This is a genomic window from Pseudomonas sp. NPDC085632, from assembly GCF_044541255.1.
Classification (GTDB): domain Bacteria; phylum Pseudomonadota; class Gammaproteobacteria; order Pseudomonadales; family Pseudomonadaceae; genus Aquipseudomonas.
In genome coordinates this window covers 1-55462 of record NZ_JBITSX010000004.1, presented here as the reverse complement: position 1 = coordinate 55462, position 55462 = coordinate 1, and the positions used below count along the sequence as shown (strand labels likewise).

The 55462-nt window shown below is 60.4% G+C and carries 56 protein-coding genes and 1 pseudogene (1 of these 57 cut by a window edge); 24 read left to right on the top strand and 33 right to left on the bottom strand.

Annotation, left to right across the window (positions count from 1 at the left end; translation table 11 throughout):
- The 8 genes from ACIF4X_RS05215 to ACIF4X_RS05180 all read right to left on the bottom strand — a co-directional run.
- Positions 1-139, bottom strand: the start of a protein-coding gene (locus ACIF4X_RS05215; RefSeq protein ID WP_397481236.1) for an NAD(P)/FAD-dependent oxidoreductase. Its footprint begins 1145 nt before the window's first position; 139 of the gene's 1284 nt are visible here — the first part of the coding sequence; the start codon lies at positions 137-139; its stop codon lies beyond the left edge, outside the window.
- 148 nt (positions 140-287) lie between these two features.
- On the bottom strand, positions 288-1652 hold the full coding sequence (locus ACIF4X_RS05210) for a glutamine synthetase family protein (protein WP_397481235.1): 1365 nt from the start codon (positions 1650-1652) through the stop codon (positions 288-290).
- A gap of 409 nt (positions 1653-2061) precedes the next feature.
- Entirely contained in the window at positions 2062-3405 is a 1344-nt protein-coding gene (chrA, locus tag ACIF4X_RS05205) for a chromate efflux transporter (RefSeq protein WP_397481234.1), read from the bottom strand.
- Positions 3406-3719: 314 nt separating this feature from the next.
- A complete protein-coding gene (moaE, locus tag ACIF4X_RS05200) occupies positions 3720-4181 on the bottom strand; it encodes a molybdopterin synthase catalytic subunit MoaE (RefSeq protein ID WP_397481233.1) in 462 nt (153 codons plus the stop codon).
- A 3-nt stretch (positions 4182-4184) separates the two neighbouring features.
- Positions 4185-4436 (bottom strand): MoaD/ThiS family protein, encoded by a 252-nt coding sequence (locus ACIF4X_RS05195; protein WP_397481232.1) that lies wholly within the window; start codon positions 4434-4436, stop codon positions 4185-4187.
- Positions 4433-4918, bottom strand: coding sequence for a cyclic pyranopterin monophosphate synthase MoaC (moaC, locus tag ACIF4X_RS05190; RefSeq protein WP_397481231.1), 486 nt, complete (start codon positions 4916-4918; stop codon positions 4433-4435). The genes ACIF4X_RS05195 and moaC overlap by 4 nt, the downstream gene beginning before the upstream one ends.
- Positions 4915-5760: a formate dehydrogenase accessory sulfurtransferase FdhD gene (gene fdhD / locus ACIF4X_RS05185; protein WP_397481230.1), complete on the bottom strand. Its 846-nt coding sequence runs from the start codon at positions 5758-5760 to the stop codon at positions 4915-4917. Before fdhD ends, moaC begins: the two co-directional genes overlap by 4 nt.
- 240 nt (positions 5761-6000) lie before the next feature.
- Entirely contained in the window at positions 6001-6900 is a 900-nt protein-coding gene (locus tag ACIF4X_RS05180) for a LysR family transcriptional regulator (RefSeq protein WP_397481229.1), read from the bottom strand.
- 287 nt (positions 6901-7187) lie between these two features.
- Here ACIF4X_RS05180 and moaB point away from each other — a divergent pair, with 287 nt between their 5' ends.
- On the top strand, positions 7188-7727 hold the full coding sequence (moaB, locus tag ACIF4X_RS05175) for a molybdenum cofactor biosynthesis protein B (RefSeq protein WP_397481228.1): 540 nt from the start codon (positions 7188-7190) through the stop codon (positions 7725-7727).
- Complete coding sequence (gene glp / locus ACIF4X_RS05170; RefSeq protein ID WP_397481227.1) at positions 7724-8929, top strand: gephyrin-like molybdotransferase Glp; 1206 nt, start codon at positions 7724-7726, stop codon at positions 8927-8929. The genes moaB and glp overlap by 4 nt, the downstream gene beginning before the upstream one ends.
- Positions 8930-9202: 273 nt before the next feature.
- Here the strand turns inward: glp and ACIF4X_RS05165 are convergent, their stop codons facing one another.
- The gene (locus tag ACIF4X_RS05165) at positions 9203-10099 is read right to left on the bottom strand and encodes a bestrophin family protein (protein WP_397481226.1); all 897 of its coding nucleotides are present in this window, start codon (positions 10097-10099) and stop codon (positions 9203-9205) included.
- 35 nt (positions 10100-10134) lie between these two features.
- Positions 10135-11133 carry a GTP 3',8-cyclase MoaA gene (moaA, locus tag ACIF4X_RS05160; RefSeq protein WP_397481225.1) on the bottom strand — a complete coding sequence of 333 codons (999 nt, stop codon included), beginning with the start codon at positions 11131-11133 and terminating at the stop codon, positions 10135-10137.
- 354 nt (positions 11134-11487) lie between these two features.
- On the opposite strand from moaA, the gene ACIF4X_RS05155 reads away from it, so the two are divergent.
- The 4 genes from ACIF4X_RS05155 (at position 11488) to ACIF4X_RS05140 (ending at position 16485) form a co-directional block, all read left to right on the top strand.
- A complete protein-coding gene (locus tag ACIF4X_RS05155) occupies positions 11488-13812 on the top strand; it encodes an FdhF/YdeP family oxidoreductase (protein ID WP_397481224.1) in 2325 nt (774 codons plus the stop codon).
- A gap of 107 nt (positions 13813-13919) precedes the next feature.
- Positions 13920-15323: a cytochrome ubiquinol oxidase subunit I gene (locus ACIF4X_RS05150; RefSeq protein WP_397481223.1), complete on the top strand. Its 1404-nt coding sequence runs from the start codon at positions 13920-13922 to the stop codon at positions 15321-15323.
- Positions 15324-15326: 3 nt separating this feature from the next.
- A complete protein-coding gene (gene cydB / locus ACIF4X_RS05145; RefSeq protein ID WP_397481222.1) occupies positions 15327-16343 on the top strand; it encodes a cytochrome d ubiquinol oxidase subunit II in 1017 nt (338 codons plus the stop codon).
- A complete protein-coding gene (locus ACIF4X_RS05140; protein ID WP_081265204.1) occupies positions 16330-16485 on the top strand; it encodes a DUF2474 domain-containing protein in 156 nt (51 codons plus the stop codon). Before cydB ends, ACIF4X_RS05140 begins: the two co-directional genes overlap by 14 nt.
- Positions 16486-16667: 182 nt before the next feature.
- On the opposite strand, the gene ACIF4X_RS05135 is transcribed toward ACIF4X_RS05140, so the two are convergent.
- Positions 16668-17519 carry a CAP domain-containing protein gene (locus ACIF4X_RS05135; protein ID WP_397481221.1) on the bottom strand — a complete coding sequence of 284 codons (852 nt, stop codon included), beginning with the start codon at positions 17517-17519 and terminating at the stop codon, positions 16668-16670.
- A gap of 199 nt (positions 17520-17718) precedes the next feature.
- Between ACIF4X_RS05135 and ACIF4X_RS05130 the strand changes: the two genes are divergently transcribed.
- On the top strand, positions 17719-18339 hold the full coding sequence (locus tag ACIF4X_RS05130; RefSeq protein ID WP_123376714.1) for a cell wall hydrolase: 621 nt from the start codon (positions 17719-17721) through the stop codon (positions 18337-18339).
- On the opposite strand, the gene ACIF4X_RS05125 is transcribed toward ACIF4X_RS05130, so the two are convergent.
- A complete protein-coding gene (locus ACIF4X_RS05125; RefSeq protein ID WP_397481220.1) occupies positions 18336-19223 on the bottom strand; it encodes a LysR family transcriptional regulator in 888 nt (295 codons plus the stop codon). The two genes, ACIF4X_RS05130 and ACIF4X_RS05125, sit on opposite strands and share 4 nt — an antisense overlap.
- 103 nt (positions 19224-19326) lie before the next feature.
- On the opposite strand from ACIF4X_RS05125, the gene ACIF4X_RS05120 reads away from it, so the two are divergent.
- The gene (locus ACIF4X_RS05120; protein WP_397481219.1) at positions 19327-20724 is read left to right on the top strand and encodes an MFS transporter; all 1398 of its coding nucleotides are present in this window, start codon (positions 19327-19329) and stop codon (positions 20722-20724) included.
- A 102-nt stretch (positions 20725-20826) separates the two neighbouring features.
- Here the strand turns inward: ACIF4X_RS05120 and ACIF4X_RS05115 are convergent, their stop codons facing one another.
- From ACIF4X_RS05115 to ACIF4X_RS05100, 4 genes are all read right to left on the bottom strand, one after another.
- Positions 20827-22275: a heavy metal sensor histidine kinase gene (locus tag ACIF4X_RS05115; protein ID WP_397481218.1), complete on the bottom strand. Its 1449-nt coding sequence runs from the start codon at positions 22273-22275 to the stop codon at positions 20827-20829.
- Positions 22272-22943 (bottom strand): heavy metal response regulator transcription factor, encoded by a 672-nt coding sequence (locus ACIF4X_RS05110; protein ID WP_034155567.1) that lies wholly within the window; start codon positions 22941-22943, stop codon positions 22272-22274. The genes ACIF4X_RS05115 and ACIF4X_RS05110 overlap by 4 nt, the downstream gene beginning before the upstream one ends.
- 9 nt (positions 22944-22952) lie before the next feature.
- A complete protein-coding gene (locus ACIF4X_RS05105) occupies positions 22953-23210 on the bottom strand; it encodes a DUF2790 domain-containing protein (RefSeq protein WP_077572323.1) in 258 nt (85 codons plus the stop codon).
- A gap of 254 nt (positions 23211-23464) precedes the next feature.
- Positions 23465-24178, bottom strand: a complete 714-nt coding sequence (locus ACIF4X_RS05100) for a murein L,D-transpeptidase catalytic domain family protein (protein WP_397481217.1) — start codon at positions 24176-24178, stop codon at positions 23465-23467.
- A 151-nt stretch (positions 24179-24329) separates the two neighbouring features.
- Here ACIF4X_RS05100 and ACIF4X_RS05095 point away from each other — a divergent pair, with 151 nt between their 5' ends.
- Positions 24330-25946 (top strand): murein L,D-transpeptidase, encoded by a 1617-nt coding sequence (locus tag ACIF4X_RS05095; protein ID WP_397481216.1) that lies wholly within the window; start codon positions 24330-24332, stop codon positions 25944-25946.
- A gap of 3 nt (positions 25947-25949) precedes the next feature.
- Here the strand turns inward: ACIF4X_RS05095 and ACIF4X_RS05090 are convergent, their stop codons facing one another.
- A complete protein-coding gene (locus ACIF4X_RS05090; protein ID WP_397481215.1) occupies positions 25950-26465 on the bottom strand; it encodes a DoxX family protein in 516 nt (171 codons plus the stop codon).
- Positions 26466-26843: 378 nt separating this feature from the next.
- Here ACIF4X_RS05090 and ACIF4X_RS05085 point away from each other — a divergent pair, with 378 nt between their 5' ends.
- The 3 genes from ACIF4X_RS05085 (at position 26844) to ACIF4X_RS05075 (ending at position 30043) form a co-directional block, all read left to right on the top strand.
- Positions 26844-27728, top strand: a complete 885-nt coding sequence (locus ACIF4X_RS05085; protein WP_397481214.1) for a LysR substrate-binding domain-containing protein — start codon at positions 26844-26846, stop codon at positions 27726-27728.
- Between the two features lie 99 nt (positions 27729-27827).
- Positions 27828-28943: an agmatine deiminase gene (gene aguA, locus ACIF4X_RS05080; protein ID WP_397481213.1), complete on the top strand. Its 1116-nt coding sequence runs from the start codon at positions 27828-27830 to the stop codon at positions 28941-28943.
- 2 nt (positions 28944-28945) lie between these two features.
- Positions 28946-30043 carry an extracellular solute-binding protein gene (locus tag ACIF4X_RS05075; protein WP_397481212.1) on the top strand — a complete coding sequence of 366 codons (1098 nt, stop codon included), beginning with the start codon at positions 28946-28948 and terminating at the stop codon, positions 30041-30043.
- A gap of 209 nt (positions 30044-30252) precedes the next feature.
- Here ACIF4X_RS05075 and ACIF4X_RS05070 read toward each other — a convergent pair whose 3' ends face one another.
- From ACIF4X_RS05070 to ACIF4X_RS05060, 3 genes are read right to left on the bottom strand one after another with little or no spacing between them, the layout of a single operon-like run.
- Positions 30253-30882: a DNA-3-methyladenine glycosylase family protein gene (locus ACIF4X_RS05070; RefSeq protein ID WP_397481211.1), complete on the bottom strand. Its 630-nt coding sequence runs from the start codon at positions 30880-30882 to the stop codon at positions 30253-30255.
- Position 30883: 1 nt separating this feature from the next.
- On the bottom strand, positions 30884-31681 hold the full coding sequence (locus tag ACIF4X_RS05065; protein WP_397481210.1) for an isocitrate lyase/phosphoenolpyruvate mutase family protein: 798 nt from the start codon (positions 31679-31681) through the stop codon (positions 30884-30886).
- A gap of 33 nt (positions 31682-31714) precedes the next feature.
- On the bottom strand, positions 31715-32797 hold the full coding sequence (locus tag ACIF4X_RS05060; RefSeq protein WP_397481209.1) for a bifunctional transcriptional activator/DNA repair enzyme AdaA: 1083 nt from the start codon (positions 32795-32797) through the stop codon (positions 31715-31717).
- 196 nt (positions 32798-32993) lie between these two features.
- On the opposite strand from ACIF4X_RS05060, the gene ACIF4X_RS05055 reads away from it, so the two are divergent.
- On the top strand, positions 32994-33407 hold the full coding sequence (locus ACIF4X_RS05055) for a VOC family protein (protein WP_397481208.1): 414 nt from the start codon (positions 32994-32996) through the stop codon (positions 33405-33407).
- Here the strand turns inward: ACIF4X_RS05055 and ACIF4X_RS05050 are convergent.
- On the bottom strand, positions 33404-34024 hold the full coding sequence (locus tag ACIF4X_RS05050; protein WP_397481207.1) for a LysE family translocator: 621 nt from the start codon (positions 34022-34024) through the stop codon (positions 33404-33406). The two genes, ACIF4X_RS05055 and ACIF4X_RS05050, sit on opposite strands and share 4 nt — an antisense overlap.
- Before the next feature lie 276 nt (positions 34025-34300).
- Here ACIF4X_RS05050 and ACIF4X_RS05045 point away from each other — a divergent pair, with 276 nt between their 5' ends.
- The 3 genes from ACIF4X_RS05045 to ACIF4X_RS05035 all read left to right on the top strand — a co-directional run bounded on the left by ACIF4X_RS05045 (position 34301) and on the right by ACIF4X_RS05035 (position 37953).
- Positions 34301-34915: a biliverdin-producing heme oxygenase gene (locus tag ACIF4X_RS05045; protein ID WP_397481206.1), complete on the top strand. Its 615-nt coding sequence runs from the start codon at positions 34301-34303 to the stop codon at positions 34913-34915.
- Positions 34912-37149 carry an ATP-binding protein gene (locus ACIF4X_RS05040; protein WP_397481205.1) on the top strand — a complete coding sequence of 746 codons (2238 nt, stop codon included), beginning with the start codon at positions 34912-34914 and terminating at the stop codon, positions 37147-37149. The genes ACIF4X_RS05045 and ACIF4X_RS05040 overlap by 4 nt, the downstream gene beginning before the upstream one ends.
- A gap of 216 nt (positions 37150-37365) precedes the next feature.
- Complete coding sequence (locus tag ACIF4X_RS05035) at positions 37366-37953, top strand: LysE family translocator (protein ID WP_397481204.1); 588 nt, start codon at positions 37366-37368, stop codon at positions 37951-37953.
- Between the two features lie 29 nt (positions 37954-37982).
- Here the strand turns inward: ACIF4X_RS05035 and ACIF4X_RS05030 are convergent.
- The 8 genes and pseudogenes from ACIF4X_RS05030 to ACIF4X_RS04995 form a co-directional block, all read right to left on the bottom strand.
- Positions 37983-38168, bottom strand: a pseudogene (locus ACIF4X_RS05030) (antibiotic biosynthesis monooxygenase family protein); the annotation flags it as partial.
- A 22-nt stretch (positions 38169-38190) separates the two neighbouring features.
- The gene (locus tag ACIF4X_RS05025) at positions 38191-39174 is read right to left on the bottom strand and encodes a zinc-dependent alcohol dehydrogenase family protein (RefSeq protein WP_397481203.1); all 984 of its coding nucleotides are present in this window, start codon (positions 39172-39174) and stop codon (positions 38191-38193) included.
- 61 nt (positions 39175-39235) lie between these two features.
- Complete coding sequence (locus ACIF4X_RS05020) at positions 39236-39538, bottom strand: helix-turn-helix transcriptional regulator (RefSeq protein ID WP_077572353.1); 303 nt, start codon at positions 39536-39538, stop codon at positions 39236-39238.
- A 184-nt stretch (positions 39539-39722) separates the two neighbouring features.
- The gene (locus tag ACIF4X_RS05015; RefSeq protein ID WP_397481202.1) at positions 39723-40556 is read right to left on the bottom strand and encodes a helix-turn-helix domain-containing protein; all 834 of its coding nucleotides are present in this window, start codon (positions 40554-40556) and stop codon (positions 39723-39725) included.
- Between the two features lie 35 nt (positions 40557-40591).
- A complete protein-coding gene (locus tag ACIF4X_RS05010) occupies positions 40592-41095 on the bottom strand; it encodes a VOC family protein (protein ID WP_397481201.1) in 504 nt (167 codons plus the stop codon).
- A 91-nt stretch (positions 41096-41186) separates the two neighbouring features.
- Positions 41187-43610 (bottom strand): TonB-dependent siderophore receptor, encoded by a 2424-nt coding sequence (locus ACIF4X_RS05005; protein ID WP_397481200.1) that lies wholly within the window; start codon positions 43608-43610, stop codon positions 41187-41189.
- 88 nt (positions 43611-43698) lie between these two features.
- Positions 43699-44664, bottom strand: coding sequence for a FecR domain-containing protein (locus ACIF4X_RS05000; protein WP_397481199.1), 966 nt, complete (start codon positions 44662-44664; stop codon positions 43699-43701).
- A gap of 4 nt (positions 44665-44668) precedes the next feature.
- Positions 44669-45193, bottom strand: a complete 525-nt coding sequence (locus tag ACIF4X_RS04995) for a sigma-70 family RNA polymerase sigma factor (RefSeq protein ID WP_397481198.1) — start codon at positions 45191-45193, stop codon at positions 44669-44671.
- Positions 45194-45481: 288 nt separating this feature from the next.
- Between ACIF4X_RS04995 and ACIF4X_RS04990 the strand changes: the two genes are divergently transcribed.
- Positions 45482-45733 carry a transmembrane sensor/regulator PpyR gene (locus ACIF4X_RS04990; RefSeq protein ID WP_397481197.1) on the top strand — a complete coding sequence of 84 codons (252 nt, stop codon included), beginning with the start codon at positions 45482-45484 and terminating at the stop codon, positions 45731-45733.
- A 252-nt stretch (positions 45734-45985) separates the two neighbouring features.
- On the opposite strand, the gene ACIF4X_RS04985 is transcribed toward ACIF4X_RS04990, so the two are convergent.
- From ACIF4X_RS04985 to ACIF4X_RS04975, 3 genes are all read right to left on the bottom strand, one after another.
- Positions 45986-46654 (bottom strand): class I SAM-dependent methyltransferase, encoded by a 669-nt coding sequence (locus ACIF4X_RS04985; protein WP_397481196.1) that lies wholly within the window; start codon positions 46652-46654, stop codon positions 45986-45988.
- A 130-nt stretch (positions 46655-46784) separates the two neighbouring features.
- Entirely contained in the window at positions 46785-47558 is a 774-nt protein-coding gene (locus ACIF4X_RS04980; RefSeq protein WP_397481378.1) for a carboxymuconolactone decarboxylase family protein, read from the bottom strand.
- Positions 47559-47847: 289 nt separating this feature from the next.
- On the bottom strand, positions 47848-48213 hold the full coding sequence (locus ACIF4X_RS04975) for a DUF6124 family protein (protein WP_122660744.1): 366 nt from the start codon (positions 48211-48213) through the stop codon (positions 47848-47850).
- A 553-nt stretch (positions 48214-48766) separates the two neighbouring features.
- Between ACIF4X_RS04975 and ACIF4X_RS04970 the strand changes: the two genes are divergently transcribed.
- The 3 genes from ACIF4X_RS04970 to ACIF4X_RS04960 are packed head-to-tail and all read left to right on the top strand — an operon-like array spanning position 48767 to position 49759.
- Entirely contained in the window at positions 48767-48913 is a 147-nt protein-coding gene (locus ACIF4X_RS04970; RefSeq protein ID WP_163004822.1) for a hypothetical protein, read from the top strand.
- Positions 48914-48919: 6 nt separating this feature from the next.
- The gene (locus ACIF4X_RS04965; protein ID WP_397481195.1) at positions 48920-49339 is read left to right on the top strand and encodes a type II toxin-antitoxin system YafO family toxin; all 420 of its coding nucleotides are present in this window, start codon (positions 48920-48922) and stop codon (positions 49337-49339) included.
- A 27-nt stretch (positions 49340-49366) separates the two neighbouring features.
- Complete coding sequence (locus tag ACIF4X_RS04960; RefSeq protein WP_397481194.1) at positions 49367-49759, top strand: GFA family protein; 393 nt, start codon at positions 49367-49369, stop codon at positions 49757-49759.
- A 111-nt stretch (positions 49760-49870) separates the two neighbouring features.
- Here the strand turns inward: ACIF4X_RS04960 and ACIF4X_RS04955 are convergent, their stop codons facing one another.
- The gene (locus ACIF4X_RS04955) at positions 49871-50701 is read right to left on the bottom strand and encodes an alpha/beta fold hydrolase (RefSeq protein WP_397481193.1); all 831 of its coding nucleotides are present in this window, start codon (positions 50699-50701) and stop codon (positions 49871-49873) included.
- A 265-nt stretch (positions 50702-50966) separates the two neighbouring features.
- On the opposite strand from ACIF4X_RS04955, the gene ACIF4X_RS04950 reads away from it, so the two are divergent.
- The 4 genes from ACIF4X_RS04950 (at position 50967) to ACIF4X_RS04935 (ending at position 55215) form a co-directional block, all read left to right on the top strand.
- Positions 50967-51422 carry a (2Fe-2S)-binding protein gene (locus tag ACIF4X_RS04950; protein ID WP_003224136.1) on the top strand — a complete coding sequence of 152 codons (456 nt, stop codon included), beginning with the start codon at positions 50967-50969 and terminating at the stop codon, positions 51420-51422.
- A 22-nt stretch (positions 51423-51444) separates the two neighbouring features.
- Entirely contained in the window at positions 51445-53607 is a 2163-nt protein-coding gene (locus ACIF4X_RS04945) for a molybdopterin cofactor-binding domain-containing protein (RefSeq protein WP_397481192.1), read from the top strand.
- Position 53608: 1 nt separating this feature from the next.
- Positions 53609-54187: a hypothetical protein gene (locus ACIF4X_RS04940; RefSeq protein ID WP_397481191.1), complete on the top strand. Its 579-nt coding sequence runs from the start codon at positions 53609-53611 to the stop codon at positions 54185-54187.
- Between the two features lie 62 nt (positions 54188-54249).
- Positions 54250-55215, top strand: a complete 966-nt coding sequence (locus ACIF4X_RS04935; protein WP_397481190.1) for a sensor domain-containing diguanylate cyclase — start codon at positions 54250-54252, stop codon at positions 55213-55215.
- The last annotated feature ends 247 nt before the right edge of the window (positions 55216-55462 follow it).

Below are 55462 nucleotides of genomic sequence, written 5' to 3'. Positions count from 1 at the left end.
CGAGTTCGACAGCAGTGGCGACGCCGGTGAAACCGCCGCCGATAATCACCACGTCGACCTTGTGCCGGCCTTGCAGGATCGGGTAGTCGGTGTCGTGGTTGAGGGTGGCGGTGTAGTAGGAATTGCAGCGTTCGGTCATGTCAGTGTCCACACAAAATTCGGGAGGCTAAGCAGGATCCTTGTGGGAGCTGGCTTGCCAGCGATAGCGGAGTGTCAATCACCACAGAAGGTGAATGTGCTGGCCTCATCGCTGGCAAGCCAGCTCCCACAGGATCTATGTCCAATGGTTAAGCTTCAGTGAGATACCACCGCCAATCCTGCTCACCCACCTCGGCCATGAACTGCCGGTACTCGGCACGTTTCACCGCCAGATACACCCCGAGAAACGCCTGCCCCAAGGCATCCCGCGCCCACACCGAATTTTCCAGTGCCTGCAGTGACGTCAGCCAATCGGTCGGCAGCAATTCCTTCGCCTGCGCATAGCCATTGCCTTCAACCGGCGCACCCGGATCAAGGTCTTCACGAATGCCGCGATGAATCCCGGCAAGGATCGCCGCTGCTGCCAGATACGGGTTGGCGTCGGCACCGCAGATGCGGTGTTCGATGTGCCGGGTGTTGGCCGGGCCGCCCGGAACGCGCAGGCTCACGGTGCGGTTGTCGACACCCCAGGTCGGCGCCAACGGCGCGTAGCTGTTGGCCTGAAAGCGCCGGTAGGAGTTGGCGTTCGGGCAGAACAGCAGCAACGAATCGAGCAAGGATGCGAGCATGCCGCCAATCGCCGTGCGCAGCAGCGGAGTGCCGGCCGGGTCTTCAGAGGCGAACAAATTACGGCCTTCGCCATCGGCCAGACTCACATGCATGTGCATGCCGGTGCCGGCCAGATCATCGAACGGCTTGGCCATGAAAGTCGCCTGCATGCCGTGCTTGTGGGCGATGGCTTTGACCAGACGTTTGTAGCGCACGGCCTGGTCCATCGCCGCCAGCGCATCGCCATGTTCGAGGGTGATTTCGACCTGACCCGGCGCGTATTCGGAAATCGCCGTGCGCGCCGGAATGCCGTGCAATTTACAGGCGCTGTAGAGGTCGGCGAGGAACGGTTCGATCTGTTCCAGCTCACGCAAACCGTAGACCTGGGTGTGTCGCGGTCGACCACCGTCAGCATCCAGTGCCGGTTGCGGTCGGCCGTTGTGATCGCGTTTGGCGTCGAGCAGGTAGAACTCCAGTTCGCAGGCCATCACCGGGTAATAACCCTCAGCCTTGAGGCCGTCGATGACCTTGATCAGCAAGTGGCGCGGATCGGCGATGCTGGCGGGCATGCCCTCGGTCGGGTGCATGCTGACCTGCACGGCGGCGGTTGGAATCTTGCGCCATGGCAGGCGCACCAGACTGCCCTCAAGCGGATAGGCGCGGCAGTCGATATCGCCAACGTCCCAGACCAGACCAGAGTTCTCGACGTCTTCACCCTGCACGGTCAGGCCGAGAATGGTGCTCGGCAGCGGCCGGCCGCTTTGGTACACAGCGAGCAATTCTTCGCGGTGCAACAGCTTGCCGCGCGGCACGCCGTTGGCGTCGAGGATGAACAGTTCGATCATGTCGATATCGGGGTTCTGTTCAAGGAACAGGCGTGCGTCTTCAGGGGCTGCGAATTTCATAATCAATCACTCACGATGGCACCGCACAGGCGCGCAGATTCGGGCCGGACACGACGCAGCAATAGGCGTGGCTGTCCTGGCAGGGATATCAGGGGGTAGGGACTGTCGCGGCTTTTTTAACGGGCGCGATCAGACAGGCAGAGAGATATCCGGCGGGCGTGCGGAATGACGCAGCTTGGAACGGCGCAGGGCCATGGGGAGATTGACGATACGATTCATACGCCGCCCCTGTGAGAGAGGGCGCGCAGGGCAGAGACGTTCAACGATTCTGCTTGTTGTAGTGACGTACTCATAACGCGTGTTTCCGTTGGCGGAAAACGTCGGTGGCGGGGGATGCCCGCCGACCGGTGTGCCCGGATAGTAAGGGGGAATTCGCGGGCGTGTAAACGGGAGATTCGCCGGCCACGTGTCAGCGCATCAGCTGAAAGCCCAGCCCGGCGAGGGCGCAAACGATCAACACACTGATCACACCGCGCTTGAAAACGAACAAGGCCAATGCCGCCGCAACGGCCAACGCTACTGAAAAAACATCTGGCGCCCCGTTAAAGCCATTCGGCCAGAACACGTGATAAGCGAAGAAACACGCCAGATTCACAATCACCCCGACCACGGCGGCGGTGATTGCCGTCAGCGGTGCGGTGAACTTCAGTTCGTTGTGCGTCGACTCCACCAATGGCCCGCCGGCCAGAATGAACAGAAACGAGGGCAGGAAGGTGAACCAGGTCACCAGCGTTGCCGCCAGCGCACCGGCGGCAAACGCGTGCTCGGGACTGAAGACCGGTTGCACGTAGGCACCGACGAAACCGACAAATGCCACCACCATGATCAGCGGCCCCGGGGTGGTTTCGCCGAGCGCGAGGCCGTCGATCATCTGCGTCGGCGTCAACCAGCCGTAATGCCCGACGGCGCCCTGATAGACGTAAGGCAACACCGCGTAAGCGCCGCCAAAGGTAAGCAGCGCGGCTTTGGTGAAGAACCAGGCCATTTGTGTGAGCGTGCCGTCCCAGCCAAATAGCGCGGTCAACAACGCCATGGGCAAACACCAGAGCACTGCGCCGATCAACGCCAGACGCAGCAGCTTCGCCAGACTGAAACGGGCATGTTCGGGGGCCGGCGTATCGTCGTCGATCAACGCCGGGCCGAAGGATTTTTCGCTGTTGCGCTGACCACTGTTGCTGAACCGCTGCGGTGCGAATCGACCACCCAGATAGCCGATCAACGCGGCCCCGAGGACGATCAAAGGGAAGGGCACATTGAAGGCGAAAATCGCCACGAAGGAGGCCCCGGCAATCGCCCACAGCCACGCATTCTTCAATGCACGCGAACCGATGCGATGCGCGGCATGCAGGACAATCGCTGTGATTGCCGGTTTGATCCCGTAAAACACCCCGGCCACTGCCGGCACGTCACCAAACGCGACGTACAGCCAGGACAACGCGATCAGAATGAACAGCGACGGCAGCACAAACAGCGCACCGGCAATGACACCGCCCCAGGTGCGATGCAGCAGCCAGCCGATGTAGGTCGCCAGTTGCTGAGCCTCGGGGCCGGGCAGCAACATGCAGTAGTTGAGCGCGTGCAGAAAACGCTTTTCGGAGATCCAGCGCCGACGCTCGACCAGCTCCTGATGCATGATCGCGATCTGCCCGGCCGGTCCGCCGAAACCAATGCAGCCGAGTTTCAGCCAGAAGCGCCAGGCCTGACGCAGGGTGACGGGATCGGGGCGGGGCAGGTTGTTCGGCGCTGTGCTCAAGCGAGACTCCGGGTTGAATCCTGGCGGAGCGGCTATCTAACCAGACTTTCAACCCTCACCCCAGCCCTCTCCCAGAGGGAGAGGGGGCCGACCGAGGTGTCTTGTGTTATCCATCGACCTGAAATACCGAGTCGATTATGGATTTGATGATCACCCGAAGGGGCTGACCGAGGTGTGCGGCATTGTCATCGACCCGTAAGATCCCGTCGATTATGGATTCACCTCAGCCGATTCAGGTCGGCGTACCTCTGCAATATCCCCCAATCAGTCCCCTCTCCCTCTGGGAGAGGGTTAGGGTGAGGGGCTTTTGCTCTTCAGGCATGCGCCAGGCTCCAGCGCAAAGCAGCATTCTGATCACTCTCCCGCGCCTCGACCCAATGCGAACCTTGCGCCGTGGTCTCGCGCTTCCAGAACGGCGCACGAGTCTTGAGCACGTCCATGATGAACGCGCACGCCTCGAACGCCATATGCCGATGCTTGCTGCTGACCCCGACAAATACGATCGGCTCACTCACCGACAACGCACCGACCCGATGCACAATCTCCACGCCCAAAAGCGGCCAGCGCTCACGGGCTTCTGCGGCGATCTGCTCAAGGGCCTTTTCGGTCATACCCGGATAGTGCTCAAGAAACAGTTCACTCACGCTCTGACTAATATTCAGATCACGCACATAACCAATAAAATTCACCACCGCGCCCACCCGTGGATTGCGCGCATGCAGATCGGCGGTCAACTGGCCGACATCAAAGCTTTTGTGCTGGACTCGAATAGCCATCGATCAACCCCCGGTGACGGGCGGGAAAAACGCGATTTCATCGAAATCCTCAATCGCCTGACCCGGCTGGCATATCTCCTGATTCACCGCGCACATCAGATTCCCGGCGCCGAGCACTTCACGCCACAGCTCGCCGCGCGCCATGAGCACTTGCCGTACATCTTCAACGCAGCTCAAAGCCTCAGTCAGCGGAATCTTTTCGCCGCCCAGATTGAGACGGTCACGGTAGCTGGCGAAGTAGTTGATCAGGATCATTGCGCGTCCTCCCATTGAAAATGACCGGAGCGGCCACCGTGTTTGCTGAGCAGGCGGATGTCGCCAATCACCATCGCCCGATCCACCGCTTTGCACATATCGTAAATAGTCAGCGCGGCGACGCTGGCGGCGGTCAGGGCTTCAAGTTCGACGCCGGTCTGGCCGTTGAGGCGGCAAGTGCTGGTGATCTTCACGCGATCCGGTTCGCAGGCCTTGAGTTCGACGTGAATCGAGCTGAGCAGCAACGCGTGGCACAGCGGGATCAGCTCGTGAGTGCGCTTGGCGGCCTGAATGCCGGCGATCCGCGCCACGGCGAACACGTCACCCTTGGGATGACCGTTGGCCTGAATCATCTGCAAGGTTTCCGGGCGCATCTGTACCCAGGCTTGTGCTGTGGCTTCGCGGCGGGTCGCCGCTTTGTCGCTGACGTCGACCATGTTGGCGCGGCCCTGATCGTCGAGGTGGGTGAGGGTGTGGCTCATGCAGAAAACTCCTGGGCCGGGCTGTAAATTCGCGGGGCGTTGCGGTGCGGCACGTGGATCAGATTGAGCCGGTGCTTGAGCGCCCAACGCACGGTCAACGCGGTAGGCGCGGACAGACTGACGAGGGTGCCGAGGCGGGCGCGCACAGCTTTGTGGATCAGTTCGAGGCTGCAACGGCTGGTGACCACGACGAAGCCTTCAGCAGCATCGATGGCATCGATTAGCATCGCACCGATCAGCTTGTCCAGAGCGTTGTGGCGGCCGATGTCTTCGCGGCACAGCAAGGCTTCACCCTCGGCGTCGAAATACAGCGCGGCGTGCAGGGCGCCGCTGCTGCGCGCCAGTTGCTGGGCCTGTTCGATGCGCTGGCGGATGCCGTCGAAATGCTTGGCCGGCGGCAGTGATGAAGGTTGCAGAATCTGCAATTGCGGCAGCGCCTGCTCCAGCGCTTCGACGCCGCAGATGCCGCAGCCGCTGGTGCCGGTCATTTGCCGACGATGATCCTTCAAAGCCCAGAACGCGCGGCTGGAAATCTGCACATCGGCCTGACAGGCCTGATCGAAATGCGTGAGGCGGATGTCGTAGACCTCGTCGACGCTGTCGATGATCGCGTTGCTCAGGCTGAAGCCACGGATGAAGTCTTCGAGGTTGCCAGGTGAAACCATCATCACCGCTTGGCTGATGCCGTTGTAGCTGATGGCGAGGGCGATTTCCGCGGCCAGCGCTGCGTGGGAGAGGGCGGCGTTCGGCAGGTATTCGCGAAACGCCACCTGCGCCGGTTGCGGCGCGGGGGCGTTGGGTTCGCGGGTGGATTCTGTGATGGTTTCGACTTGGCAGAGCATCTTGAAAGTCCCGAAGCGCTGAAGAGTGTTCAGGCTACGGGGGCGTTAAAAGTGCGTCCAATCGCTTGTTCTGATGTGGTGATTGTTTTGGTCGATCAGCAGGATTTGTGTTGGCTGGTCGGGCCCCATCGCTGGCAAGCCAGCTCCCACAGGTTTCTGTGTCGTGCACAGAAACTGTGATCACATCGGAAACTGTGGGAGCTGGCTTGCCAGCGATGGGGCCGGGACATCCACCCTTGCTTATTCGGCAGAAACCTCAACCCCAAACAACTTCCGCGCCTCGGCAAAACACTTCTCGGCAATCGCCGAACGCGGTTCGGTCTTGCGCATCACCAGGCCCAACGGCGCGAGCACACTGGCATCCGGCAATTGCATGAACGACAGGTGCTCGATCGGCTCTTCCAGGCCACTGTCCAGCGGCATGATCGCGCAGCAGAAACCTTGGTGAATCGCCTGCAACAGCTGATAGGTCGAATCGCTTTCCATGATCGGCTGCGGGCTGAGCCCACGGCTGCGGAAGCTCAGGTCGATGGATTTACGGTAATGCATGCCGGCGGTGATCATCCCCAGCGGCAGTTCGGCGGCGTCTTCCCAGCTCATTTCTGTGCCTTCGAACTGAAAGTGCCTGTTGTCGTAAAGCAGACCGACACGGGTTTCGCCGATCTCGAAAAACTCGAAGTAGTTCGGGTTGACGTGGTCCAGATAGCACACGCCCAAGTCGAGTTGGTTATTGCCCAGCCCGGCGATGATCTCGTCGGAGCTGAGCGACGACAGACTGAACTTCAACTCCGGATACGTCCCCGACAAACCCTGAATGTAATTCACCGGGTTGAAGCTGCTCAGCGGCACCAGACCCAGACGCAGACTACCCACCAGTTGCCCGCGACACGCCGCCGCTTCGGCGAACAGACCGTCGTGAGCCGCCAGCAAGGTGCGCGCCCAGGCCAGCACGCGCTCGCCGGCCTGGGTGAAACCTTCAAAGCGCTGGCCGCGGTTGACCAGCACCAGATCCAGCTCATCTTCCAGATTGCGCAGGCGCATCGACAACGTCGGCTGGGTGATGTGGCAGCGTGCGGCGGCCTGGCCGAAGTGTCGGGTTTCGTCCAGCGCGATCAGGAACTTGAGTTGTTTGATGTCCACGATGGCACCCGCTCGATGGAAATTTTTTGATTGAGTATTGACGCAGATGCGCGAGACGCACGAAAAGCGCAGGGTGCGACGATCTCATTTGAACGGTTGTTCGTCCAATCGGAAGTGTTTAAGGGACTATCGATCAGCTCTATCAAGCCCGGTTTTACTGGCGTTTAGCGAGGTGAAAAGCACCGATAGAGCCGGTCGATAATGTGGTTGGTCAGAGTGATTAGACAGTATTCATAAGTGGCCCTTAGGCTGCTCGGCAATCTGATTAAAAACTGCCGGAGAGTGCCATGAGTGCTAAAGCGGATGTCCTGTTTGTTCCCCTCAATATTGCCGTACTGACGGTCAGCGATACGCGCGACTACGCCAGCGATACCTCGGGCCAGTTGCTGGTCAGTCGCCTGCTGGAGGCCGGTCATACACTGAGCGAGCGCAACTTGCTCAAGGATGATCTGTACAAGATCCGCGCTCAGGTCGCTCAGTGGATCGCCGACGAAGGCATTCAGGTGGTGCTGATCACTGGCGGCACCGGCTTCACCGGTCGCGACAGCACACCGGAAGCGGTGGCCTGCCTGTTCGATAAGCAAATCGATGGTTTTGGCGAACTGTTCCGCGCGATTTCGATTCTGGATATCGGCACCTCCACCGTGCAAAGCCGCGCGCTGGCCGGGCTGTCGAACGGCACGCTGGTGTGCTGCCTGCCAGGTTCGACTGGCGCTTGCCGCACGGCGTGGGAAGGCATTCTTGCCGAGCAACTCGACAACCGTCATCGCCCGTGCAACTTCGTCCCGCACCTGAAAGCCGCGCAAGCCTGCGGGCCACGCGAATGAGCAAGGCACCGCTGATGCCGGTCGAGGACGCCCTCGACCAATTGCTCGGCATGGCCAATGAGCAATGCCTGGCCGACAGCGAACTGCTGGCGCTCGACGATGCGCGTGGGCGGGTGCTGGCCAGTGATCTGGTGGCGACACTCGATTTGCCGCCGTGGCCGAACAGCGCCATGGACGGTTACGCGCTCAATCTCGCCGATCTGCACCGACAGCCGCTGAAGGTCTCGCAAAAGGTTTACGCCGGGCTGGCGCCGGACACGTTGCTGCCCGGCACCTGCGCACGGATTTTTACCGGCGCACCACTGCCGCCCGGCGCCACGTGTGTCGAGATGCAGGAAAACGTCGAAGTGCTGGAGGACGGCCGCGTGCGCTTCTTGCAGCCACTGAAGGCGGGACAGAACATCCGCGCGCAAGGTCAGGAAAATCGCGTCGGCGACATCCTGCTGCGGGCCGGCAAACGCCTTGGGCCGTTCGAACTGGCAGTCGCCGCCGGGCAAGGGCTGGCGCAACTGCACGTGGTGCGTCGCCCGCGTGTGGCGCTGCTGTCGACCGGTGATGAACTGGTCGAACCGGGCCAGCCGTTGCGCCCCGGCAGCATCTACAACAGCAACCGCGTGTTGCTTGGCCACTGGTTGCGTGAGCTGGGCTGCGAGGTGATCGACGCCGGGATCCTCCCGGATCGCCCGGCGCAGACGCGGCTTAAACTTGAGCAACTGCAAGTGAGCGCTGATTTGATCCTGACCACGGGCGGCGTGTCTGCCGGTGATGCCGATTGTCTCGGGCAGGTGCTGCGCGACAGCGGCAAACCGCTGTTGTGGAAACTGGCGATCAAGCCTGGCAAACCGCTGACCGTGGGTCATTTCGGCACGGTGCCGGTGATTGGTTTGCCGGGTAATCCGACCTCAGCACTGGTGACGTTTGGCTTGTTGGCGCGGCCGTATCTGCTGCGCATACAAGGTGTGGAAGATGTCATGCCGCTGAGTTTTACGGTCAATGCAGGTTTCGACTGGCACAAGGCTGGCGGCCGTCGTGAATACCTGCGGGTGAGGCTGGAGGCGGGGCGTGCGGTGCTCTATCCGAATCAAAGCTCCGGCGTCCTGCTCGGCGCGACCTGGGCCGACGGCCTGGTGGAAATCCCGGAAAACAGTACCCACAGCCTCGGCGACCCGCTGCGCTTTATCCCGTTCAACGAACTCTTCTGATCCCATCACAAATCAAAACTGTGCGAGCTGGCTTGCCAGCGATGGCGGCAGGTCAGGTGGCATTGATGTTGGCTGACACGGCCTCATCGCTGGCAAGCCAGCTCCCACAATGGGTTTTGTGGTGGTGCTTGATATTGAGGATGTACACAGAACCTGTGGGAGCTGGCTTGCCAGCGATGGCGGCAGGTCAGGTGGCATTGATGTTGGCTGACACGGCCTCATCGCTGGTAAGCCAGCTCCCACAGGGTTTTGAGGTGTTTGCAGAGCTAAGGATCAGCTCAGGACATAGTCCACAGGCTTCAACGCTGGCGGCACCTCTGCGCCAAGCTCGGCGAGGATGTCGCGCTCGATGGTGCGCACCAGCGAGTCGGTAGCCAGGTCATTTTCATCGCGGCCGAACGGGTCTTCCAGTTCATCGGCAATCGCATCCAGGCCAAAGAACGTATAGCTGACAATCGCCGTAAACAACGGGGTCAGCCAGCCCAACGGCTCGGCCATGGCGAACGGCAGCAGGATGCAAAACAGATAAATCGTCCGGTGCAACAGCAGCGTGTAGGGAAACGGCAGCGGTGTGGTTTTGATCCGTTCGCACACCGCTTGCGCCTGGGTCAGGCTGGTCAGGTGATTGGCCAGCAGCATGTAACGCCATTCAGTCAGTTCACCGTTTTGATGCAGATCGGAACATTGCTGGCCAACCGTTTGCAGAATTCGCCCACTGTAATCCGGCGTCTGCGGATCGGGTTTCGGCGTGATCCAGACACTGCTGGCCGCCGCTTCGCTTTCCCGGCGCAACCGCGCGTTCAACGCATGGGCGAAGCCGCACAGATTGAGCAGCAACGGCTTGCGCTCAGCCGACTCACGAATCACATGGGTTTCGCGAATCACCGAGCGAATGTGCACGATCACCTCGCCCCACGCCTTGCGCGCCTCGTACCAGCGGTCATAACAGGCGTTGTTGCGAAAATTCATGAAGATCGACAGCGACAAGCCGAGCAAGGTAAACGGCGTGGCGTTGACCTTGGTGAAGTTGCTCGGATGGAGGATTTCCACCAGGACGATGGCCGAGGCGAGCAGGGTGACCATCAGCGTGCGCAGGGCGATGCGCTTGGCGATCGAACCCTTGAGCGTGAAGAGAATGGCGAACTGATTGACCTTGGGTCTGATGATCATGCTGTGCGGTTCCGATAACCCTTGGAAGGGGCGGTCTAGCCGCCCGTCATGTTCATGAAACGTACGATCTGAACATCGTCGTTCACTTCGAAATTATGTCGGTACGGCTTGAGTTTCATCGCCTCGACGATGGCTTTCTCCAGCCGCTGCGGTTGCCCAGGATGGGCACGCAACACCGCTTTCAGATCCACCGAATGCTCGTTACCCAGACACAGTAGCAGGCGCCCTTCAACGGTGAGCCGCACGCGGTTGCAGGTACCGCAAAAATTGTGGCTGTGCGGCGAGATAAAGCCCAGGCGAATCTCCGGCGCTTCCGCCAGCCGCCAGTAGCGCGACGGGCCTTGCGTCGATTCCGCCGAGTCGATCAGGGTGTAGCGTTCGGCGATCTTTTCGCGCACCTGCGCACTGGAGAAAAACGACTCGGCACGGCTGTGCTCGCTGATGATCCCCAGCGGCATTTCCTCGATGAAGGAGACGTCGAGCTGACGATCAATGGCGAAGCTGACCAGATCATTGATTTCCTGATCGTTGCGACCCTGCATCACCACCACGTTGAGTTTAGTGCGGGTAAAACCGGCCTGGCGCGCGGCATCGATGCCGTTGATCATCTGCGCCAGATCGCCGGTGCGGGTCATTTGTTTGAAGCGCTGCGGATCAAGGCTGTCGAGGCTGATGTTCAGGCGCTTGACCCCGGCGTCGAACAGCGGCGCGGCCAGCTTGCCCAGTTGCGAGCCATTGGTGGTCATGCACAATTCGCGCAGGCCGGGCAGGGCGGCGATCTGCTCGCACAACTTGACCACGCCCGGACGGATCAGCGGCTCGCCACCGGTGAGGCGAATCTTGCGCGTCCCCAGCGCCACGAAGCTCTGCGCCAGTTGATAGATCTCTTCCAGAGTGAGGATTTTCTGCCGTGGCAGGAACTGCATGTCTTCAGCCATGCAATAGACGCAGCGGAAGTCGCAGCGGTCGGTCACCGACATGCGCAGATAGTCGACGCGGCGGTTGTAACCATCGATCAAGACACGCTCTGACATGACAGCCTCGCAGGAATGGAAACCACTGTAGAAGCGGTTTGGTCAGCGCAGGTTATGAGCAACTTTCAATGGCGTCCAATCACTGTTTATGAACAGCTGATTGATCCCGTCGATGATGAATTATTTTCTGCAGAAAGTTTGCTCGTTAGTTTCGTAACCGCCAGTAAATAAAGGGTTTTTAATCGTGATAGATGCTTTCGATAAGGCAGTCATTAATAGCGATTAGACAATGTTTTGTAACGGTTCATATCCTTGCCCCGGCAAACCCAACGACCACTTTGCACCCTTGAAAGTCGGCCGTCGCTGTTTAACCGAATCAGGTTCATGCCTGTGTGCATCGTCATGGAGAGTCCCATGTCACAAGTCGACCGTTACAAACCCTACAAAGGCGCCGCTGCCGGTTGGGGCGCTGTTATCAGCCTGACCAAGAGCTGGCTGGGCAGTGAAAACGCCCTGAAAAACATCCGTGCCATGCTCAAGACCAACCAGAACGGCGGCTTCGACTGCCCGGGTTGTGCCTGGGGCGAAGCGCCGGGCGCGAGCATGTTGAAGTTCTGCGAGAACGGCGCCAAAGCGGTGAACTGGGAAGCGACCGGGCGTTTGGTCGACCCGGCGTTCTTCAACAAGTACACGGTGTCGAGCCTGGCCGAACAGAGCGACTACTGGCTGGAATATCAGGGCCGCCTGACCCACCCGATGCGCTACGACGCGCGGGTCGACCGCTATGTGGAAATCAGCTGGGCGGATGCCTTCGCACTGATCGCCGATCATCTGAAAAACCTCAAATCGCCCCACGAGGCCGAGTTCTATACGTCGGGTCGCGCCAGCAACGAAGCGGCGTTTCTCTATCAATTGTTCGTCCGTGCGTTCGGCACCAATAACTTCCCCGACTGCTCGAACATGTGCCACGAAGCCAGCGCGGTGAGCATGAACGAGACCCTCGGCGTCGGCAAAGGCACCGTGGTCTACGAGGATCTGCACCACGCCGATGCGATTTTCGTCATCGGCCAGAACCCCGGCACCAACCACCCGCGCATGCTCGAGCCGCTGCGTGAAGCGGTAAAGCGCGGCGCACAAGTGGTCTGTATCAATCCGCTGAAAGAGCGTGGCCTTGAGCGTTTCCAGAACCCGCAGAACCCGCTCGAAATGCTCAGCAACGGCTGGGAAGCGACCAACACCGCGTACTTCCGCCCGGCGTTGGGTGGCGACATGGCGATGATTCGCGGCATGGTCAAATTCCTGTTGCAGTGGGAACGCGAAGCTCAGGCCACTGGCGGCGAACCGGTGTTCGATCATGCGTTTATTGCCGAGCACACCACAGGGCTCGACAGCTATTTGGCTGAAGTCGAAGCAACCAGCTGGGAGCACATTCTCGAGCAGTCCGGCGTGCCGCTGCATGACATCGAACTGGCCGCGCGCATGTATGGCCGCGCCAAGAGCGTGATCATGTGCTGGGCCATGGGCCTGACCCAACACGTGCATTCGGTGGCGACTTTGCAGGAAGTCATCAACCTGCAATTGCTGCGCGGCAACGTCGGCCGTCCGGGCGCCGGGCTTTCCCCGGTTCGCGGCCACAGTAACGTGCAGGGCGACCGCACCATGGGCATCAACGAACTGGCGCCGAAAGACTTGATGGACGCGCTGGAAAAACGCTTCAACTTTGACGTGCCGCGCATGCACGGGCACAACACGGTGATGGCGATCGGCGCCATGGAACGCGGCGAAGCCAAGGTGTTCATCGGTCTGGGCGGCAACTTCGCCCAAGCCACGCCAGACACCCCGCGCACTCACGCAGCGATGCGCAAACTTGACCTGACCGTGCACATCGCCACGAAGCTCAACCGCAGCCATCTGGTCACCGGTCGCGACGCGTTGATCCTGCCGTGCCTCGGGCGTACCGACATCGATATTCAGGCTGAAGGTCCGCAAGGCGTAACCGTCGAAGACACCTTCAGCATGGTGCATTTGTCGTTCGGCCAGTTGAAGCCGAAGTCGGCGCAGTTGAAATCCGAGCCGGCGATCATTGCCGGAATCGCCGCCGCGACCCTGGGCAAGCATCCGATCGATTGGGAGTGGGTGGTGGGCGACTACGGGCGCATCCGCAACCTGATTGCCGACGTGATTCCGGGCTTCGAAAACTTCAATGAAAAACTGCTGATCCCCGGTGGCTTCCACCTCGGTAACGACGCCGCGGATCGGGTCTGGAATACCGAAAGCGGCAAGGCGCAGTTCACCCCATGCGTGCTGCCGGAGCACTTGATCAGCGAAGGCGTGCGCAACTTGCCGCTGAAACCGCATCTGATTCTGCAAACCATGCGTTCCCACGATCAATACAACACCACGCTGTACGGCCTCGATGACCGTTATCGCGGGGTCTACGGCATGCGCGACGTGATCTTCGCCAACGAACAAGACATCCAGCGTCTGGGGTTCGAACCGGGGCAGAAGGTTGATCTGGTGGCACTGTGGGATGACGAGCGCGAGCGTCGAGTCAGCGGTTTTACCCTGATCGCCTACGACATTCCGGCGGGGCAGGCAGCTGCGTATTACCCGGAGACCAATCCGCTGGTGCCGCTGGAAAGCTACGGCGACCGCACGTACACGCCAACGTCAAAATTCGTGGCGATCCGCCTCGAAGCCGCGAAGGTCAGCAACCTGATCCCGTCGTCGGTGGCGTAACCCGCACCCCATAAAAAAACATAGCAATTTGACTGGCTGCAGGCGTTCACGCCTGGCGGTGGCCCGGGTTCGTGCTGCCGCTTTTCAGCCTGGATGAGGACATCATCATGTTCACTCTGGAGGCACTGGACCTGGCGCGCATTCAATTCGCGTTCACGGTTTCGTTCCACATTATTTTCCCGGCGATCACCATTGGCCTGGCGAGTTTCCTCGCGGTACTCGAAGGTTTGTGGCTGAAAACCCGTAACGACACTTACCGCGATCTTTACCATTTCTGGTCGAAGATTTTCGCGGTCAACTTTGGCATGGGCGTAGTGTCCGGGCTGGTCATGGCGTACCAGTTCGGCACCAACTGGAGCGGGTTTTCGGACTTTGCCGGGAGTATCACCGGGCCGCTGCTGACTTATGAAGTACTGACCGCGTTTTTCCTTGAAGCGGGTTTCCTCGGGGTCATGCTGTTCGGCTGGAACCGCGTGGGTCGCGGCTTGCACTTCTTCGCCACGGTGATGGTCGCGATCGGCACGTTGATCTCGACGTTCTGGATTCTCGCGTCCAACAGCTGGATGCAGACGCCGCAAGGCTTCGAAATTGTTGACGGGCGGGTGATGCCGCTGGACTGGCTGGCGATCGTGTTCAACCCGTCGTTTCCGTTCCGTCTGGCGCACATGGCGATTGCCGCGTTTGTGGCGACGTCGTTCTTCGTCGGTGCGTCGGCTGCCTGGCATTTGCTGCGCGGCAACAACACCGCGCCGGTGCGCAAGATGTTTTCCATGGCGTTGTGGATGGCGTTGATCGTGGCGCCGATTCAGGCAGTGGTCGGTGACGCCCATGGCTTGAATACGCTGGAGCATCAACCGGCAAAAATCGCCGCGATCGAAGGTCACTGGGAAAACGCCGACAACGGCCCGACGCCGCTGGTGCTGTTCGGCATCCCTGATATGGACGCGGAGAAGACCAAGTACGCATTGGAAATTCCGTACCTCGGCAGCCTGATCCTCACCCACAGCCTCGACAAGCAAATCCCGGCGCTGAAGAGCTTCCCGAAGGAAGACCGGCCGAATTCGACCGTGATTTTCTGGAGTTTCCGCGTCATGGCCGGGCTGGGGATGTTGATGATCCTCGTCGGTTTGCTCGGTCTGGCGTTGCGCCGGGGCGGCAAGCTTTACGCACATCGCGGCTTTCAGCGTTTGGTGTTGCTGATGGGGCCGAGTGGCTTGATTGCGTTGCTGGCCGGGTGGATTACCACGGAAGTCGGGCGTCAGCCCTGGGTGGTGTACGGCTTGCTGCGCACTCATGACGCGGCATCGCATCACTCAGTGGCGCAGATGAGCACGTCATTGGCGCTGTTCGTGGTGATCTATTTCACCGTGTTCAGCGTGGGCATTGGCTACATGATGAAACTGGTAAAAAAAGGCCCGCAGCCGCATCACGAACATCCGCCTGCGGGCGATGAATTGCAGACGCCACGTCGGCCGATTTCGGCGGCTACCGCCCCTATGAAGGAGCATTGAGTCATGGGTATTCAAGGTATCGATCTCTCGTTGATCTGGGGAGTGATCATCGCCTTTGGGGTGATGATGTACGTGATCATGGACGGCTTCGATCTGGGGCTGGGAATTCTGTTTCCGTTGATCCCGGATGAGCAGGAACGCGATGTGATGATGAACACCGTCGCGCCGGTCTGGGACGGTAACGAGACCTGGCTGGTGCTCGGCGGGGCGGCGTTATATGGCGCGTTTCCGCTGGCGTACGGGGTGATTCTCGAAGCGCTGTACCTGCCGCTGATCTTCATGCTCTGCGGCTTGATTTTCCGCGGTGTGGCGTTTGAGTTTCGCTTCAAGTCTTCGCCGCAGAAGCGTCACTGGTGGGACAAGGCGTTTATCGGTGGTTCGTTGTTGGCGACGTTTTCCCAGGGTGTGGTGATTGGCGCGTATGTGTCGGGGATTCCGGTGGTCGATCGACAGTTTGCCGGTGGCGGTCTGGACTGGCTGGCGCCGTTTCCGCTGGTGTGTGGCGTGGGTCTGGTGATCGCGTATGCGTTGCTCGGCAGCACGTGGTTGCTGGTCAAGACCGAGGGCATGCTGGAGTCACGGATGCGGCTGTTCACCCGGCCGCTGGCCTTGCTGCTGATGGCGATGGTGCTGGTGATTGGCGTGTGGACCCTGCAACTGCATCCAGAGCTGGCGGCGCGTTGGTCGACGCACGGACATCTGCAGGTATTTGCCGGGTTGGTGGTGTTGGCGTTGCTGGCGGTGTTCGGGCTGTTGCGCACGTTGCGTCAGCGGCATACGCACTGGCCGTTCGTGTTCACCCTGGTGTTGATGTTGCTCGGTTACATCGGTCTGGCGCTGAGCATCTGGCCGAACATCATTCCGCCGTCGGTGAGCATCTGGGCTGCCGCATCACCGCCGTCGAGCCAGTTGTTCGCGCTGATCGGCGCACTGTTCATCCTGCCGGTGATCCTGATGTACACCTTCTGGAGCTACTACGTATTCCGCGGCAAAGTGAGGATTGGCGATGGCTACCATTGATTCGCGCGAAGTGAAAAGCAGTCGCTGGTACAAGCGTCTGGGCTGGCTGTTGTTGATCTGGCTGGGCAGCGTGGTGTCGCTGGCGGTGGTGGCGAGCCTGCTGAAACTGGCGATGTATGCGGCGGGGATGAGGACCCACTGAGCCTGAAAAACCGCAGCCAGGCTGCGGTTTTTTATTGCCTCAATCTTCCGAGCGACTGCTGACCCTGTGGGCGCTGGCTTGCCAGCGATGGCGGTGGGTCAGTCGACATCAATGTTGGATGGGCTGGCCTCATCGCTGGCAAGCCAACTCCCACAGGTGTTGTGGTGTTTTTGAGATTTGAGTTATTGGGCGCCGAACATCGCGGTCCAGTAGATCCCTGCGCTGCTTTTCGGGTCGGTGGCGTAGGCGGCGCCGAGTTCCTGGTATTGCGGGTTCATCAGGTTGGCGCAGTGGCCGGGGCTCGCGAGCCAGCCTTCGACGACTTTGTGTACGGTGTCTTGACCCGCGGCGATGTTTTCGCCGACCAGTTGGCCACTGTAGCCGGCGAGTTCCGCGCGATCGCCCGGGGTGCGGCCGTCGCGGTCCTTGTGGTCGAAGTAATTGTTGTTGGCCATGTCGCGGCTGTGATCCTGGGAGATCGTGCCCAATGCCGCGTTCCAGGCCAGCGGTGCAGCCGCAGCAAAAGCCTGAACACCACACTGACGTGCCTGACTGCGGGCGACGTTGAGTTCACTCAGCAACTTCTGCCCCTCACTTTGCGCATCACCGAGCTTGGCCGTCAGCAGCGGCCGCGCCAGCACGATGCGCCAGTCGCGGTCGTCGCGGCTGACACCGACGTCGACGAACTGCGGATCGAGCACCACCTGACAGAAACTTTCCCTGATCGCCTGCATCGCCGACGCGGCATCACGCGGGCCGTTGAGCGTGATCGCCTGCACATTGACCATCGGATAACTGGCGCTTGCCATGGCTTGCTGCAGGTCGACAGCACCGGTGGCGCGTAATCTCAGCCGTGGATCAGCCGACAACGGTGGCAGTTCATTCGATGCCTGCGAACCACAGCGCTGCGGCTGGCTGCGGTAGCTGTTGATCGACTCGATCAATTGCGACTCATCGCCGGCCAGCGCCGGGATGGCAAACACAACGCCCACGGACAACGCGGCAAGACGCAAAACGGATGGCATGAAGCGCATGGAAATCTCCCTTGAGCTGAATGCGCCCATGATGCGCGAAACGCCCCCGGTGAGTGCAATGTCTTTTTTCTTCATTCAGCCGTTTTTCTGCGCAACTTTGCCGATGGATTTGCCGTCTACACTCACCGAAGGCCCCGGGATACGGGTGTCTCCCCGACGTAACACCTTGCCCGATTCGGGCGCTGCCGGAAGAACAGACATGGGATTGAAAGGCTGGGCGGGTTGTCTCGTATTCACCCTGTTGGCAGGCTCTGCATGGGCCACCGATCAGGCCCCGATCAAAGCAAAGGCTGAAGAAAAAGCCCAAGTGCTGGAAGAGAAAGCGGCGGATAAAGTCAGCGCTGCACCGGCGCCCAAAGCCGAAGCCATCACCCCCACCGAAGTTCAGGCAGTGGACCCGGTCGGCGCAGCGCCGCTGGACGATCCGATCACCTGTCTGGCGCGCAGTATTTACTGGGAAGCCAAAGGCAAAGACACGCCGGAAATGGAAGCGGTGGCCAGTGTGGTGATGAATCGCCTCGGCCACGAAGGCTTCCCCGACACGGTGTGCGCTGTCGTCAAACAAGGCTCGGAAACCAAGAGCTGCCAGTTTTCCTGGTGGTGCGATGGGCGTCCGGATCAGGTCAAGGAAGATGCCGAATACACGCTCGCCAAGGATATCGCCCGCAAAGCGCTGAATCGCCAACTCAAGGATCGCACCAACGGCGCGCTGTATTTCCATGACCGCAACGTGCATCCGAGCTGGGCCAAGGAGTACCGCAAGACCGCCGAAACCAAAAAATTCCTTTTCTATAAACCGGCGGGTGGCGACGCGCGTTAAGCGCAGACCTGCCGGACACATTCGCGCAACCAGCGATGCGCCGGGTCAGCGTCCATGCGCGGGTGCCAGAGCATCGACACGCTGATGTCCGGCATTGCGAAGGGCAGGGCGAAACTGTGCAGGCCCGTGCGCAGTTTGCTGGTATGACGTTGCGGGACAGTGGCGATCAAGTCGGATTCACGCACCAGCGTCAGCGCCGCCGAGAATCCACCGAATGAAGTGACGATGTCCCGCGTCAGTCCGAACGCGAGTAACGCTTCGTCGACCGGACCGCTGCTGCGCCCGCGTCGTGAGATCAGAATGTGCTGGCCGCCGGCAAAGCGCTTGCTAGTGATTTTCCCCGCGCTCAACGGATGCCCCTCACGCACCACACCGATCCACTGATCCTGAAACAGGATACGGCTGTGCAGCGTTGGGTCGGTGCTGTCGTCGACCACGCCGGTCTCCAGATCGACACGACCTTCGCGCAGCGGCGTGCTGTCCTTGTCGGCTTTTTGCACAAAACGCAGACGTACGTTGGGCGCCTCTTCGGCGATGCGCACGAGCAGGGCGGCAGCAAAGGTTTCGACAAAACCGTCGGTGTTGCGCAGGGTGAAGGTGCGTTGCAATCGCCTTGGGTCGAGCACTTCGGCGGGGCGCAAAACCGCCTCGGCTTCCTGCACCAGATGACTGACCCGCTCGCGTAACTCCAGTGCGCGGGGTGTTGGCACCAGGCCACGACCCGCTCGCACCAGCAACGGATCACCCGTGGTTTCGCGCAGACGGGCGAGGGCGCGACTCATGGCCGACGGGCTCAGTTGCAGGCATTTGGCGGCACGGGCGACGCTGCCTTCGCGCAGCAAGACGTCGAGGGTGATCAGCAGGTTCAGGTCCGGCGTAGTCATGATATGGCGTCCCATGCAGGTATCGAATGCAAAGCATGCGTCTTGCGCCGCGTGTTGTCGAGGCTCAGGCTATGGCCGATCACCTTTGCACTGCGAGCCACCCATGCCCCGAGACCCCCTGAGCACTCCCGCCCGATGGGCGCTGACCAGTCTGGCCCTGTCGATGTTGATGCCATCGCTGGACACCAGTATCGCCAACGCCGGGTTGCCGATTCTGGCGACGGCGTTCGAGGCGACGTTTCAACAGGTGCAATGGATCGTGCTCGCTTACTTGCTGGCGATCACTACGTTGATTGTCAGCGTCGGGCGACTGGGCGATGGCTTCGGTCGGCGCCGATTGCTGTTGATCGGGATCGGCATTTTCACCGGCGCTTCGTTAGCTTGCGCGTTGGCACCGGGGCTGGGCTGGTTGATTGGCGCGCGGGCGGTGCAAGGCGTTGGCGCAGCGATCATGTTCGCCTTGACGGTGGCGTTGGTGGCCGATGCGGTGCCGAAGACGCGGGCGGGCAGTGCGATGGGGGTGCTGGCGACGATGTCAGCCACCGGCACCACCCTCGGACCGTCGTTGGGTGGGCTGTTGATGGCACATGTCGGCTGGCAGGCGATTTTCCTGCTCAACGTGCCGTTGGGCTTGCTCAATGCGTGGCTGGTGTACCGCTATCTGCCGGCTGATCGACCCGCAGGGCCGCGCCTGGCGTTTGATTATCCTGGCAGCGCCATGCTGGTGTTGACGCTGGCGGCCTATGCGCTGGCAATGACGCTGGAAGGTTTGATGTTGCCGTTGCTGCTGGCCAGCCTGGGCGGCGCGGGGTTGTTCTTCATGATCGAGAAGAAGGCCAAGGCGCCGCTGATTCGCTTGCCACTGTTCGCTGACCGGCGATTGAGCAGCGGCCTGGCGCTGACCTTGCTGGTGACGACCGTGATGATGACCACGCTGGTGGTGGGACCGTTTTACCTGAGTCGCGGATTGGGCCTGAGCAGTGCCGTGGTTGGCCTGGCGTTGTCGGTCGGGCCGTTGTTGTCTGCGTTTGGCGGTGTACCGGCCGGACGTCTGGTGGATCGCTTCGGCGCGCGGCGGATCGTGCCGGGTGCATTGTTCGCTATGGCTTGCGGCTGCGCTTTGTTGGCGCTGTTGCCAATGAGTCTGGGCCTGCCTGGGTATTTGTTGCCGATAACCGTGGTCGCCATCAGTTATGCGTTGTTTCAGGCAGCCAACAACACCGGATTGATGGCCGGCGTTCGTCAGGAGCAGCGTGGTGTGGTTTCGGCGATGCTCGGGCTGGCACGCAACCTTGGGTTGATTAGCGGGGCGGCAGTAATGGGCGCGGTGTTTGCGCTGACGGCGGGGGATCCGACGCAAGCCCCTGCAACCGCCATTGCCAGCGGCTTGCACATTACTTTCGGCGTCGCCTCAGCACTGATGCTGACAGCCCTGATCATCAGCCGAGCCGAGATCAAGCTGTGGGAGCGACAGCGCGCCGATTCGACCTGCTCGCCATAGCTGCGTTTCAGGGGAAGTTGATGTTGATCAAGCTGGCCTCATCGCTGGCAAGCCAGCTCCCACAGGGTTTTGGGGTGGCCGGAGATTTGGATTCAGCGCCAATCATTGTGGGAGCTGGCTTGCCAGCGATGACGGCGGAAAAGTCGATGAAGATGATTGCCGGGCGGGGAAGAACAGTTCGAAGCAGGTGATGCCGTCGGCACTGCTGGCGCTGTACCGGCCCTGATGCAACTGCATGATGGTTGCGACGATCGACAAGCCCAGACCGTTGGATTGCGCCGAGCGCTCGCGTGACGGGTCGACACGGTAGAAACGTTCGAACAACCTCGCCAAATGTTCAGGTGCGATAGTCGCGCCATGGTTTCTAACACGCAAATAACTACCGTCCGGCTCGGCAACCGCTTCCACCTGCACCGTCGAATCCGCCGCGCCGTACTTGATCGCATTCGCGCACAGGTTAGCCAATGCTCGCCGCAACAACATCGGCTCGGCCCAGATCACACCGCTGCCGCGTGCCTCGATACACACGCCGACATCCGCCGCCAGCCCTTCAAAATAATCGGCAATGCGTTGCATCTCATCCGCCGCGTCCAGTTCCTGGCGCTGGCTCAATGCACTGGCCGGATCGGTGCGCGCCAGAAACAGCATGTTGTCGAGCATACGCGTCAGGCGTTCGAGCTCTTCGACGTTGGAGGCGAGCAACTGCTGATAGGCCTCGATGCTGCGATTCTGCTGCAGGGCGACCTGGGTTTCGCCGAGCAGATTGTTGATCGGCGTGCGCAACTCGTGGGCCATGTCGGTGGACACCTGGCTCAACTGCGCAAAACCTTTGGCGAGGCGGTCGAGCATGGCATTGAACGCCTCGATCATCGGCTGCAACTCTCGCGGCGCACCGCTGCTGGCAAGGCGTTCGCCAAGGTTGCCGACACCGATGCCGTGGGCGTGTTTCGCCAGTCGTCGCAACGGCAGCAGACCGCGATACACCAGCAAACAACCCACCACCGCCAGCAACAGCGCCGCCAGCGAGGCGAGGCCATAAACACTCAAACGGTAATTGGCGAGCATCGCCGTGCGCTCGCTCATCAGGCGCCCGGTGGTGACTTGCAGATTGCCCAGCTCGCCGGAATCGATACTCGCCGCCACCGCCGAAAACGGCACACCGTCGACGCTCGGCAGGTGCTGTACGTCTTTCAGCGTCATTGCCTGGTCGATGGGCACCGCCGGCAACGTCGGTGTGTTCAGGTTGCCCGGATTGACCACCAGCAGCGGCGGTTGCCCCGGCGTGCCGATGGTCAACAGCGCTTCGCGGTTGCCGAGCATGTTCTGGAACAGCGCCGGTTTGTTCTTGATCAGCTCCAGGGTGTTGCTGTCGTTGAGGAAGGTGCGCAACTGATCGACGCGGCTGACCAGCGAGATGTCGTCGCGGCGAATCAGTTGCTCTTCGAGTTCGCCATACAGCGCTGCGCCGAGACCCGCGAGCGAGGCAAACGCGAGCAGAGCGAAGACCAGCGCCAGGCGCAAGGTCAAGGAATGCGGCCGAGGGCTGTTCATGGCTGCGTATCGAAGCGATAGCCGATGCCGCGCACGCTGTGGATCAGCTTGAGCTGGAACGGGTCATCGATCTTCGCCCGCAGGCGGCGGACCGCGACATCAACCACATTGGTGTCGCTGTCGAAATTCATGTCCCAGACCCGGGAAGCAATCAGCGAGCGCGCCAACACTTGCCCGGTATGGCTGGCGAACAACTGCAGCAACGCGAACTCCTTGTTGGTCAGGGTGATGCGTACACCGGCACGGCTCACGCGGCGTTTGAGCACGTCGATCTGCAGGTCGGCGACTTGCAGCTGTTCGTCTTCATGAATCGGCCCGCGCCGGGTCAGGGTGCGCAGGCGCGCCACCAGTTCGGCGAAGGAAAACGGCTTGATCAGGTAATCATCGGCACCCAGTTCGAGGCCTTTGACGCGGTCGGCGATGTCATCGCGGGCGGTGAGGAACAGCACCGGTGTGTCGGCTTCCTTGCGCAACCGGCGCAGGACTTCCCAGCCATCCATTTTCGGCATCATCACATCGAGTACGATCACGTCGAAGTCGTGTTCCAGCGCCAGGTGCAGACCGTCGGCACCGTCGCGGGCGAGGCTGACGCTGTAACCCAGTTCCTGTAAACCGTTGAGCAGGTAATTGCCGGCCTTGGGTTCGTCTTCGACTACCAGAATATTCATCGATCAGTCTCAATGGTCATTGATGCAACCGCTGCCTTGCACGTCATAGTTCAGCACATGCTCGCGGCCCTGATGGTCGAGGTAATTCAATTGCGCCGGGACCACGCCACACGCTTGTGAAATATCGGTGCTGGACAGGACTTTGTCGACATCCAGATTGACGTAGAAACCGGATTTGTCATGAATCACGGCGGTGTCGGGCATGTTTGCGGCGAACACGCTGCCGGTGGCGAGGAGGGCGGTGAAGGCGAGCAGAAGGGTTTTCATGGTCAGTCACTCAGTGGTCAAGTTGATCGGCATTGGCGCCGGGACAACTTCAGGCTACCGGGCGATCCGCACGGCAAACCGACAGCTGAATGACAAAGTTGTAATGAAACAGTGTACGAAGACTTTCCAGGCTCAACTCAAATCCCTGTGGGAGCTGGCTTGTCAGCGATGAGGCCGGCACAGTCAAGGTTTGCATTGACTGATCCACCGCTATCGCTGGCAAGCCAGCTCCCACAGGGTTATAGGTTGTGCCGTCAGCTCGCGTGGGTATTGAGGATGCTCGCCACCTGCTGCGGCTGGCAGTTCAGGTACGGCGAAGACTTCAGCCAGCGCTGATCCGGGTACCACGAGAACATGAACTGGCCATTCTTCAACCGGTCGATCACCTGCCTGGCAATCTGTGGTCGCACTGCCGGGCAGCCCTGGCTGCGGCCGATGCGCCCCTGTTTCTTGCTCCACAGCGGATTTACATAACTGGCGGCGTGAATGACGATCGCGCGATCTCGGGCCATGTCATTGAAGCCCGGCTCCAGACCGTCCATGCGCAGCGAATAACCGTGGGTACCTTCGTAGCTTTCCTGGGTGCGGAACAGGCCAAGGCTGGACTGGTAGCTGCCCTCTACATTGGAAAACTGCGTGGCGAAATTTTCCCCGGAGTTAGAGCCGTGAGCAACCAGATCGCGCAGCACCAACCTCTTTTTACTGAGGTCGAAAATCCACAGTCGGCGTTCGGTGGACGGTTGCGAATAGTCGATGATTGCCAGGTGGCGGGACGGTTTCGCACCGTTGTTGACCGCGCATTGCATGGCGTTCAAAGCGCCTTTCAGCGCCTGGGGATTGAGTTCTGGCGCGGCGTGCGCGAGGCTGGTGTAGAGAACCGGCGATGGTTTGCCGGCGGCAAAAACGGGACTGGACACGGCGACAAGGGTCGCGGTGGTCAACAGAAGTCGGCGCAAAAACGTCAACATTTTATAAAGTGTCCTCACTTGCTACTTATTTGGCACTTTGGCTCCTGACTCCCAGTCAATACCCGCAAGCCCGTCGATCGAGCCTGACTGTTCAGCGCACCTGATGTAAGGTTGGCCATCATCTCGACGGCCATGGATTGGAGTAAAGCAGTTGTTCAAAAAGTACGCATGCTACTTGAGCATTTGTTTGCTCGCTGCGCCGTTTGTCGCTTGTGCCGATGAGCCGCTGCCGCCGCTGGAGACATTGCCAACGCCACCGGCCGAAATGCCGGTCGAGCCGCAAAGTCCGTTGCAGGCGGTGTTGATCAGTCTGGCGCAGTCGTGTCCGGCCATTGCCGCGCACCTCAACGGCCCGGCGTTGACACAATTGCAGGCCTTCTATCAGCAGCAGGACTGGATGCCGGTGTGGGCCAGCGAATCGGCACGTTTGCCGGCTTTGCAAGCGCAATTGCAGCTGTTGGCCGATGATGGCCTCAATCCAAAACGTTACCCGATCGCGTCTGTCGCGCCGCAAGACGGCGAGTTGTGTGCCGACATCGACATCAGTCGCAACTACCTCCAGGCCCTGCAGGACCTGCATTACGGTCGTCTGCTGCAATCGCACTTCGAACCGTTGTGGCACGCCGACGACACCCCGCGCGACCGTCAGGCGGAATTGCTGGCCATCGCTGTTCCGGGCATGCACGACATTCCCGCCGCGTTTGATCTGGCTCGTCCGCGTCTGGCGCAATATCAGGACCTGCGTCAGCTCTATGCGGCGCAACGGCTCAAAGCCTTGCCGCAATGGCAATCAGTGGGCAGCGGGCCGCTGCTGCGCCCGGCCATGGAAGACAAACGCGTACCGGAACTGGCGCAGCGGCTGTACAGCGAAGGCTATCTGACCCATGCCGTCGGTACGCCGGGCAATGCTTACGACGGTGTGTTGGTCGACGCGGTGAAGAGTTTTCAGGCCAACCATTCGTTGCAGGCCGACGGTGTGGTCGGGCCGGGAACGATTGCCGAACTTAACATCAGCCCGCTGACCCGCCGCGAACAGTTGCGGGTCAACCTCGAACGCTTCCGCTGGATGGCCCAGGACCTGGAACCCAATGGCTTGCTGGTCAACGTCGCCGCTGCCGAACTGACGCTGTATCAGGGCGGCGTAGCCGTGTGGCAAACACGCACTCAGGTGGGCCGCGCCGAGCGCCAGACGCCGTTGCTCAAATCCCGGGTGACACGCCTGACCCTGAACCCGACCTGGACCGTGCCGCCGACCATCTGGAAAGAAGACAAATTGCCGGCGATCCGCAAGGACCAGACATTCCTCAGCCGGCAGAACCTGCAAGTGCTCGATGCCAACGGTCAGCCGCTGGCGGCAGCGGACATCGATTGGGACAATCCCGGCAACATTCTTCTGCGTCAGGACGCCGGGCCGCGAAATCCGTTGGGGCAAATGGTCATTCGCTTCCCCAATCCGTTCTCGGTGTACCTGCACGACACGCCGAGCAAGGCGCTGTTCGAGAAAGGCCCGCGCGCGTTCAGTTCCGGCTGCGTGCGGGTCGAGCATCCGATGCAACTGCGTGACTTGCTGCTCACTCCGGCGGAGAAGGCCCGCACCGAGACTTTGCTTGCCACCGGCACCACACACGAATTTCGCCTGTCGGCGCCGGTGCCGATCCTGATGACTTATTGGACGGCACAGGTCGACAGCAACGGGCGCGTACGTTACGCGCCGGACATCTACAGCCGTGACAGCGCCTTGCTCGCCGGGCTTGATCGGGCGCATTGAGCCTCAGCGGGCGCGGGTGTTCCAGAGCACCCGCGCCAGCCATGCATCGACACTCAATTTGCCTGCTCCGGTGAATATCAGTGGCAGCAGCGCGGCCAGGTAAATCGCCGGCAGCTTGAAGTTGCCGAAACCTTTGTTGGTGATCGCATAACCCTGCGCCAGCTCGCTCAGTGACGACCAATCGGCAGGCCAGTGCACGGCGGCTGTGGCCACGACCGTTACCACCATCAGCGAAATCGCTGAGATCCGTGTACCGAAGCCCAGCAGAATCGCCAGCGCGCAGATCAGCTCGGCCCACATCGACAGTTCCCAGTTCAGCGTTGCCGGCAAGTGATCGAAGGGGAAGGGAAATCGCTCCTGAATGTCTTCGAACCAGTTCTGCCCGTTGAATTTCTCCAGCCCGGATTCGAAGAATTCCCAGGCGATGAACAGGCGCAGTGTCAGCGGGGCAAGCCAGCTGCCGGCGCGGTCGAGGTTCAGGTGCAGGTGTTTGACGGCGGTGGAAAGGGTGGTGGTCATGGTGCAGCTCCGGTGAGTTGAGTGAAATCGACCGGGGCATTTCAGCGTCGGGGTGTATCGGGGATGTGTCGGCGGGGTGGTGGATTGTGCTTTTGGTGTGTCTGCGGGTTCGGGGTATACAGTGCGATACAGTCAAAAGCCTCTCACCCTAACCCTCTCCCGGAGGGAGAGGGGACTGACCGCGGGATATTGAAGAGGTACGCCGACCTGAGCGTCTCTCGTTGAATCCATAATCGACTCGGATTTTCAGGTCGATGTATAACGCCAGACACCTGGATCGGCTCCCTCTCCCTTTGGGAGAGGGCTGGGGTGAGGGTAACAGGGCTGGACGCAAACCCTAAGCCCAGTCAGCATGACCAAAAAAATGGATCACTCCCCATGCGACGACTTCCCTCCCTGGCCGCCCTGCGCACCTTCGAATGCGCCGCCCGCCACGCGCATTTCGGCCGGGCAGCCGCCGAACTGTGCGTCACCGACAGCGCCGTCAGCCATCAGATCCGTCAGCTCGAAGAACAACTCGGCGTGCCGTTGTTCATCCGCGAAGGCCGACAAATCCGCCCGACCATCGCCGCCGGCCGGCTGATGCAAAGCCTGCAACAGGCCTTCGAACTGATCGGCGATGCCTGCGATGAACTGCGTGATCCATCCTCACTGGCAGTGCTCAGACTGGCGGTCACCGCCGAACTCGCGCAAAAGTGGCTGATGAGCCGCCTCACCGATTTCTACGCGCGCTATCCGCACATCACCTTGCACCTTTACGAACAACCGATCGACGCCACGGCGCCCGGCGAAGACATCGACCTGGCGATCACCTACGGCACCGGCCCGGTGGACAGCAGCGCCTACTTCGTCCGGCCGTTGCCAGCCTTGCAGTTCTTCCCGGTATGCAGCCCCGGCCTGTTCAACCAGGGCACATTGAAAGCGCCGAAGGATCTGGCCCGCCACTGCCTGTTGCACGACGATCAGGACGGCAAGACCTGGACCGCCTGGTTGACCAGTCACGCCGGCGATCAACGCCCGCAACGTCAGTTGTATTTCGCCCATGCCGGTCTGGCGCTGGAAGCCGCAGCGCAAGGGCAGGGCGTGGCCATGGGCGACAACCTCACTGCGCAGGAAGATCTGCAAAGTGGTCGCCTCGTGCGGCCCTTCGCATCCAGCATGACTGCCCTCGGCCAATACGCGTTGGTCTGCGAACGGTTGCGGCTGGAGCGCCCGGCGGTGGCGCAGATGCTCGAATGGTTCAACGATCAACTGGCCGATTGATGAGTTGAATTCAACTGTTCCGTAATAATCATCGTTGGCGAGCGCGAGGTCCGCGCCCTTAGCCTGTGGTCATTCCCATCGCGAAGACGAGGTTTGACCATGGCACGTTTGCTCGACTCCACCCCCAAACACGACGGCTTCCGTCTGCCCGGCGAATTCGAAGCCAAGTCTGGCTGCTGGCTCGGCTGGCCGGAGCGCACCGACGTCTGGCGCAACGGCGCGAAACCGGCGCAGAAGGTCTGGGTGCAGATCGTCACCGCCATCTCCCACAGCGAACCGGTCACCGTCTGCGCCTCGGCCGCGCAGTTCGCCACGGCGCGCCGGCAGTTGCCGCCGCAAGTGCGCGTGGTCGAGATGACCTGCAACGACACGTGGTTTCGCGACAGCGGCCCGTGCTTTGTGGTCAACGACCAGAGCGGTGAAGTGCGCGGCGTCGACTTCGAGTTCAACGCCTATGGCGGGCTCGACGGCGGCCTGTATTACCCGTGGGACAAGGACGACCAGATCGCCAGCAAGATCCTCGAGATCGAGCGTTTCGACCGCTACCGTGCGCCGCTGATTGCCGAGCTGGGCGGCATCCAGAGCGACGGCCAGGGCAGCATCCTCACCACCGAACAATGCCTGCTCAACCGCAATCGCAACCAGCATCTGGGCAAGGACGAAGTGACCCGACGCCTGACCGATTACCTCGGCGCCGAACAAGTGATCTGGCTGCCACGCGGCTGCAAGTTCGACGAAACCGACGGACATGTCGACGATCTCGCCTGTTTCGTCCGTCCCGGCGAAGTGGTGTTGCAATGGACCGACAATCGCGACGATCCGCAATGGGAAATCTATCAGGAAGCCTACGACATCCTGCGCAGCACCCGCGACAGCCGTGGTCGCGAGCTGATCGTGCACAAACTGCCGCAACCGGACGTGCTCGAGTGGACCGTCGAGGAAGCCGAAGGCCTCGATCAGCAGGACAGCACCCACACCCGTCAGGCCGGCACGAAAATCTGCGCGTCGTACATCAACTATTACGCCGGCAACAGCTCGATCGTGGTGCCGCTGTTCGGTGATCGCAACGACAAAGTCGCGATGGCGACGCTGGCTGAACTGTTCCCGCAGCACAAAATCGTTGGCATCGAAAACTCCCGGGAAATCCTTCTCGGCGGCGGCAACGTCGCGTGTATCACCATGCCGCAATACGCCGGCCCGAAAAAAGGAGCCTGACCATGCGCCTGCACAAACTGACTCAAGCCTTGATGCTGGTGCTCGCCCCCTTGTGTGTGCAGGCTGCCGACACGGCCAAACCGGTGGTTAATCTGTACATCTGGGGCGAGTACCTGGCGGCGGATACGCTGAAGAATTTCGAGGCGCAGACCGGCATTCATGTGGTCGCCGATCACTTCGATTCGCTGGAAACCGTCGAGACCAAACTGCTCACCGGGCGCAGCGGTTACGACCTGGTGTTGACCGCCGGACAGCACCTGTCGCGCGCCATCGAGAGCGGCGCGATCCAGCCGCTGGACAAGGCCCGGGTGCCGCACTTTGCCGGGGTTGGCGAAGAGTTTCGCCAGCACATGGCGGTGTTCGATCCGGGCAATCGCTATGCGGGGATTTACGCCTGGGGCACCACCGGCGTCGGGTATCAGGAACAGGCGATCAAGCAGCGTTTGCCGGATGCGCCGACAGACAGTTGGGCGATGTTGTTTGATCCGGCGGTGGTGTCCAGATTCGCTGATTGCGGGGTGAGTCTGCTCAATGATCCCAACGAAGTATTCGCCGCTGTCATGAAGTACATGGGGCTGGACATCAACCGGCAGAGTCTCGATGACTTGAAACTTGCCGAGCAGCAACTGGCGAAGATCCGACCGTACATTCGCTATTTCGACAATGATCTGAACATCAGCGACCTGGCCAATGGCAACACCTGCGTGGCGATGTCGTGGAACGGCAACGTTGCCATTGCTGCGGGGCAGGCGGAAGCGGCGCAGAAGCCGTTCAAGTTGAGTTACCGGATTCCGAAAGAGGGCACGTTGATCTGGTTCGATGCCATGGTCGTGCCCAAGGACGCGCCACATCCCCAGGCGGGGTTGGCGTTGATGGATTATTTGATGACGCCGCAGGTGATTGCGCCGATCACCGACACCATTCACTACGCCAATGCGATCACGGCGGCGGATGGTCTGGTCGATGCCGCGATTCGTAATGATCCGGGGACGTATCCCTCGGCCGACGTCAGGGCCACGCTGTACAGCAAGAATGATAATGGCAAGGCGTTCAATCGGGCGTTGATGCGGGCGTTTAGCCGGTTGAAGTCCGGTCTTTGAAAAGCTGACCCTCACCCCAGCCCTCCCGAAACGTCGGACCGCCCGTAGGGAGAGGGGGCCGACCGAGGTGTCTTGCGTTAAACATCGACCTGAAAAACCGAGTCGATTATGGTTTTAAGCCTCGGCGATCATGGATTCACAGACGCTATTTCAGGTCGGCGTAAGTCTCCAATATCCCCCAATCAGTTCCCTCTCCCACTGGGAGAGAACTAGGGTGAGGGCAGCGGTTTAGGCACCCGCCACAAATACCACGCCGCCACCGTCCGATATGGCCGCCACGCCACCCCAATCTCAACCATCTGTCTGCGCGTCGGCTGCACCGCCAGCCCCTTCATCCGCCGATAACCTTCGCGCACACCAAAGTCATCCGCCGGCAAAATATCCATGCGCTCGAGGCTGTAGATCAACAACATCTCCACCGTCCAGCGACCCACCCCGCGCAAGCTGACCAAACGCTCGATCAACGCCTCATCGTCCATCGCCAGCGCCGTGGCGTAATCCGGCACCACGCCATCCAGCGTCGCCTGAGCGATCCCTTGAATCGTCGCAATCTTGCCCGCGGAGAACCCGCAACTGCGCATTCGATCAAAATCCGTTGCAAGAATCTGCTCGGGTCGCGGAAACGACTGCCCGGGAAACAACCCCACCAACCGTCCGACAATCGCATCCCCAGCCTTGGCATGCAGCTGCTGATAAGCAATCGCCCGCACCAGCGACTCGTACGGATCACGCGCCGGATGCGGTTGATGCAGGCACGGGCCGACCGCTGCGATATGGCGCTGCCAGTCCGGATCGAGCGCGGCCAGAAACGCGCTGGCCGCTTGATAGGCATCAGGCATGTTATTTCAGCAAGCCGTTGACTTCGCCGTAGGTGAAGGCCTTGAGGTCATGGGTATCGAGTTTGCCGCTGGCCAGAAAGCTTTTCACCAGCCCGCCCATGGCGCCATAGAGGAATTCGGCGATACCGGAACCCGCGCTCAAGCGGCGCACGCCCAGCGCTTGCAGTTCTTCAGGCGAAGGCAGGCAAGCGAAACCAAGGACATTGACTGGCAGCGCAGTGCCCTTGCAGATGGCCTCGATTTCATAGGCCGAGGTGACGCCCGCCGCGAACAAACCATCAGCGCCGGCCGCTTGATAGAGCGCTGCGCGGTGCAGGGTTTCGGCAACGCGATCCTCGGCCGGCACAAGGCTTTTCAGATAGACATCGGTGCGCGCATTGATGAACAGCTGCACCTCGTACTTGTTGGCCACCTGACGGGCCACTTCGATCTTGCGTACCAGCAACTCCGGATTCGCAGAACCGTCCTCGATATTGATGCCCACGGCACCCGCCGCGATCACCGCATCCAGCAATTCGGCCACGCGCCCGAGGTCATCGGAATAACCGGCCTCGACATCTACGGTCAATGGAATACTGATCACCCGGGCGATGGATTCCACTGTCGACACCAGACGTTCAAGCGGCAGGGTGTTGCCGTCCGGGTAACCGTGAGCCCAGGCCACTGCGGCGCTGCTGGTGGCCACCGCTTTACCGCCCAGGTGCTCGACCAGTCGCGCACCGGTGGCGTCGGCGACGTTGGTCAGAATCAATAAGCCTTGCTGGTGCAACTGGTGAAACTGCGTAGCGAGCGCGTTCATCAAAAATCCTTCTTGTCAGTTGATTCGGTTGGGTCAGAATGCCAGGGATTGCGTGAGCTGCACGGCGGCATTTTCCAGCCGCAGCAGAAACGCCTTGCGCGGTTGTCCACCACCATAGCCGGTCAGCGAGCCATCCGCGCCGATCACCCGATGGCAGGGCACCACAATCGACAGCCGATTGTGCCCGTTGGCCAAGCCGACCGCGCGACTGGCGCCAGGCTTGCCCAAACCGGTGGCGATGGCGCCGTAGGTACTGGTGTGGCCGTAAGGGATTTGCAGCAGCGCCGACCAGACCTGCCGGGCGAACTCGCTGCCGGGCAAATGCAAAGGCACGCTGAATTCACTGAGTTTTCCGGCGAAATACGCCGCCAGTTGCTTCTCGATCTGCTGCAAATGCGCGTTTTGGCCTGGCGCGACCGCGTAGCCGTGGCGGTTCTGCAACTCTTCGACTTCGCGGGTCAGCGCCGGGCGATCAAGAAACTCCAGCAACACCAGTCCACGGCGTTCGGCCATGGCGATCATCGGCCCCAGCGGCGTGGTCAGCCGGGTGAACAGCAGCGGCTCGCTGTGTTCGGCGCGACCCGGGGTGATGTGGAAGGACTTCTGGAAAGCATCACGAAAACCGCTGAGCGATTCATAACCCGAATCGAACGCAGCGTGATCAATCGAGGTGCCTTGCTTGATGCCGCCCAGCGCCATGCCCAAGCGGCGCGTACGCAGCCACGCATGGAAGGTCATGCCGAAATGCTGCTTGAACCAGCGCCGCAGCTTCAGCGGTTCGATGCCTTCGGCGAGCAGCTGCGCATCGCTCCAGCGCACCTCCGGGTCAGCCTCCACGGCTTTAAGCAGTCGCTGCACCCAGTCCGGTGCGATGGCGGCAGCGTCCAGCGGCTTGCAGCGCAGGCAGGCGCGATAACCCGCCGACAGGCAATCGTCGGCATGGGCGAAGAACTCGACGTTCTCCGGTTTCGGCTTGCGCGCCGTGCAACTGGGGCGGCAGAAGATCCCGGTGGTTTTCACCGCCGTGAAGAACACGCCTTCGTAGGCAGTGTCGCGTTCGAGCATGGCGCGAACCATTTCGGCGTGGGGCGGCAGGACAGCGGTTTGTATGTTCATGGGCTGAGAGTAAAACCAGTTTGTCGATGGCTCCACCGAAAAATCGACAGTGAATTTTTTCGATTCTGCACCACAATGAGCGGGTCGCTTAATTGATCGTTCCCACGCTCTGCGTGGGAATGCAGCCCGGGACGCTCCGCGTCCCAACAAGATCGCCGCCCACGGGTAGCTAACAAGTTTTCGAGGTGCCGGGCTTATGCATCCGTTTTCCATCCAACACATTGATCACATCGTTCTGCGCGTCGCGGATCTGCAACGCAGCATCGACTTCTACAACCAGGTGTTCGGCGCCGAAGTGGTCAAACGCAACGAGCCGCTGGGCCTGATTCACCTGCGCGCCGGCACTTCGATGATCGATCTCGTCGACTTGCAAGGCGAACTCGGCCGCAAGGGCGGCGGGGCGGCCGATGCCGAGCGGCGTAACGTCGATCACTTCTGCCTGCGCATCGAACCGTTCGATGAAGCAGCGCTGATTGAACATCTGCAAACCTTCGGCCTGAGCGTGGCAAAAGCCGAGTCACGCTTCGGCGCCGAGGGCAAAGGGCTATCGCTGTACTGCTTCGACCCGGACGGCAATCAGGTCGAGCTCAAAGGCCCCTCCGCGGCTTAAGCGCGTTTGGCCAGCAACAACACCGAAGCCGCCGCCGACAGCAGGCCTGCGCAGCAACGATTGAACATTCGTTTGCCGCGCGGCTCGGCGAACCAGCGGCGCATGTGCAGGCCCATCCAGGCGTAGGCGCTGATGGCGATCCATTCCAGCAGCAGAAACAGCCCGCCCAGCACCGCAAATTGCGCTGGGACCGGGCGCGCCGGGTCGACGAATTGCGGCAGAAACGCGGTAAACAACAGGATCGCCTTCGGATTGCCCGCCGCCACCAGGAACTCCTGCCGCGCCAACGCAAAGAACCCGACCGTCGCTGCGGTTGCCTGCTGCTCGGTCTCGGGATTGGCCCGCCATAACTGCCAGGCCAGATACAACAGATACGCCGCGCCAATGATTTTGATCGCATGGAACAGCCATTCCGAAGTTTGCAAGACCACCGACAGACCCGCGCCGGCCAGCGCAATCATTCCCGCGAACGCCAGAATCCGTCCGATACCCGCCGTGCAGGCGCGGCGAAAGCCATAGCGCGTGGCGTTGCTGACCGACAGCAGATTGTTCGGCCCAGGGGCCATGTTCAGGGCGAAGCAGGCCGGGAGAAACAGGATGAGCGTGGCGAGATCCATGACAGCACTCCAGAAGCGAGAATGAGATTTTTAGCACAGCCCTGGCGTGGTCAGACCCATACAGTCACGCAGTGCTGTCGCAGTACAGCGCCCGGCGGTGTTGGGCAACGCGGTCGAACTTTTCGCTGATGCCTTCACTCTGAATGAATCAGAGAAGGATGGAGTCGGCAGGAAAAACTTTCCATCCGGTCAGAAAAGGCGTTTGCCGTGTAAGATTTCGCCCCATGTTTCATCCACCCCGTTTGGCCCCAGGCGGCCCCACCAAGAGCGATCTACATGCAAGCAAAGGCCCGTGAAGTTTATGTGCCACCGGTGCTGCAAGATCTGCGGGCCGGCACTGCCGAGCTGCACATCGCACTGGAAAAACGCCTTCCCTTTTTCTCCGACTCCCTCGATACGCAGGCCTTTGTGCGGCTGATGCAGGCCTATTACGGCTTCTATTTGCCCCTGGAAAACGCACTGCAACACAGCGACGCAGTCCCGGCCGATTTTGATCTGGCGCCCCGTCTCAAAGCGCAGACATTACACGCCGATTTGCAGGCGCTGGGCGTATCCGCCGAGGCGCTGCAAAGCCTGCCGCACTGCCAGCAATTGCCGATCATCGACTCAAGCGCTGCCTGCCTTGGCGTGCTCTACGTCCTCGAAGGTGCGACGCTCGGCGGGCAGATTCTGCGCCGGGAAATCTCCACCCGGTTAGACCTGGAAGCCGATAACGGCGCAGCCTTTCTCGATATTTACGGGGCCGCCACGGGGCGGCGCTGGCGCGACTTCATCGAATATCTGGGCAATCGCCCGATGAGCGCCGACGAACGCACCGCCGTCGTCACGGCAGCGCAAACCACATTCAGCTGTTTCGAGCGCTGGCTCGAAAGCCGGGAGGTACTGGCATGAACCCGCAAGACAAAGAAGCCTTTGAAGAACTGCTGGCCAACTGTGCCGACGAGCCGATTCGTTTCCCCGGCGCGATCCAGCCCCACGGTTTGTTGCTGACTTTGAGTGAGCCTGACCTGGCGATCATTCAGGTCAGCGCCAACGTCGAAACCCTGCTGGCCCGCGCGCCACAAAGCCTGATCGGTCAGCCACTGGAAAGCCTGATTGGCGATGCCGAGGCGGCGCAGGTGCGCGAAGCCTTGCTGCAACCTTCGCTGTCTGACTTAGCGCCGCTGCGCTTCAGGCTCAACGGCACGGCGTTCGAAGGCTTGCTGCACCGTCATCAGGGCGTGCTGATTCTTGAGCTGGAAATCCACGTCGAGAACTTCCAGCCGCGCAACGTCGCCGGCAACCAGACCCATCTGGGGCGCATGCTCCAGCGTCTGCAAGCGGCCACCACGCTGCAGGCGCTGTACGACATCAGCGTCAAGGAAATCCAGGCGATGACCGGTTACGACCGGGTGCTGATCTACCGTTTCGAGGAGGAGGGCCACGGTCAGGTCATCGCCGAAGCCTCCGACCCGTCGATGGAAGTGTTCAATGGCCTGTTTTTTCCGGCGTCGGACATTCCCGAGCAGGCACGTGAGCTGTATCGGACCAATTGGCTGCGGATCATCCCCAATGCTGATTACCAACCGGTGCCGCTGCTGCCAAAATTGCGCCCGGACACCGACACACCGCTGGATTTGAGTTTTGCCACGCTGCGCAGCGTGTCGCCGATTCACTGTCAGTACATGAAGAACATGGGCGTGCTGTCGTCGATGAGCATTTCTCTGCTCAAGGGTGACAAGCTCTGGGGCCTGATCAGTTGCGGCAACCGCCAGCCGTTGCATGTGCCGCATGAATTACGCGCGGCGTGCCAGACCATCGGCCAGGTGCTGTCGCTGCAAATCAGCGCCATGGAAGCGCTGGAGGTCAGCCGCCAGCGTGAGGAAAAAGTCGAAGCGTTGGCGCTGCTCAATCAAGCGATGATCGACTCGCCGCAGAATGTTTTCGACGGTCTGGCCAACCAGCCGCAGACTCTGATGGCGCTGACCAATGCCGGCGGTATCGCAATCATCGAAGACAAACAACTGCACCGCTACGGCAACTGCCCGGAGCCGGAAGAAATCCGCGCCTTGCACAAGTGGTTGCAGGACAGCGGCGAGGCGGTGTTTGCCAGTCATCACCTGGCCAGCGTCTACCCGCCAGCCGCGCAGTATCAGCAGGTGGCCAGCGGCGTGCTCGCCATGAGCCTGCCGAAACCGGTGGACAACGGCGTGTTCTGGTTCCGTCCCGAGGTCAAGGAAAACATCAATTGGAGTGGCGATCCGCGCAAGCCGCTGGACCTGGAAAACTCCGACGCCGGCCTGCGTTTGCGCCCGCGCACCTCGTTCGAAATCTGGAAAGTCGAAATGGCCGGGATCTCCACCAAGTGGAGCCACGGTGACCTGTTCGCTGCCAATGACCTGCGCCGTTCGGCGCTGGAAAACGATTTGGCCCGACAGGTGCGCCGCGAGCAGGAGGCGGTGCGTGCCCGTGATGAATTGGTGGCGGTGGTCTCCCACGATCTGCGCAACCCGATGACCGTTATTTCAATGCTCTGCGGCATGATGCAGAAGGCCTTCAGCTCCGACGGCCCGCACACCTCGCGGCGAATCTCCACGGCCATCGACACCATGCAACAGGCTGCCGGGCGCATGAACACGCTGCTGGAAGACTTGCTCGACACCTCGAAAATCGATGCCGGGCGCTACTCCATCACCCCGCAGAAACTTGACGTCGGGCAGATGTTCGAGGAGGCGCAGGCACTGCTCGCGCCGCTTGCGCTGGACAAGGACATCAGCATTTCCTTCGACGCCGATCCTGATCTGCGCATTCATGCCGACCCGGAGCGGCTGTTTCAGGTGCTGTCGAATCTGGTCGGCAACGCGATCAAGTTCACCCCGCGTCTGGGCAGGGTGGGCGTGCATGCCACGTCGGTAGGCGATGACATCGTGTTCACCGTGCGCGACAGCGGCGAAGGCATTCCCAAGGAACATCTGCCGCACGTGTTCGACCGTTACTGGACGGTGAAAGAGGGCAACCCGACCGGCACGGGTCTGGGTTTGTACATCACCCAAGGCATTGTCGAAGCCCACGGCGGGCGGATTTTCGCCGAGAGCGAACCGGGGCAGGGCAGCGAGTTCCGCTTCACCGTGCCGCGTCTGGACTGAGCATCGATTTTTTGTGTTTGATCGTTCCCACGCTCTGCGTGGGAATGCCTCAACGGACGCTCTGCGTTCGGCTCTGGAGGGACGCGGAGCGTCCCGGGCTACATTCCCACGCAGAGCGTGGGAACGATCAGGATCACAGGGGCATTTTCTTCAATACCGGGGATTGGGTGCTCGCTACCGTGAGCACCTTGTTCCTCGATTTGAAGCAGGTGTGCGATGAGTCTGATTGTTTCGATGGCGGCGTTTGCGCTGGCGGCGTCCATCACGCCGGGGCCGGTGAATATTGTGGCGTTGAGTTCCGGGGCGCAGTTCGGTTTTCGTGCCAGTCAGCGGCATGTCGCCGGAGCCACGTTAGGGTTTGTGTTGCTGCTGGTGCTGATGGGGTTGGGTCTGCACGAGGTGCTGAAACTCTGGCCGTTCATGACCCGAGTGGTGCAACTGGCCGGCGTGGCGTTTCTGCTGTTTATGGCGTGGAAACTCGCCGCCGATGATGGGCAGTTGAATACCGGTGAGTCAGGGCGGGCGCCGTCGATGTTGTATGGCGCGGCGATGCAATGGCTCAACCCGAAAGCCTGGCTGGCCTGCGTCGCGGGCATGGGCGCGTTTGTCGCCGATGGCGAGGCGCGGCTGGTGTGGCAGTTTGCAGCGGTGTATCTGGTGATCTGTTACCTGTCGGTGGGCTGCTGGGCGTATGCCGGGACGTTTTTGCGCGGGTATTTGAGCAATGCAGCGGGGATGCGTTGGTTCAATCGGGTGATGGCGGGGCTGTTGGTTCTGAGCGCAATCTACCTGTTGTTCACTTGACCGTGTGGGAGCGAGCTTGCTCGCGAAAAGTGGTCCTCAAGGGATTGCCAGTGCACGATCAGGTTGAAGACTTCGGGCGTTTCGATGCCTTGTGCGAGCAGATGTCCGCTGTAACCCTTTGCCCGTTTGAGCAACGGCTCGACCTCGGTAAACGCACGCCGAAACGCTTCAGTTTGTTCTTTGTGAACGGGTAGCAGAGCGATCTCGTAAACCATGATGTTTTCCTCGGGACTGAGTTCAGCGATTGGCGAGTTCGGACGATGGCGCGACAGCAATCGCGATCTTGCCTTGAACGCCGTTGTTGGGCGTTTCCAGCAGGGTATGGGCGAGGCCGATGTCGGCCAGCGAATAGACCGCGCCAACGTGTGGGCGCAACTGACCGTTGGCGATCAATGCGCTCAGCTCATCGAGCTTGCCGCGGTTCTGTCGGGTGAACACGAAGTGATAACTGGCGTTCTTGCCCCAGGCCTGAATCAGGTTTTGTGGCTGGGCAAGGTCGACAATCGACACCACGCGGCCCAGTTGTGCGAGCGCGTCAGGGCTGCGCGACAAAGTGTTGCCACCGATGGTGTCGAACACGACATCGACGCCGCGCCCCTCGGTTTCGCGCAGGATCGCTTCGACGTAATCGTCCTTTTCGTAGTCGATCAGCACATCGGCGCCCATCTGCCTGGCGAACTCGAAATTGGCTTCACGCACGGTGGTGAAGACCTTCGCGCCGATGGCTTTCGCCAGCTGAATCGCGACATGCCCAACGCCACCCGCGCCGCCGTGGATCAGAATGCTCTCGCCGACTCTTAGCGCTGCCCGCACGACCAGCGCTTCCCACGCTGTGCCGCCCACCAGGCTCAGGCTCGCCGCTTCGAGATGGCTCAGTGCGGACGGCTTCTTGCCGATAATGCTTTCCGCCGCCACGTGGTATTCGGCGTAGCTGCCCGGGCCGTCGAATATTTGCGGGGTGTACCAGACTTCGTCGCCCGGCGCGAAAGCCGTCACCCCCGGCCCGACGGCTTCGACAACGCCGGAGACGTCGTGACCGGTGATGGCAGGGAGGGGCACCAGATCGGCATAGTCGCCACGGCGAACCTGGTAATCCAGTGGGTTGATGGAGGTGGCGTGAACCCGCACCAGCACTTCTCCCGCTTGGGGTACCGGCTTGGGCACTTCACACAGTTCGAACGATTGCGCGCCGCCAAATGAAGTAAGGATCATCGCTTTCATTGCATTTCCTTGTTTCGGTAAAAAGGGATATCGGGAATTCTCGATATCTTGGGGCAAAAAATTACAGCTCGCTGCCGATGATCTCGGCCAGCGCGCTGATCGCTGCTTCGTTGCGTTTGTAATAGGTCCATTGGCCGATGCGCCTGACTTCGACCAGGCCGGCGCGTTGCAGCGTCGCCAGATAATCGGATACCGTCGACTGCGACAGCCCGACGCCCTCCTGAATACTGCTGACGCAAACGCCCACCGTGTGCACGTCACCTTCGTCCTGGGGAGGAAAGTGTTTCTCGGGATCCTTCAAGCCTTTGAGGATTTCCAGGCGTGTGCGGTTCGAGAGGGCTTTGAAGATTTCGAGTAGTTCCATGTCGCGACGATATCGGAATTTACCGATATGTCAATATCGGAATGTGTTGGTCAGAAATTGATCGTTCCCATGCTGCGCGTGGGAATGCCTCATCGGACGCTCTGCGTTCGGCTCTGGAAGGGACGCGGAGCGTCCCGGGCGCGTTCCCACGCAGAGCTTGGGAACGATCAATCGGGGCAAGCCGTCAGCCGCGGTACTGGCCGGGTGTGGCCGCCAAATGCTGCTTGAACGCCCGCTGAAAATGCGCCTGGTCGGCAAACCCTGCCTCAAGCGCTACATCCGCAATCAACTGCCCGCTGCGCAAACGCTCGCGGGCGAACTGGATGCGTTGGTTGACGACAAAGGCGTGGGGCGTCATGCCGTAATGCTGTTTGAAGGCGCGGATCAGGTAGGACGGTGACAGCTGTGCTGCGGCGCAGATGTCGTCGAGGTTGAGCATCTCGGTGCAGTGTTCGCGGATGAAATCGGCTGCGCGTTCGAGTTTGAAATTTGGCTCACGCAACGACGGCCCGGAAGGGTTGAGGCGCAGTTGCAGGTCACTGAAGAATTCCACTGCCGCGCTGTGTTTGCGCAAGACATCCTGGTGCTTGTCGACCAATACGTCGTATAGCGCGATCAGGTCGCGAAACAATCCTGGTTCCTGCAGATGCGTGTCGCAAAACCGCCGAAACTCAAGCTCGGCACTGAAGCCGAGTTGATGCTGCAAATCCGTCAGCCATGGCGTCTCGACGTACAGCATCACATACGACCAAGGTTGATCATCGATCGGATTACACGCATGCACATCGCCGGGATTCATCAACACCACCGTACCCGCCGACACTTCGAACTGCGCGTGTTCATGCACATACGTGCTGCGCCCGGCGGTGATCGCACCAATGGAAAAGTGCGCATGAGAATGCCGGGCGTAGCAGACCTCGCGGCCATCGGCGATGGCCCGCGCTTCAATGAAGGGCAGGGCCTCGTCGCGCCAGAAGCTCGGTGCTTGTTCAGGGTTTTTCGCGGCGGCGTGTTTCATCGTGATTGTTTCCGGCAGGCCAGTGCCCGAGTGTATTAGCTCTGGCCAGCAAAGGCGCGTTCCAGTTCGGCAATGTCGAGTTTTTTCATCTGGAACATGGCCTGCATCGCTCGCTGCGATTTGCTGGTGTCGGCATCCAGCATCATTTGCATGAACGCCACGGGGACGATCTGCCACGACACGCCGAACTTGTCCTTGAGCCAGCCGCATTGTTGGGCTTCGACGGGGCCACCCTCGGACAGGTTGCCCCAGAAATGGTCAACTTCTTCCTGATTCTGGCAGTTGACCTGAAACGAGATCGCCTCGCTGAACTTGAACATCGGCCCACCGTTGAGTCCGGTGAAGGTCTGACCGTCGAGTTCGAAACTGACGGTCATCACCGCACCTTCGGGTTTGCCGTGAAATTCCTGGCCGACCTTGCTGTAATGGGTCAGGCCGGTAATTTTCGAGTGATCGAAGATCGAGCAGTAAAACTTCGCGGCGGCTTCGGCCTGATCGTCGAACCACAGGCAGGGCGTGAGTTTTTGAAAGCGTTGCATGGCAGTCATCCTCGGCAGGTTAGACACGCAGGATTAACAGCGTAGTCAGTCCTTGGTCGATTGCCGGTGCCGTAGATCGACAAGTTGCGCTTCAGAAATCCCAGCGCGCGGTCAGTTGCAGGCTGCGCGGTTCGCCGTAGAAACCGGTGCCGAAGTTGCCAAGGCCGGTGTAGTAGGTCTTGTCGAAGAGGTTCTTGATGTTGAGCGACGTGCTCAGGTGTTCGTTGAAGCGATAGCGCGCCATCGCGTCGATCAGGAAGTAACTGTCCTGCGTGATGCGCACGTTGTGCTCGGTGCCGGGCTGGAACACCTCGCCGAAGAATTCGCTCTGCCAACTGACACCGCCGCCCAGCGTCAGATTCTGCCAGACGCCGGGCAGGCGATAGCTGCTGAACAGCCGTACCAACTGCTCGGGCGCGGTGGTTTGCAGAATCGAGGCGTAGACAGGATCACCTTTGGCATCGCGGGTGTGGTTGTAGGCGTAGCCGGCCGAGAGATTCCAGCCTTCGGCGATTTCACCGGCCAGCTCGAACTCGAAGCCCTTGGTCGTCGCGCCTTGCACGGCGCGGTACACCGCCTGATTGTCGAAACCGCTGACCTGTTCGGCGACGTTGTCCTGCTCGATGCGGAACACGGCAAAACTGGCGTTTAGCCGACCTTCGAAGTATTCAGCTTTTATCCCCGCTTCGTAGCTATCGCCTTGCACCGGGTCGAGCACCTGGCGCGCGGCGTCCTTGCTCAGTTGCGGTTGGTAGATGCGCGTGTAACTGCTGTAGATCGAGTAGGTGTTATCGAGGTCATAGACCGCACCGGCATACGGTGTGATCACACCGGTCTGGCGGTAGCCGTCGCGGACATTGGCGGTGTTCGGGTCGCTGTAGTCGAGGTGGTCGCTGGCGTTGAAATCGCTGACGCGTGCGCCGAGGATCAGCGCCAGATCGTCGCGGGCCTTGAAGCGCGTGGAAAGGTACGCGCCGGTCTGGCGCTGGTTGATGGCGTCGGTGCCGATCTGCGGGATATCCGGTTTGGCGAACTCGCCGTGCCAGTCGAAAATGCTGGCGTTCAGCGGCGGGTACACCGAGCCATAGACCGGGTTGTCCTGGCGCGTGTTCATCGACATGAAACCGATCAGCAACTGGTGCTCGCGACCGAACAGGCTGAACGGCCCGCCGAGGTTGAGATCGACATTGTCCTGCACTTCGTCGCCCTTGAATTTGCCCATGTAGAGGAACATGCCGTCGCCGCTCAGCGGGTCCGGATTGCCGCCGCTGGCCGAGCCGAGCAGGGTGTCGTGCTCGCGGTGTTTGCGGTCGTAGCTGAGCTTCAAAACCCAGTCATTCTGCAGTTGCCGGGTGAGGGCGGCGAACAAGGTCTGGTTGGTGAAGTCGCGGCGGCTCCAGTCTGTGGCGGGGTTGAACGAACGGGAGAAATTCGTCCGTGAACCGTCGCTGTAGAACATCGGAAAACCGGTCCAGGTGGCGCCGCGTGAGCGGGTGTTTTGTTGGTCGAAACCCAGCGTCAGCAGAGTGTCCGGGTTCAGATCGGCATCGACGATGGCGTAGGCGATGTCCTTGCTGTTCTGGTAGTGATCGGCGTAGGCGCTGCGCTGCTGATGGACGCCGACGAAGCGTGCGCGCAGGTTATCGTTTAGCGGTCCGGAGAGGTCGACTTCGCTGCGATAGTTGTCCCAGGAACCGACGCTGCCGCTGAGTGTGGCTTTGAATGCGGGGGTAGGGCGTTTGCGGATCAGGTTGACGGTGGCCGACGGGTCGCCCGAGCCGGTCATCAACCCCGTGGCACCCTTGATGATTTCGACGCGGTCGAAGGTCGCCATGTCGGTGCTGCTGGTGCCGTAATCGTAGACGCCGTCGTAGTCGGTGTTGACCCCGTCGTACTGGAAATTGGTGATCGGTGCGCCACGGCTGGAAAACTCCCAACGCTCGCTGTCGTAGTTCTGCACGCTGATGCCCGGCGCGCGGCGCAACACGTCGGCAATGCCGTTGGCGCCCTGATCGTCGAGTTGCTGGCGGGTGATCACCGTGACCGATTGCGGGGTGTCGCGCAGGGACAGCGCCAGGCCGGTGACGGAGGCGCTGACGCCGGCGGTGTAGGCGTGAGTGTCTTCGGTGATGGCGCCGAGGGTTTTGCCACTGATGGTGGTGGCGTCCAGTTGCAATGGATCTGCAGTGGCTGTGCTGCGCAGCACATAACCGCCGCCGCTCAGGCGCTGCGCTTGCAGCCCGCTGCCTTTGAGGAGAATTTGCAACGCCTGTTGCGGGGTGTAATCACCGCTCAGACCGGCGCTGCGTTTGTCCGCTGCCAGATCATTGTGCCCGGCAATGAAGATGCCGCTCTGTTCGGCGAAGCGGTTGAGCACAGCGACCAATGAGCCAGGCACCACCGAGTAATGCTGCTTTTGCGCCTGATCCGCAGTTGCCATCGACGCACACAGCCCCGGCACGGCAGACGCCATGGCCAAGGCAAAACGAATGCGGGCGAGGGTGGAGCGCAACATGGAGTTCCCGGGGGCGATTAACGAAATGAGGGCTGCTGAGGGTTAACCGAATGAATCAGCGGAAAGGGAACCGTGAGTTGAAAAATCCTCAGGCTTTCGGCCCGACGCTGACCCACCAGTTGAAGGTTTTATCGACGCGGATCGGCAGCGCCGCTTCCAGCAGACGTAAGGCTTGTTCGGTGTCCTTGAGTGGAAACGAGCCCATCACCGGCAAGTTCGCCACCGCCGGGTCACAATGCAGATGCCCCGGACGATAACGGCTGAGTTCTTCGATCAGTTCGCCCAGCGGCAGGTTATCGGCCAATAACACGCCCCGATGCCAGGCTTCGCGGGATGGATCCGCCACGGTCGGTGTGTTCAAGCGGCCAGCGCTGAACACCAATTGCTGTCCGGCTTGCACCACTTGGCTTTCGCCCTGGCGATTACTGGCTTCGACCGCGCCCTCGTAGACATTCAGCACCGTGGTGCGATCCGTCTGGCGTACGCTGAAACGTGTACCCAGCGCCTGCATTCGGCCCTGTTCGGTCTCGACCCAAAAGGCGCGACCGAGGTCTTTCGCGGTGTCGATCAGCACTTCGCCAGCGCGCAATTGCAGCAATCGCTGACGAGCATCGAAACGTACGTTCAATGCGCTCAAGGCGTTGAGCCAAATTCGACTGCCATCACTTAACGTCGCTTCGCGGGTTTCCCCGGTGCCGGTGGAGAGGTCGGCGTTCAAGCGTTCGACCGAGTCCAGCAGCGGCGTATGACGCCCGACCGCCCAGCCGGCCAGCCCGGTCGCCGCAAGAATCAGCAGGCCTTTGAGCGACTGACGGCGGCTGATCGAACTGCGCGCGCTGTTGCGCAGGGTGTGGCTGACGGCTTCGCTTTCGTTTTGCAATGGCGCAAAACGCTGGCCGACCCGTTCGACATAACGCCACGCGGCCTGATGCTCCGGACTTTGCGCCAGCCACGCCTGCCAGCGCAGCCGCTCAGGCTCTGCGACCTGTTCGTCGTGCAATCGCACGTACCAGTTCGCCGCCTGCTCAAGGCTGGCATGGCTGAGTGTGTTCATGGGGTTACTCAATCAACAGGCCGTCGAGTTCAGCTTCGAGAATCGCGCAATGCATCATCGCCTGCGCCAGATACTTCTTGATCATCCGCTCGCTGACACCGATCTGTTCGGCGATCAGTTTGTACGGCATGCCGTGCAGTTGCGCGAGGATGAACGCCTCGCTGACCCGTTGCGGCAGGCGCTGCAGCATGGCGTCCACTTCGTGCAGGGTTTCGACAATGATTGCCTGTTGCTCAAGCGACGGTTGCGAGGCAGGTGGACGGCTGGCGAGGGATTCCAGCCAGGTTTGTTCCAGTTGCCGACGGCGCCAGTGATCGACGCACAGCCCACGCGCGATGGTCGCCAGATACGAGCGCTCGTGGACTTCGCCATTGAACGATTGCGGGCGTTTAAGCACACGGATAAAGGTGTCGTGCGCAAGGTCGGCGGCATCCATCGCGTTGCTCAGGCGTCGACGCAATAGCTCATGCAGCCAGCGATGGTGGCTGAGGTAGAGATTGTGCACGAGCGAGGCATTGGCGACGGTCATCAGCGCAAGCGTCCAGGGCGACCGTTAACGGTCTAAATAAGAATGGGTCGCGATTAAAACAAAAGGATGAGTGCTGCGCAAATGATATTGGTTTGCTTTTAGGTGAGGTTTTTTTGGTTTTTTCCGTGTTGTAGTCGTAATGACAATTATTCGAGTCAATTTGACTTTGTTTGGCTTGTGTCAAATTGACTCGTTAACGTGCAAGTGGCTGATTTTACGGGACTGAAAATCTGGCACGGGATTTGAAGTATTCACACTACACAACGAACCGATCAGGAGTCCGCCATCATGCTCACTTTCTTTGAAAGCCCGCTGAACGTTCTGCACCTGTCGAGCAAAGTTCTCGTCGTCGGCCTGATCATGCTGCTGGCCGGCATCTACGGCGCCTACCTCTACAATGGCCAGATGCCGATTGCGCTGCTGGTGGCGATGCACGCCCTGACCATCCTCGGCCCGACCCTGATCAAGATCGGCTACGTCATGCGCCTGCTGGCGCAATACCGCATCCATGACACGCAGATGATCCCGCAAACCGCATAGATCCCTGTGGGAGCGAGCCTGCTCGCGAAGGCGTCAGCACGGTCGGAGTCTATGTTGCCTGACACACCGCTTTCGCGAGCAGGCTCGCTCCCACAGGTTTGTATGGTGGTCACAAATTCCTGGCACACCCAAAAACACTGTGGGAGCTGGCTTGCCAGCGATGAGGCCAGCACCTTCAACATCAATGTTGACTGACCCGACGCCATCGCTGGCAAGCCAGCTCCCACAATGATTGGTGGTGTTTCTGAAATCTCAGCAACGCTCGGCAACCATCAGCAACGACTGCGGCACGGGACTTTGCGGATGCTGTGGCTCCTGCAAACCGGCCAATTGGAATCCGGCCATATCGAGCGCATTCAGCCAACTCGACAACGTGCGGAAATACCACGGCATCGGCTGCCACTGGCCTTTGAACCCGGCAAAGTTTTCTTCGCGCCAGCCATCCTGATAATTCCCAGCCGCCACGGCCCAGGGATGCAATGTCTGAATGAGCAAAACTCCTCCGGGAACCAGCAACGCATTCATCGCCGCCAGCAGCGGAATAATGTCTTGATGCAGTAACGAGAAATTGGCGCACACCAAGTCATAGTCGCGCCCGATGTCGACCTTGCCATCGACCAGCGCTTCGTAGCTCGCAACATGCACCCGCGCCGCCCCCGCCAGACGCGCCGCTTCAACCAGCCGCGCATCGCCATCCACACCGACGGCATCGATCCCGCGATCCGCCAGCGCCCGCAACAACCAGCCTTCGCCGCAGCCAAGATCAAGCACGCGCTGCGGCTGACGGCCCATGATCGCCAGCACAATCGCCTGATCGGTAACCTGCTGACGGCTTTCGATGGCACCGCTGCGGATCACTTCGATCCAGGCATCGGCGTTGTCGTGCCAGCTCTGCAAAAGGCTGGATTCGGGGGAGGGCATGGCGGTTTCCCGACGATTGAAAAAACCAGTATGGACGCTGATCGCAAGCTAGGGCTTGTAGATCAGCGCATCCACCACAACTCCGAACGCCGATTGTCTTTGAGAAAACGATATCAGGTCCATTTTCCGGTCATTTTTTCGAAGCCGCCAAAGCCTCTTTGAGCGCCGCATTTGCACGTTCGGCAGTTTGCGCATCACCGTGTTTTTTCAGCAGCTCAGTGACCTCGCCCAACTGTGCCGCGCTGAGCCCGACGCGCAGGCTCGCCGCCATATGCGCGCGAAGTTGCGGTTCCACGCCCGGGGTCGCTGCCAGCGCGCCGACAGTCGCCAGTTCACGGCTTTGCCAGTCGAGGTTGTCGCGCTCGAAGATGTCGCCGAACAGATGGGTTTGCAAAAACTGGTTGATCACTGGGGCAAACTCGAACACCGGGCCTTTGACCGGAGCGCCCGAGATCTTGGTTTGATTCGCCGTGCCAGCCGCCAGCAGCTCACCCCCGACCGGAGTCGCCCGGCTCGGCTCGCGCCCCGGCGCATCTTCGATGCCGCGTTGTTTGCGCGCCTGCACCACGGCCATGAGTTCATTCAAGGCATTGAGGCTGCGCGGGAAACCCACATAGGCGTAGAGCTGCACGAGAATTTCCCGGGTTTCACTGATGGTCATGCCGGCGTCGAGTGCCTGGTTGAGCGCCGTGTTGAGGTTGGGTATGTCGCTGGTCGCCATGAACGCGGCGATCAGTGGAATGGTTTGTTGTTTGCTCGACAGGGCTTGTGCGGTGGTTTGCGGAGTAGTCATGGATTGCGGTGCCTCGGCTGCTTGAGTGGTAACGCTGAACATCGACCCAACGCTCAGGCAGAGCGCCATGAGTGCGGAGAGGGCAGTGCTGCTGTGTGTGTCATTGGTCATCGTGAAAGGCTCCGTCCACTGCGGTTCTGTGGTTCTCTGAGTATCCGTAGTCGAGCCATGGCTCAGGCCCATGCAGCCAAAGCCGAGGGCGGATACTTCGAGTGAACGGATGCCGAGTGTGCGCTTGTGCATGTCGAGCTCCCATTGGGCGTGGGGAGAAGACTAAGCGAGGTGACTGGTGGGAACTAGACGGGTAAATCGGGATGGCTTGATGAGTTTTGCTCATCAATCTGCGGGAGGCGGCAAAGCGAAAGTGAGGGTGTGACCCCTCACTCAGTCCGTCTGTTGACTACTGCGGGATGCGCAGCTTGTCCAGCAGTCGGTTGACCAACAGCTCGTTCAGCATGATCACCTGTTGCAGCGCCAGCAGCGGTTTGCGCTCCGGGCCGCCTATTGAGTTGGCGATGTTACCGGCCATGGAGTGGGCGTAGGAAAGCGACTCACAGGCTTCGACCAACAGGGTTTCTTCATCCAGCGTGGGGTCGACCAGATAGACCGGGCGAAACGGGGGCGAGCTTGGTGGAGCACCCAGTGCTTCGGGTCGCAGGTAGTAGTCGAGGGCGCGGTCGGTGGCCTCTTTGACCTTTTGCGGGTTAAGCGCGGGGTCGTGAGGGATTGGATCGGTGGGCGGTGGATTTGGCGTGATTTTGAACATGGATGAAACTCCTATCGCAGTTTAAGGAGCCATCACTCTCGCTACCAAACGAGTGGGTGGTGGCCATACGCGGGTTGGTAGACCGGCTGCAATAGGAACCCGGCGCTCACGAGTGAGCCCCACGCATGACTACCATTGAACTGAGCCTCCACAAAGAGACAGCACAGGGTGTTGTCACACGGCTATTACAGACGGGCTACCAAACCCGATCACTGTTCTGCAGTGACAGGCAAACGATATAGCCCGGCCCATAGCCGTGTAAGCCGGCGGATTCTGGCGTACGCGTAGGTAACGACGCAAGGTGTTGTAGGGAGGATGGCGTAACGGTTTGTGTGCTTTAAACGCGATAACCGGATGACGTTTACCAATGGGCATTGCCGAGCAATGAGATCTAAATTCAGGAGTTTTACGGACTACAATTTTGGGTGTAATGACCTACAGATCTGCAAGAATCCGCCGACTTGTCTGCCTTGAAACAAGATCCTATCGTTTGCCGGTCAAAACTTAATCACTTAAGCTGGTCAGCATGAATACACATCCTTCGGAGGCTCCGATGGCCACCACCAGAAAGACCGACAAACCCAACAAAAAGGAAGTTCGTGATGAGCTGACATTCCTTGATGTTCGGCAAGCCGCGCGTGATGGGCAGAAAGTGTTCGATAAATTTGTGATCACTGGCAGGCTACCTATTACAAAGTAGGCCTGAATGCCAGCCATCAAGATTTCTGCGCTTTTTGAACAAATCAGTAACTGGCAAAACTTCGCTGCACATTTTTATAACTACAAGGTGTGTGGTGAGTTACCCGGAATTTTCGGGCGTGACGAACGACTCGATCTGACCGATATGCACCATATCCACCTTGCCAGTACTTCGTCACTGCAAGCTCGATGGGCAAAAATAAATCGTCAGTATTACCGCACTGTATTGGTTGACGATGCTGATAACGACTTTTGGCTGATCTATGCCTATGACGCGTTTCGGGATGAATATTTGTTGCTGACCGTCACCGGCCCGGATGCCCATAACCGAAGCGAGTGGGGCTCATTTCTGCGCAATATGCATTGCCAGATTGTTGAGCCTTGGACGCTGGGCAGGATTGCCTTTCCCGATTTGGACGATCTGTAATTTGAGGTCGAGCAGAGGAGGTTCGACATGGATCGATTGACTGGCGGATGCCTGTGCGGCGATGTCCGTTTCGAAGTGACAGGTCAGCCCTACCGCGTCGGCATTTGCCACTGCCTCGACTGCCGCAAGCGCCACGGCTCGCTGTTCGGTACCTCGGCCATATTTCCCGAGGATGCGTTGAGGGTCACCGGCGAAACCCGCGACTATAATGGGCGCTTTTTCTGCCCCCGCTGCGGCTCACCGGTATTCACGCGTTCGGCAGATGAAATCGAAGTCAATGTGGGTTCGCTCGATGAGCCTAATCAGTTCAAACCCACTTACGAACTCTGGACCATTCGGCGTGAATCATGGTTGCCGGCGCTTCCACTGGCTCACCACTATGACCGTGATCGCGAAAACACTGGCCGAACCGAAGATTAATTGCAGCCCACAATCTGGCTGTGTAGGAGCTGCGGAACGCTGCGATCTTTTGACGTTGATTTTCAAGGCGCAAAATCAAAAGATCGCAGCGTTCCGCAGCTCCTACATTGTTCAGCCGCGAATAAAGGCCAACAGATCCGCGTTGATCGTCTCCGCCTCCGTCGTTGGCATCCCGTGCGGAAACCCCGGATACGACTTCAGCGTGCCATTGGGCAGCAACTTCGCCGACAACGGCCCCGAATCCGCATACGGCACAATCTGATCATCCTCGCCATGCATCACCAGCACCGGCACCGTGACCTTCTTCAAATCCTCAGTAAAATCCGTCTGCGAAAACGCCACGATCCCGTCGTAATGCGCCTTCGCCCCACCGATCATGCCCTGACGCCACCAGTTGGCAATAATCCCCTCCGATGGCGTGGCCCCCGGCCGGTTGTAGCCATAAAACGGCCCGGTCGGGATATCCCGATAGAACTGCGCCCGGTTCGCCGCCAACTGCGCCTGAAAATCATCGAACACCGACTTCGGCAGGCCACCCGGATTGCTCTCGGTCTGCACCATCAACGGTGGCACCGCGCTGATCAAAACGCCTTTGGCGACGTTGTTCTGGCCATGTCGGGCGATGTAATGGATCACCTCACCGCCGCCGGTCGAATGGCCAACGTGGACAACATTCTTCAGGCCCAGATGATTGACCACCGCCAGCGCATCGTCCGCGTAGTGATCCATATCGTGTCCATCCCAGACCTGGCTCGAACGCCCATGCCCACGCCGATCATGGGCAACCACCCGGAAGCCCTTGCCGAGGAAGAACAGCATCTGCGCATCCCAATCGTCCGAGCTGAGCGGCCAGCCGTGGTGGAAGTGGATCACCGGCGCGTCTTTCGGGCCCCAGTCTTTGTAGAAGATTTCGACGCCGTCTTTGGTGGTGACAAATCCCATGTTCGCGACTCCAGACCAATGTGATGGACAACCCGCGCGGCAAGCGCGGACCGGTTTTGCTCATGATGGATTTCTACTGTGCAGGCTCAGTGCGAGCCGCTATCAACTGTAGGATTAAAGTCGACATCTGCATGACCGGTGGTCGCAACGTCTGGCTTCGTGCGCAAATTAGGCTTTGCTGAAAGGGATAAGCCGAGGCGCGCGTAGGCATTGATGGCCACAGCGGCGCCCCTTCAGAACACCGTGAGTCTGAGGAATTTCCCCGATGCTGACCTTGAATATCAATGGCAAGGATCAGGAGCTCGATGTCCCCGCGGACATGCCGTTGCTCTGGGTCCTGCGCGATGTCGCGCACCTGACCGGTACCAAATTCGGCTGCGGCATGGCCCAGTGCGGGGCCTGCACCGTGCACGTTGACGGCGCGCCGCTCCGCGCCTGCATCACCCCCGCGACCGCCGTAGCCCACGGGCAGAAAATCCTCACCATCGAAGGCCTGTCCACCGACGGTTCGCACCCGGTACAGCAAGCCTGGGCCGAACTCGACGTGGTGCAGTGCGGCTACTGCCAGTCGGGGCAGATCATGTCTGCCGCCGCCTTATTGGCGAAAATCCCCAAACCCACCGACAGCGATATCGATCAGGCGCTCTCCGGCAATATTTGCCGCTGCGGCACCTATCCACGGATCCGCGCGGCTGTGAAGCGTGCGTCGGAAATCGGCTGATTCAATCTGTGGGAGATAGACGATGAACAGTCCTGTATCGCGTCGGGGTTTTCTCAAGGGCAGCGCCGTGTTGGGCGGTGGGTTGGTGGTGGCGTTTGTCGTCCCAGGCGGCCACAAGTTTGCCTATGCGGCCGAGAATGAAGGCAAGGTGTTCGCGCCCAATGCGTTCCTGCGCATTGCCGCTGACAACAGCGTCACCGTGTTGCTCGGCCATTCGGAAATGGGCCAGGGCATCTGGACCGGCCTGACCATGTTGATTGCCGAAGAGCTGGACGCGGACTGGTCGAAAATCCGCGTCGAGCACTCGCCGGCGTCAGCGGCGGATTACGGCATGCCGGGATTTGGCGGCATGCAGATTACCGGCGGTTCAACGTCGACGTGGATGGAGTTCGACCGTTATCGGCTGGCAGGCGCGACCGCGCGGCAGATGCTGGTGGAGGCAGCGGCGAAGCGCTTTGAGGTAGCGCCATCGGCGATTCGTACCGAATCGGGCGTGGTTATCGCTGGTGACAAGCGCGCGACTTACGGCGAGCTGGCGGACGCCGCCGGGCAACTGCCGGTGCCGGATCCGAAGTCGATCACCTTCAAGGAAGCCAAGGACTGGAAAGTCATTGGCAAACCGACCAAACGCCTCGACACCCCGGAGAAAATCACCGGCCGCGCAAAGTTCGGCATGGACGTGCAGTTTGAAGGCCTGATGACCGCGATGGTTGCGCGCCCACCGGTATTCGGTGCCAGCGTTAAATCCTTCGAAGGTGCTGAGGCATTGGCGGTGCCCGGGGTGCATAAGGTGGTGCAGGTGCCGAGCGGTGTCGCAGTGATTGCCGAGCATTACTGGGCCGCGAAGCTGGGCCGTGATGCGCTGAAGGTCGATTGGGATTTGGGTCCGAACGCGGACCTCAGCAGCGCGAAATTGCTGGAAAGCTTCCGCAAACTGGCCGCGACACCAGGTACATCAGCGAGTCAGGCCGGGGATGCCAAGGGCAGTTTCGGCAAGTCGACGAAGAAGATCGACGTCGAATACAGCGTGCCGTATCTGGCCCATGCGCCGATGGAACCGCTCAATTGCACGGTGAAAATCAGCGCCGAGAAATGCGAGATCTGGACCGGTACGCAGTTTCAGACACTCGATCAAATGGTCGCCGGCAAGATCACCGGGCTGAAACCGGAGCAGGTGGAAATCCACACCGAATTCCTGGGTGGCGGTTTTGGCCGTCGCGCCAACCCGACGTCAGACTTTGTCGCCGAAGCCGTGCAAGTGGCGAAAGCCGCCGCGATGCCGGTGAAAACCGTGTGGTCGCGCGAGGACGATATTCGCGGCGGTTACTACCGTTCGATGTTCCTGCATCAGGCCAAGATCGGTCTGGGCGCCGATGGATTGCCGTCGAGTTGGCAGCACGTGCTCGTTGGGCAGTCGATCATGACCGGCACGTTGATGGAGGCGACGATGGTCAAGAACGGCATCGACCCGACTTCGGTCGAGGGTGTTTCCGACAGCCCTTACGTCAAAGGTCTGGCCAATCATCAGGTCGATCTGCATTCACCGCAGACCGGGATCAATGTGCTGTGGTTGCGCTCCGTGGGCCATAGCCACACCGGTTTTGTCATGGAGTCGCTGATCGATGAAATGGCCACGGCGGCAGGCAAGGATCCGGTCGAGTATCGACGAACGTTGCTCAAGGATCATCCTCGGCATCTCGGTGTGCTCAATCTGGCGGTGGAGAAGGCCAATTGGAAAGCACCGCTGCCGGATGGGCATGCCCTCGGTGTGGCGGTGCACGAATCATTCGGCAGTTACGTGGCGCAGGTCGCCGAGGTGTCGCAGGACAATCTGGCGATTCGCGTGCATCGCGTGGTCTGCGCGGTGGACTGCGGGATCGCGGTGAACCCGCAGAGCATCGCCGCGCAGATGGAGTCGTGCATCACCTTCGGCCTGGGCATGGCGCTGCACAGCAAACTGACGCTCAAGGACGGCGCGGTCGTGCAGTCCAACTATCACGATTATCAGGTGCTGCGGCTCAACGAGATGCCAGTGGTGGAAGTGCACATTGTGCCCAGCAGCGACAAACCCGGCGGCATCGGCGAGGCCGGTGTGCCGCCGACCGCGCCGGCCGTGGCCAACGCGGTGTTCGCCCTGACCGGGCAACGTCTGCGCGAGTTGCCGCTGCAACTGTCGGGGGTGTGAGATGAAACGACATCTAGTGTTGGGCACGGTGGTTTTACTGGGGCTGGGCGGTTATGCCTCGGACTTGTTCGCCGATGATCAGGAAGCGTTGAAGGCATTCGGCACGGTGCAGAAAGTCTTCCAGAGCCCGCGCTGCCAGAACTGCCACATTCCCGGTGATTCGCCGTTGCAGTTCGACGCTGGCATCCCCCACGCGATGAATGTGGTGCGCGGCATGGACGGCAAGGGCGCCGCCGGTTTGCCCTGTGCAACCTGTCACGCAGAAAACAATCCGCCGGCCAGCTACGGTCCCCATGCGCCACCGGGCGCGCCGCACTGGAGCCTGCCGCCGGCGGCGCACAAAATGGCCTGGATCGGCCTGCCAGCGGATAAACTCTGCGCGATGATCAAGGATCGCTCGAGCAACGGCGACCGCGACTTTGCCGCGCTGATCAAACATGTCAGCGAAGACAAACTGGTGCTGTGGGGTTGGAACCCCGGGGCAGGGCGCGCGCCGGTGCCGGTGCCGCACGATATTTTCGTTACGCAATTCAAGCTCTGGGCCGATGCGGGCGGGCCGTGTCCGGTGGCGGGCATCTGATGGGGTGAATATCGCTGATTTAGCGCTACGCTTAAAAGCATTGTTGCCAACGGAGTGTGCTAATGCTGGTTCCAGGAAAACCCGCCAATGAGGCCGCACGCATTCAGGTGCTGCACGGCCTCGACCTGCTCGATTCGGCGCCGGAGGAGCGTTTCGACCGACTGACGCGGCTGGCCAAGCGCCTGTTCAATGTGCCGATTGCGCTGGTAACGCTGGTCGATAAGGATCGCCAGTGGTTCAAGTCCTGTGTGGGGCTGGATGTCACTGAAACGTCGAGGGATGTTTCATTTTGCGGCCACGCGATCCTTCAGAACGAACTCCTGCTGGTGCCCGATGCCCGCGAGGATGTGCGTTTTCACGACAATCCCCTGGTCACTGGCGCGCCGAACATCCGCTTCTACGCCGGTTACCCGCTGACCGTGCCCAACGGCAATAAAATGGGCACGCTGTGCCTGATCGACACCAAGCCCCGCGAGCTCGACGATGAAGAGCGCGCGCTGTTGCGGGATCTGGCCGAGATGGCCGAGCAAGAGCTGACGGCCGTGCAGATGGCGAGCATGGACGAACTGACCTTGCTGTCCAATCGTCGCGGCTTCAAGCAACTGGCCCAGCATGCGCTGGACGCCTGTGCACGGCTGGAGCGGCCGGCGACCTTGCTGTTTTTCGACCTCAATGACTTCAAGCAGATCAACGATCTCTACGGCCATGCCGAGGGTGACAGTGCGCTGAAGACCTTTGCCGATGTGCTGCGCATCGCGTTTCGCGAGAGTGATGTGGTCGGACGCTTGGGTGGGGATGAGTTTGTCGCGCTGCTGACCGGCTCCAGCCACATCGAAACCACGGCGATCATGGCGCGACTCAAGGAAATCCTTGAAGAGCGCAATGCCACGTTGCACCGCGGTTATGCGATTCGCTTCAGCGTTGGGCAGATCGAATACGACGCCAAACGCCATGAGACTGTGGACCGGTTGTTGGCGGACGCCGATGGGGCGATGTATGCGCACAAGCAGGCCCTGAAGCGTTGTTAGTTCGGGCCTCGTCGCTGGCAAGCCAGCTCCCACAGGGATCTGCAATGAACAGGGGTTTTGTTAACACCCGAGAAACCTGTGGGAGCTGGCTTGCCAGCGATGGCGTCCGCACATTCAACATCTTCATCGGCTGACCCACCGCTATCGCGAGTAGGCTCACTCCTACATCTATGGTTACCCCCTTTTCTGCAATACTGTTTTTGATGTCGTGTTTGGCTTGCTTTCATCTATCCGGCGTCTGAGTGGG

Bases quoted from the DNA above. Each gene is read 5' to 3' on its own strand.
- ACIF4X_RS05210 (WP_397481235.1), bottom strand. From the start codon at position 1,652: ATGAAATTCGCAGCCCCTGAAGACGCACGCCTGTTCCTTGAACAGAAC.
- moaE (WP_397481233.1), bottom strand. From the start codon at position 4,181: ATGGCTATTCGAGTCCAGCACAAAAGCTTTGATGTCGGCCAGTTGACC.
- ACIF4X_RS05195 (WP_397481232.1), bottom strand. From the start codon at position 4,436: ATGATCCTGATCAACTACTTCGCCAGCTACCGTGACCGTCTCAATCTG.
- moaC (WP_397481231.1), bottom strand. From the start codon at position 4,918: ATGAGCCACACCCTCACCCACCTCGACGATCAGGGCCGCGCCAACATG.
- fdhD (WP_397481230.1), bottom strand. From the start codon at position 5,760: ATGCTCTGCCAAGTCGAAACCATCACAGAATCCACCCGCGAACCCAAC.
- moaB (WP_397481228.1), top strand. From the start codon at position 7,188: ATGAGTGCTAAAGCGGATGTCCTGTTTGTTCCCCTCAATATTGCCGTA.
- glp (WP_397481227.1), top strand. From the start codon at position 7,724: ATGAGCAAGGCACCGCTGATGCCGGTCGAGGACGCCCTCGACCAATTG.
- ACIF4X_RS05165 (WP_397481226.1), bottom strand. From the start codon at position 10,099: ATGATCATCAGACCCAAGGTCAATCAGTTCGCCATTCTCTTCACGCTC.
- moaA (WP_397481225.1), bottom strand. From the start codon at position 11,133: ATGTCAGAGCGTGTCTTGATCGATGGTTACAACCGCCGCGTCGACTAT.
- ACIF4X_RS05155 (WP_397481224.1), top strand. From the start codon at position 11,488: ATGTCACAAGTCGACCGTTACAAACCCTACAAAGGCGCCGCTGCCGGT.
- ACIF4X_RS05150 (WP_397481223.1), top strand. From the start codon at position 13,920: ATGTTCACTCTGGAGGCACTGGACCTGGCGCGCATTCAATTCGCGTTC.
- cydB (WP_397481222.1), top strand. From the start codon at position 15,327: ATGGGTATTCAAGGTATCGATCTCTCGTTGATCTGGGGAGTGATCATC.
- ACIF4X_RS05140 (WP_081265204.1), top strand. From the start codon at position 16,330: ATGGCTACCATTGATTCGCGCGAAGTGAAAAGCAGTCGCTGGTACAAG.
- ACIF4X_RS05135 (WP_397481221.1), bottom strand. From the start codon at position 17,519: ATGCGCTTCATGCCATCCGTTTTGCGTCTTGCCGCGTTGTCCGTGGGC.
- ACIF4X_RS05130 (WP_123376714.1), top strand. From the start codon at position 17,719: ATGGGATTGAAAGGCTGGGCGGGTTGTCTCGTATTCACCCTGTTGGCA.
- ACIF4X_RS05125 (WP_397481220.1), bottom strand. From the start codon at position 19,223: ATGACTACGCCGGACCTGAACCTGCTGATCACCCTCGACGTCTTGCTG.
- ACIF4X_RS05120 (WP_397481219.1), top strand. From the start codon at position 19,327: ATGCCCCGAGACCCCCTGAGCACTCCCGCCCGATGGGCGCTGACCAGT.
- ACIF4X_RS05115 (WP_397481218.1), bottom strand. From the start codon at position 22,275: ATGAACAGCCCTCGGCCGCATTCCTTGACCTTGCGCCTGGCGCTGGTC.
- ACIF4X_RS05110 (WP_034155567.1), bottom strand. From the start codon at position 22,943: ATGAATATTCTGGTAGTCGAAGACGAACCCAAGGCCGGCAATTACCTG.
- ACIF4X_RS05105 (WP_077572323.1), bottom strand. From the start codon at position 23,210: ATGAAAACCCTTCTGCTCGCCTTCACCGCCCTCCTCGCCACCGGCAGC.
- ACIF4X_RS05100 (WP_397481217.1), bottom strand. From the start codon at position 24,178: ATGTTGACGTTTTTGCGCCGACTTCTGTTGACCACCGCGACCCTTGTC.
- ACIF4X_RS05090 (WP_397481215.1), bottom strand. From the start codon at position 26,465: ATGACCACCACCCTTTCCACCGCCGTCAAACACCTGCACCTGAACCTC.
- ACIF4X_RS05085 (WP_397481214.1), top strand. From the start codon at position 26,844: ATGCGACGACTTCCCTCCCTGGCCGCCCTGCGCACCTTCGAATGCGCC.
- aguA (WP_397481213.1), top strand. From the start codon at position 27,828: ATGGCACGTTTGCTCGACTCCACCCCCAAACACGACGGCTTCCGTCTG.
- ACIF4X_RS05075 (WP_397481212.1), top strand. From the start codon at position 28,946: ATGCGCCTGCACAAACTGACTCAAGCCTTGATGCTGGTGCTCGCCCCC.
- ACIF4X_RS05070 (WP_397481211.1), bottom strand. From the start codon at position 30,882: ATGCCTGATGCCTATCAAGCGGCCAGCGCGTTTCTGGCCGCGCTCGAT.
- ACIF4X_RS05065 (WP_397481210.1), bottom strand. From the start codon at position 31,681: ATGAACGCGCTCGCTACGCAGTTTCACCAGTTGCACCAGCAAGGCTTA.
- ACIF4X_RS05060 (WP_397481209.1), bottom strand. From the start codon at position 32,797: ATGAACATACAAACCGCTGTCCTGCCGCCCCACGCCGAAATGGTTCGC.
- ACIF4X_RS05055 (WP_397481208.1), top strand. From the start codon at position 32,994: ATGCATCCGTTTTCCATCCAACACATTGATCACATCGTTCTGCGCGTC.
- ACIF4X_RS05050 (WP_397481207.1), bottom strand. From the start codon at position 34,024: ATGGATCTCGCCACGCTCATCCTGTTTCTCCCGGCCTGCTTCGCCCTG.
- ACIF4X_RS05045 (WP_397481206.1), top strand. From the start codon at position 34,301: ATGCAAGCAAAGGCCCGTGAAGTTTATGTGCCACCGGTGCTGCAAGAT.
- ACIF4X_RS05040 (WP_397481205.1), top strand. From the start codon at position 34,912: ATGAACCCGCAAGACAAAGAAGCCTTTGAAGAACTGCTGGCCAACTGT.
- ACIF4X_RS05035 (WP_397481204.1), top strand. From the start codon at position 37,366: ATGAGTCTGATTGTTTCGATGGCGGCGTTTGCGCTGGCGGCGTCCATC.
- ACIF4X_RS05025 (WP_397481203.1), bottom strand. From the start codon at position 39,174: ATGAAAGCGATGATCCTTACTTCATTTGGCGGCGCGCAATCGTTCGAA.
- ACIF4X_RS05020 (WP_077572353.1), bottom strand. From the start codon at position 39,538: ATGGAACTACTCGAAATCTTCAAAGCCCTCTCGAACCGCACACGCCTG.
- ACIF4X_RS05015 (WP_397481202.1), bottom strand. From the start codon at position 40,556: ATGAAACACGCCGCCGCGAAAAACCCTGAACAAGCACCGAGCTTCTGG.
- ACIF4X_RS05010 (WP_397481201.1), bottom strand. From the start codon at position 41,095: ATGCAACGCTTTCAAAAACTCACGCCCTGCCTGTGGTTCGACGATCAG.
- ACIF4X_RS05005 (WP_397481200.1), bottom strand. From the start codon at position 43,610: ATGTTGCGCTCCACCCTCGCCCGCATTCGTTTTGCCTTGGCCATGGCG.
- ACIF4X_RS05000 (WP_397481199.1), bottom strand. From the start codon at position 44,664: ATGAACACACTCAGCCATGCCAGCCTTGAGCAGGCGGCGAACTGGTAC.
- ACIF4X_RS04995 (WP_397481198.1), bottom strand. From the start codon at position 45,193: ATGACCGTCGCCAATGCCTCGCTCGTGCACAATCTCTACCTCAGCCAC.
- ACIF4X_RS04990 (WP_397481197.1), top strand. From the start codon at position 45,482: ATGCTCACTTTCTTTGAAAGCCCGCTGAACGTTCTGCACCTGTCGAGC.
- ACIF4X_RS04985 (WP_397481196.1), bottom strand. From the start codon at position 46,654: ATGCCCTCCCCCGAATCCAGCCTTTTGCAGAGCTGGCACGACAACGCC.
- ACIF4X_RS04980 (WP_397481378.1), bottom strand. From the start codon at position 47,558: ATGACCAATGACACACACAGCAGCACTGCCCTCTCCGCACTCATGGCG.
- ACIF4X_RS04975 (WP_122660744.1), bottom strand. From the start codon at position 48,213: ATGTTCAAAATCACGCCAAATCCACCGCCCACCGATCCAATCCCTCAC.
- ACIF4X_RS04970 (WP_163004822.1), top strand. From the start codon at position 48,767: ATGGCCACCACCAGAAAGACCGACAAACCCAACAAAAAGGAAGTTCGT.
- ACIF4X_RS04965 (WP_397481195.1), top strand. From the start codon at position 48,920: ATGCCAGCCATCAAGATTTCTGCGCTTTTTGAACAAATCAGTAACTGG.
- ACIF4X_RS04960 (WP_397481194.1), top strand. From the start codon at position 49,367: ATGGATCGATTGACTGGCGGATGCCTGTGCGGCGATGTCCGTTTCGAA.
- ACIF4X_RS04955 (WP_397481193.1), bottom strand. From the start codon at position 50,701: ATGGGATTTGTCACCACCAAAGACGGCGTCGAAATCTTCTACAAAGAC.
- ACIF4X_RS04950 (WP_003224136.1), top strand. From the start codon at position 50,967: ATGCTGACCTTGAATATCAATGGCAAGGATCAGGAGCTCGATGTCCCC.
- ACIF4X_RS04945 (WP_397481192.1), top strand. From the start codon at position 51,445: ATGAACAGTCCTGTATCGCGTCGGGGTTTTCTCAAGGGCAGCGCCGTG.
- ACIF4X_RS04940 (WP_397481191.1), top strand. From the start codon at position 53,609: ATGAAACGACATCTAGTGTTGGGCACGGTGGTTTTACTGGGGCTGGGC.
- ACIF4X_RS04935 (WP_397481190.1), top strand. From the start codon at position 54,250: ATGCTGGTTCCAGGAAAACCCGCCAATGAGGCCGCACGCATTCAGGTG.